This window comes from Peribacillus sp. TH27 (assembly GCF_016650915.1).
GTDB classification, from domain to species: Bacteria; Bacillota; Bacilli; order Bacillales; family DSM-1321; genus Peribacillus; species Peribacillus butanolivorans.
The window spans coordinates 1,787,816-1,845,486 of record NZ_JAEKEV010000002.1 but is presented as its reverse complement, the minus strand read 5'-3'; the positions used below and the strand labels follow the sequence as shown (position 1 = coordinate 1,845,486).

55 protein-coding genes, 2 pseudogenes and 2 riboswitches (1 of these 59 cut by a window edge) are annotated in these 57,671 nt (G+C 38.6%); of the genes and pseudogenes, 34 read left to right on the top strand and 23 right to left on the bottom strand.

Features of this window, described 5'->3' with window-relative positions:
* Positions 1–1,222 carry the 3' portion of a class II fumarate hydratase gene (gene fumC / locus JFU24_RS10305; protein ID WP_053344870.1) on the top strand. 161 nt of this gene lie to the left of the window's left edge, so only the last 1,222 of its 1,383 coding nucleotides appear in the window; the start codon falls outside the window, past its left edge; its stop codon occupies positions 1,220–1,222.
* Between the two features lie 109 nt (positions 1,223–1,331).
* A complete protein-coding gene (locus JFU24_RS10300; RefSeq protein ID WP_053344871.1) occupies positions 1,332–1,574 on the top strand; it encodes a hypothetical protein in 243 nt (80 codons plus the stop codon).
* Positions 1,575–1,665: 91 nt separating this feature from the next.
* On the opposite strand, the gene JFU24_RS10295 is transcribed toward JFU24_RS10300, so the two are convergent.
* Together JFU24_RS10295 and JFU24_RS10290 are read right to left on the bottom strand one after the other, a co-directional pair.
* Positions 1,666–2,811, bottom strand: a complete 1,146-nt coding sequence (locus tag JFU24_RS10295; RefSeq protein WP_053344872.1) for an ABC transporter ATP-binding protein — start codon at positions 2,809–2,811, stop codon at positions 1,666–1,668.
* Between the two features lie 131 nt (positions 2,812–2,942).
* Complete coding sequence (locus JFU24_RS10290; protein WP_201182048.1) at positions 2,943–3,830, bottom strand: PucR family transcriptional regulator; 888 nt, start codon at positions 3,828–3,830, stop codon at positions 2,943–2,945.
* 640 nt (positions 3,831–4,470) lie between these two features.
* Here JFU24_RS10290 and JFU24_RS10285 point away from each other — a divergent pair.
* A complete protein-coding gene (locus JFU24_RS10285; RefSeq protein ID WP_201249920.1) occupies positions 4,471–6,879 on the top strand; it encodes a penicillin acylase family protein in 2,409 nt (802 codons plus the stop codon).
* 257 nt (positions 6,880–7,136) lie between these two features.
* Here the strand turns inward: JFU24_RS10285 and JFU24_RS10280 are convergent, their stop codons facing one another.
* The 4 genes from JFU24_RS10280 to hppD are packed head-to-tail and all read right to left on the bottom strand — an operon-like array spanning position 7,137 to position 11,752.
* Entirely contained in the window at positions 7,137–8,294 is a 1,158-nt protein-coding gene (locus JFU24_RS10280) for a homogentisate 1,2-dioxygenase (RefSeq protein WP_201221765.1), read from the bottom strand.
* Between the two features lie 43 nt (positions 8,295–8,337).
* Positions 8,338–9,630 carry a fumarylacetoacetase gene (fahA, locus tag JFU24_RS10275; protein WP_056527891.1) on the bottom strand — a complete coding sequence of 431 codons (1,293 nt, stop codon included), beginning with the start codon at positions 9,628–9,630 and terminating at the stop codon, positions 8,338–8,340.
* On the bottom strand, positions 9,627–10,571 hold the full coding sequence (locus JFU24_RS10270) for a hypothetical protein (RefSeq protein ID WP_201249919.1): 945 nt from the start codon (positions 10,569–10,571) through the stop codon (positions 9,627–9,629). Before JFU24_RS10270 ends, fahA begins: the two co-directional genes overlap by 4 nt.
* A 59-nt stretch (positions 10,572–10,630) precedes the next feature.
* Positions 10,631–11,752, bottom strand: coding sequence for a 4-hydroxyphenylpyruvate dioxygenase (hppD, locus tag JFU24_RS10265; RefSeq protein ID WP_201221759.1), 1,122 nt, complete (start codon positions 11,750–11,752; stop codon positions 10,631–10,633).
* A 241-nt stretch (positions 11,753–11,993) separates the two neighbouring features.
* Between hppD and JFU24_RS10260 the strand changes: the two genes are divergently transcribed.
* Positions 11,994–12,239, top strand: a complete 246-nt coding sequence (locus JFU24_RS10260; protein WP_201182037.1) for a DUF1450 domain-containing protein — start codon at positions 11,994–11,996, stop codon at positions 12,237–12,239.
* Between the two features lie 245 nt (positions 12,240–12,484).
* On the opposite strand, the gene JFU24_RS10255 is transcribed toward JFU24_RS10260, so the two are convergent.
* Genes JFU24_RS10255 through JFU24_RS10245 form a run of 3 tightly spaced genes read right to left on the bottom strand, consistent with a single transcriptional unit; the run spans position 12,485 to position 15,031 of the window.
* Positions 12,485–13,306, bottom strand: a complete 822-nt coding sequence (locus JFU24_RS10255) for a MetQ/NlpA family ABC transporter substrate-binding protein (RefSeq protein ID WP_098177490.1) — start codon at positions 13,304–13,306, stop codon at positions 12,485–12,487.
* 53 nt (positions 13,307–13,359) lie between these two features.
* Positions 13,360–14,028 (bottom strand): methionine ABC transporter permease, encoded by a 669-nt coding sequence (locus JFU24_RS10250; RefSeq protein ID WP_053344881.1) that lies wholly within the window; start codon positions 14,026–14,028, stop codon positions 13,360–13,362.
* On the bottom strand, positions 14,015–15,031 hold the full coding sequence (locus JFU24_RS10245) for a methionine ABC transporter ATP-binding protein (RefSeq protein ID WP_201249918.1): 1,017 nt from the start codon (positions 15,029–15,031) through the stop codon (positions 14,015–14,017). The genes JFU24_RS10250 and JFU24_RS10245 overlap by 14 nt, the downstream gene beginning before the upstream one ends.
* 65 nt (positions 15,032–15,096) lie before the next feature.
* Positions 15,097–15,203: riboswitch (SAM riboswitch) on the bottom strand.
* A gap of 672 nt (positions 15,204–15,875) precedes the next feature.
* Here JFU24_RS10245 and JFU24_RS10240 point away from each other — a divergent pair.
* Positions 15,876–16,703, top strand: coding sequence for an MBL fold metallo-hydrolase (locus JFU24_RS10240; protein ID WP_201249917.1), 828 nt, complete (start codon positions 15,876–15,878; stop codon positions 16,701–16,703).
* Between the two features lie 97 nt (positions 16,704–16,800).
* A riboswitch (cobalamin riboswitch) is annotated at positions 16,801–17,000 on the top strand.
* A 267-nt stretch (positions 17,001–17,267) separates the two neighbouring features.
* The gene (locus JFU24_RS10235; protein ID WP_201249916.1) at positions 17,268–17,498 is read left to right on the top strand and encodes a hypothetical protein; all 231 of its coding nucleotides are present in this window, start codon (positions 17,268–17,270) and stop codon (positions 17,496–17,498) included.
* Between the two features lie 37 nt (positions 17,499–17,535).
* Here JFU24_RS10235 and JFU24_RS10230 read toward each other — a convergent pair whose 3' ends face one another.
* From JFU24_RS10230 to JFU24_RS10205, 6 genes are all read right to left on the bottom strand, one after another.
* Positions 17,536–17,724: a hypothetical protein gene (locus tag JFU24_RS10230; RefSeq protein WP_053344891.1), complete on the bottom strand. Its 189-nt coding sequence runs from the start codon at positions 17,722–17,724 to the stop codon at positions 17,536–17,538.
* Positions 17,725–17,820: 96 nt separating this feature from the next.
* Positions 17,821–18,024 carry a YheE family protein gene (locus JFU24_RS10225; RefSeq protein WP_116821669.1) on the bottom strand — a complete coding sequence of 68 codons (204 nt, stop codon included), beginning with the start codon at positions 18,022–18,024 and terminating at the stop codon, positions 17,821–17,823.
* A gap of 61 nt (positions 18,025–18,085) precedes the next feature.
* On the bottom strand, positions 18,086–19,282 hold the full coding sequence (locus JFU24_RS10220; protein ID WP_201249915.1) for a YheC/YheD family endospore coat-associated protein: 1,197 nt from the start codon (positions 19,280–19,282) through the stop codon (positions 18,086–18,088).
* Positions 19,279–20,646 (bottom strand): YheC/YheD family endospore coat-associated protein, encoded by a 1,368-nt coding sequence (locus tag JFU24_RS10215; protein WP_053344894.1) that lies wholly within the window; start codon positions 20,644–20,646, stop codon positions 19,279–19,281. The genes JFU24_RS10220 and JFU24_RS10215 overlap by 4 nt, the downstream gene beginning before the upstream one ends.
* 3 nt (positions 20,647–20,649) lie before the next feature.
* A complete protein-coding gene (locus JFU24_RS10210) occupies positions 20,650–21,720 on the bottom strand; it encodes a YheC/YheD family endospore coat-associated protein (protein WP_201182019.1) in 1,071 nt (356 codons plus the stop codon).
* 16 nt (positions 21,721–21,736) lie between these two features.
* Complete coding sequence (locus JFU24_RS10205) at positions 21,737–23,098, bottom strand: YheC/YheD family endospore coat-associated protein (protein WP_201249914.1); 1,362 nt, start codon at positions 23,096–23,098, stop codon at positions 21,737–21,739.
* A 137-nt stretch (positions 23,099–23,235) separates the two neighbouring features.
* On the opposite strand from JFU24_RS10205, the gene JFU24_RS10200 reads away from it, so the two are divergent.
* The 4 genes from JFU24_RS10200 (at position 23,236) to JFU24_RS10185 (ending at position 26,203) form a co-directional block, all read left to right on the top strand.
* Entirely contained in the window at positions 23,236–24,375 is a 1,140-nt protein-coding gene (locus JFU24_RS10200) for a DUF445 domain-containing protein (RefSeq protein ID WP_201249913.1), read from the top strand.
* 73 nt (positions 24,376–24,448) lie between these two features.
* On the top strand, positions 24,449–24,802 hold the full coding sequence (locus JFU24_RS10195) for a YlbF family regulator (RefSeq protein ID WP_053344898.1): 354 nt from the start codon (positions 24,449–24,451) through the stop codon (positions 24,800–24,802).
* 158 nt (positions 24,803–24,960) lie between these two features.
* Positions 24,961–25,827, top strand: coding sequence for a Cof-type HAD-IIB family hydrolase (locus JFU24_RS10190; protein WP_201182013.1), 867 nt, complete (start codon positions 24,961–24,963; stop codon positions 25,825–25,827).
* Positions 25,828–25,954: 127 nt separating this feature from the next.
* Complete coding sequence (locus tag JFU24_RS10185; protein ID WP_053344899.1) at positions 25,955–26,203, top strand: transcriptional regulator SplA domain-containing protein; 249 nt, start codon at positions 25,955–25,957, stop codon at positions 26,201–26,203.
* A gap of 80 nt (positions 26,204–26,283) precedes the next feature.
* On the opposite strand, the gene JFU24_RS10180 is transcribed toward JFU24_RS10185, so the two are convergent.
* Positions 26,284–26,745 carry a DinB family protein gene (locus tag JFU24_RS10180; protein WP_201249912.1) on the bottom strand — a complete coding sequence of 154 codons (462 nt, stop codon included), beginning with the start codon at positions 26,743–26,745 and terminating at the stop codon, positions 26,284–26,286.
* A gap of 170 nt (positions 26,746–26,915) precedes the next feature.
* Positions 26,916–27,365 (bottom strand): DinB family protein, encoded by a 450-nt coding sequence (locus JFU24_RS10175; RefSeq protein ID WP_201249911.1) that lies wholly within the window; start codon positions 27,363–27,365, stop codon positions 26,916–26,918.
* A gap of 295 nt (positions 27,366–27,660) precedes the next feature.
* Between JFU24_RS10175 and JFU24_RS10170 the strand changes: the two genes are divergently transcribed.
* The 4 genes and pseudogenes from JFU24_RS10170 to ureE form a co-directional block, all read left to right on the top strand.
* A complete protein-coding gene (locus JFU24_RS10170; protein WP_201182009.1) occupies positions 27,661–27,963 on the top strand; it encodes an urease subunit gamma in 303 nt (100 codons plus the stop codon).
* A gap of 13 nt (positions 27,964–27,976) precedes the next feature.
* A complete protein-coding gene (locus JFU24_RS10165) occupies positions 27,977–28,300 on the top strand; it encodes an urease subunit beta (protein WP_057219534.1) in 324 nt (107 codons plus the stop codon).
* Positions 28,297–30,006 carry an urease subunit alpha gene (ureC, locus tag JFU24_RS10160; protein WP_201249910.1) on the top strand — a complete coding sequence of 570 codons (1,710 nt, stop codon included), beginning with the start codon at positions 28,297–28,299 and terminating at the stop codon, positions 30,004–30,006. Before JFU24_RS10165 ends, ureC begins: the two co-directional genes overlap by 4 nt.
* Before the next feature lie 127 nt (positions 30,007–30,133).
* Positions 30,134–30,247 (top strand): annotated as a pseudogene (gene ureE, locus JFU24_RS10155) (urease accessory protein UreE); the annotation flags it as partial.
* Positions 30,248–30,752: 505 nt separating this feature from the next.
* Here the strand turns inward: ureE and vanY are convergent.
* From vanY to JFU24_RS10135, 4 genes and pseudogenes are all read right to left on the bottom strand, one after another.
* Positions 30,753–31,631, bottom strand: a complete 879-nt coding sequence (gene vanY / locus JFU24_RS10150) for a VanY-A/VanY-F/VanY-M family D-Ala-D-Ala carboxypeptidase (protein WP_201249909.1) — start codon at positions 31,629–31,631, stop codon at positions 30,753–30,755.
* A 102-nt stretch (positions 31,632–31,733) separates the two neighbouring features.
* The gene (locus JFU24_RS10145) at positions 31,734–32,846 is read right to left on the bottom strand and encodes a sensor histidine kinase (protein ID WP_201182003.1); all 1,113 of its coding nucleotides are present in this window, start codon (positions 32,844–32,846) and stop codon (positions 31,734–31,736) included.
* Positions 32,839–33,534, bottom strand: a complete 696-nt coding sequence (vanR, locus tag JFU24_RS10140) for a vancomycin resistance response regulator transcription factor, VanR-F/VanR-M family (protein ID WP_201221742.1) — start codon at positions 33,532–33,534, stop codon at positions 32,839–32,841. Before vanR ends, JFU24_RS10145 begins: the two co-directional genes overlap by 8 nt.
* Positions 33,535–33,547: 13 nt before the next feature.
* Positions 33,548–33,804 (bottom strand): annotated as a pseudogene (locus JFU24_RS10135) (MerR family transcriptional regulator); the annotation flags it as partial.
* A gap of 222 nt (positions 33,805–34,026) precedes the next feature.
* Here JFU24_RS10135 and JFU24_RS10130 point away from each other — a divergent pair.
* From JFU24_RS10130 to JFU24_RS10120, 3 genes are all read left to right on the top strand, one after another.
* Positions 34,027–34,581, top strand: coding sequence for an urease accessory protein UreH domain-containing protein (locus JFU24_RS10130; RefSeq protein ID WP_201250901.1), 555 nt, complete (start codon positions 34,027–34,029; stop codon positions 34,579–34,581).
* 148 nt (positions 34,582–34,729) lie between these two features.
* A complete protein-coding gene (locus JFU24_RS10125) occupies positions 34,730–35,125 on the top strand; it encodes a hypothetical protein (RefSeq protein WP_201249908.1) in 396 nt (131 codons plus the stop codon).
* Positions 35,126–35,171: 46 nt separating this feature from the next.
* On the top strand, positions 35,172–35,675 hold the full coding sequence (locus JFU24_RS10120; RefSeq protein WP_201221738.1) for a DUF1648 domain-containing protein: 504 nt from the start codon (positions 35,172–35,174) through the stop codon (positions 35,673–35,675).
* Positions 35,676–35,737: 62 nt separating this feature from the next.
* On the opposite strand, the gene JFU24_RS10115 is transcribed toward JFU24_RS10120, so the two are convergent.
* Positions 35,738–36,616 carry a dimethylarginine dimethylaminohydrolase family protein gene (locus JFU24_RS10115; RefSeq protein WP_180319920.1) on the bottom strand — a complete coding sequence of 293 codons (879 nt, stop codon included), beginning with the start codon at positions 36,614–36,616 and terminating at the stop codon, positions 35,738–35,740.
* Between the two features lie 399 nt (positions 36,617–37,015).
* Between JFU24_RS10115 and JFU24_RS10110 the strand changes: the two genes are divergently transcribed.
* The 11 genes from JFU24_RS10110 (at position 37,016) to JFU24_RS10060 (ending at position 48,954) form a co-directional block, all read left to right on the top strand.
* Positions 37,016–37,294 carry a Gfo/Idh/MocA family oxidoreductase gene (locus JFU24_RS10110; RefSeq protein WP_201221735.1) on the top strand — a complete coding sequence of 93 codons (279 nt, stop codon included), beginning with the start codon at positions 37,016–37,018 and terminating at the stop codon, positions 37,292–37,294.
* A complete protein-coding gene (locus JFU24_RS10105) occupies positions 37,266–38,012 on the top strand; it encodes a Gfo/Idh/MocA family protein (protein WP_201249907.1) in 747 nt (248 codons plus the stop codon). The genes JFU24_RS10110 and JFU24_RS10105 overlap by 29 nt, the downstream gene beginning before the upstream one ends.
* A 15-nt stretch (positions 38,013–38,027) precedes the next feature.
* A complete protein-coding gene (gene iolG, locus JFU24_RS10100; protein ID WP_201221731.1) occupies positions 38,028–39,029 on the top strand; it encodes an inositol 2-dehydrogenase in 1,002 nt (333 codons plus the stop codon).
* Positions 39,030–39,189: 160 nt separating this feature from the next.
* Entirely contained in the window at positions 39,190–40,698 is a 1,509-nt protein-coding gene (locus JFU24_RS10095; protein ID WP_056527985.1) for a sugar ABC transporter ATP-binding protein, read from the top strand.
* 4 nt (positions 40,699–40,702) lie between these two features.
* Positions 40,703–41,701, top strand: a complete 999-nt coding sequence (locus JFU24_RS10090; RefSeq protein WP_056527988.1) for an ABC transporter permease — start codon at positions 40,703–40,705, stop codon at positions 41,699–41,701.
* Between the two features lie 50 nt (positions 41,702–41,751).
* The gene (locus JFU24_RS10085) at positions 41,752–42,711 is read left to right on the top strand and encodes a sugar ABC transporter substrate-binding protein (RefSeq protein WP_201181992.1); all 960 of its coding nucleotides are present in this window, start codon (positions 41,752–41,754) and stop codon (positions 42,709–42,711) included.
* Positions 42,712–42,787: 76 nt separating this feature from the next.
* Entirely contained in the window at positions 42,788–43,807 is a 1,020-nt protein-coding gene (locus JFU24_RS10080; RefSeq protein WP_201221729.1) for a LacI family DNA-binding transcriptional regulator, read from the top strand.
* 74 nt (positions 43,808–43,881) lie between these two features.
* Positions 43,882–44,904 carry an inositol 2-dehydrogenase gene (gene iolG, locus JFU24_RS10075; protein ID WP_201221727.1) on the top strand — a complete coding sequence of 341 codons (1,023 nt, stop codon included), beginning with the start codon at positions 43,882–43,884 and terminating at the stop codon, positions 44,902–44,904.
* 262 nt (positions 44,905–45,166) lie between these two features.
* Positions 45,167–46,006 (top strand): sugar phosphate isomerase/epimerase family protein, encoded by an 840-nt coding sequence (locus JFU24_RS10070; RefSeq protein ID WP_201181987.1) that lies wholly within the window; start codon positions 45,167–45,169, stop codon positions 46,004–46,006.
* 441 nt (positions 46,007–46,447) lie between these two features.
* Positions 46,448–48,064 (top strand): long-chain fatty acid--CoA ligase, encoded by a 1,617-nt coding sequence (locus JFU24_RS10065; protein ID WP_201181984.1) that lies wholly within the window; start codon positions 46,448–46,450, stop codon positions 48,062–48,064.
* Positions 48,065–48,156: 92 nt separating this feature from the next.
* Complete coding sequence (locus tag JFU24_RS10060; RefSeq protein ID WP_201181981.1) at positions 48,157–48,954, top strand: enoyl-CoA hydratase; 798 nt, start codon at positions 48,157–48,159, stop codon at positions 48,952–48,954.
* 107 nt (positions 48,955–49,061) lie between these two features.
* On the opposite strand, the gene JFU24_RS10055 is transcribed toward JFU24_RS10060, so the two are convergent.
* On the bottom strand, positions 49,062–49,250 hold the full coding sequence (locus tag JFU24_RS10055; protein ID WP_056528009.1) for a YhzD family protein: 189 nt from the start codon (positions 49,248–49,250) through the stop codon (positions 49,062–49,064).
* Between the two features lie 530 nt (positions 49,251–49,780).
* On the opposite strand from JFU24_RS10055, the gene cysK reads away from it, so the two are divergent.
* From cysK to JFU24_RS10025, 6 genes are all read left to right on the top strand, one after another.
* A complete protein-coding gene (gene cysK / locus JFU24_RS10050) occupies positions 49,781–50,704 on the top strand; it encodes a cysteine synthase A (RefSeq protein ID WP_053344908.1) in 924 nt (307 codons plus the stop codon).
* A 186-nt stretch (positions 50,705–50,890) separates the two neighbouring features.
* Positions 50,891–52,108 carry a metallophosphoesterase family protein gene (locus JFU24_RS10045; RefSeq protein ID WP_201221725.1) on the top strand — a complete coding sequence of 406 codons (1,218 nt, stop codon included), beginning with the start codon at positions 50,891–50,893 and terminating at the stop codon, positions 52,106–52,108.
* On the top strand, positions 52,056–55,151 hold the full coding sequence (locus JFU24_RS10040) for an ATP-binding protein (protein ID WP_201249906.1): 3,096 nt from the start codon (positions 52,056–52,058) through the stop codon (positions 55,149–55,151). Before JFU24_RS10045 ends, JFU24_RS10040 begins: the two co-directional genes overlap by 53 nt.
* 41 nt (positions 55,152–55,192) lie before the next feature.
* Complete coding sequence (locus JFU24_RS10035; protein WP_242485315.1) at positions 55,193–55,600, top strand: hypothetical protein; 408 nt, start codon at positions 55,193–55,195, stop codon at positions 55,598–55,600.
* Positions 55,601–56,097: 497 nt separating this feature from the next.
* Positions 56,098–56,922 (top strand): ABC transporter ATP-binding protein, encoded by an 825-nt coding sequence (locus JFU24_RS10030; protein ID WP_201221721.1) that lies wholly within the window; start codon positions 56,098–56,100, stop codon positions 56,920–56,922.
* Positions 56,915–57,613 (top strand): (2Fe-2S)-binding protein, encoded by a 699-nt coding sequence (locus JFU24_RS10025; protein WP_053344912.1) that lies wholly within the window; start codon positions 56,915–56,917, stop codon positions 57,611–57,613. Before JFU24_RS10030 ends, JFU24_RS10025 begins: the two co-directional genes overlap by 8 nt.
* Positions 57,614–57,671 lie beyond the last annotated feature (58 nt).

The window sequence follows — 57,671 nt, the reverse complement described above, 5'->3', positions numbered from 1 at the left end:
AGCTAAAGTGAACTATGACCTTGGTGATCTTTCAGAAGTGAAAAAGAATGCCATCGTTAAAATTTGTGGCGAAATTCTAGAAGGTACACTTGATGAACATTTCCCCCTTGTGGTCTGGCAAACAGGCAGTGGCACTCAAAGTAATATGAATGTGAATGAAGTGGTCGCTAACAAAGGGAATGAATGGTTAAAAGAAAACGGTGAGTCCGAAACCCTTCACCCAAATGATGATGTCAACAAGGCGCAAAGCTCTAATGACACATTCCCAACGGCTATGCATATTGCAGCCTATATGGAAGTTGCTGAAAAATTAGTACCGGCAATTAAAGTACTTCGTGATACTTTTGCAGCAAAAGAAAAAGAATTCTGGGATCTTGTGAAAATTGGACGTACACATCTTCAAGATGCAACACCACTAACTTTAGGCCAAGAAATCTCTGGTTGGAAAGCGATGCTTGATAAAGACTTAGTGATGATTGAAGAAAGCAGTCAAAAACTATTGAATCTAGCACTAGGCGGTACAGCTGTAGGTACTGGGATCAATACGAAAAAAGAATTTCCAGGACTTTCTGCAAAACAAATAGCGGCGGATACAGGACATTCTTTCGTAACATCGGATAATAAGTTCCATGCATTAACAAGTCATAACGAAATTGTTTACGCTCATGGCGCATTAAAAGCATTAGCAGCGGACTTAATGAAAATTGCGAACGATGTTAGATGGCTGGCAAGCGGCCCAAGAAGCGGAATCGGTGAAATCGCTATTCCTGAAAACGAGCCAGGCAGCTCTATCATGCCAGGTAAAGTAAATCCTACACAAAGTGAAGCGTTGACAATGATTGCGACACAAATTGTTGGTAACGATGCAACAATCGGCTTTGCAGCAAGCCAAGGTAACTTCGAATTGAACGTATTCAAACCAGTTATCATTTATAACTTCCTACAAACTGTTAAATTATTGACAGAAGGCATTCACTCTTTCAACAATAATTGTGCAGTAGGCATCACAGCGAATGAAGATAAAATCAAAGAAAATGTTGACCGTTCTCTTATGCTAGTAACAGCATTGAACCCACATATCGGTTATGAAAAAGCAGCTAAAATTGCCAAAACTGCATTCAAAGACAACTCTACATTAAAAGAAGCAGCGTTGAAATTGGAATTCTTGACTGATGATGAATTTAAAGCATGGGTAGATCCTGCTAACATGGTTAATAAATAATTGCCTATGATCACCCTCCCGCTGTTTTTAGGGAGGGTGTTTTAAGGTGTTAAAATAATAGAATAAACAAATACTGAGTATATAAGTTTCTAGAACAGGAGGGAATACAATGGCTTTATGCCCGCTTTGCAACGGCCTCAGAAAAATTCATGTGAATTGCCCGGAATGTGGCAGTGATCTTGATGATAAAGGGAAATTCATGGATTATGCTGATTCATACAGTGCATACATGGATATAGATACGCTTAAGCAAAACGATGGATACCCGCAATCGCTCCAAAAAGGTCAATGTCCACACATCATGAACTGCTCTAAATGTGGACATGATGAAGTGGTACTTGTGCAGGAATAGATTTTATAGATATAGTAGAGTTCAAGACCTTAGCTGAAATATACGCACAAAGACCCATTCATATGAACGGGTCTTTGTGCGTATATGAAATTTAATTAGAAAGTAACTTCAAGCCATACTCCATTTGTGATTCTCCTTCAGCAAAAATGCGCTGCTCGGACCCTTTATCAAAAAAGTGGGCTTTATTCATGTCGAGAGCAAGTTCAATATTATCGCCTGCTTGGATGATGTTTTTTGCATCGATGCGCGCGACGAAGTCCTGGCCAGCGAATGTCGAGTAGAGCATAATTTCGGCACCCATGAGTTCAGCTACATCGACTTGAGCCGTGAATGTAGTGTTTGGAGACTCCTTGATGTAAGCCCCTTCATTATGGAAATCCTCTGGACGGATGCCAAGGATAATTTCTTTTCCGATATAGCCTTGATCACGCAGCGTATTCATTTTCAATTCGGGTACTTCAAGCGTTTGCTCCCCAATTTTAATGATGCCTTCTTTTAATGTTCCGGTAAAGAAGTTCATAGCTGGTGATCCGATAAAGCCACCCACGAAGACATTCACTGGTTTCTCGTACACGTCTTTTGGTGCGCCGACCTGCTGGATGATACCGTCCTTCATAACAACAAGTCGTGTGGCCATGGTCATTGCTTCTGTTTGATCATGAGTGACATAAATTGTTGTAGTGTCCAGTCGTTTATGTAGTTTTGCGATTTCAGCACGCATTTGAACCCTGAGTTTGGCGTCAAGATTTGATAATGGCTCATCCATTAAAAAAACTTTTGCGTCTCGTACAATTGCACGACCGAGTGCCACACGCTGGCGTTGTCCACCTGAAAGTGCTTTCGGTTTCCTATTTAAAAGGTCTTCGAGACCGAGGATTTTTGCTGCGTCATTGACCCGCTGCTTGATTTCCATTTTTGGCGTTTTACGGAGTTTTAATCCAAATGCCATATTGTCATAGACGGACATATGAGGATATAAGGCGTAGTTCTGGAAAACCATCGCAATATCACGATCTTTCGGTGGGACATCATTGACCCGCTTGCCGTCTATATATAAATCTCCTTGGGAAATGTCTTCAAGTCCGGCAATCATCCGTAAAGTCGTCGATTTTCCGCAACCGGACGGTCCCACGAAAACAATGAATTCTTTATCGGCCACACGAAGGTTAAAATCTTTAACAGCTGTTTCTTTTTTATCATAAACCTTAAATATATGATCTAATACTAACTCTGCCATGAAAATTCCTCCTTTTAAACTCCTAATTACTTGTACCAATAACTATAGTCTAATCTATCAAATTGGAAAAAAGTATAGGCACACTGCACAAAAAAGGATAATAATTCCTTTGTTAACTTTGCAAATAGTAGTTAATCATTCAGCAAAAGAATTAAGTAAGCAGCCAAGGCATGCGGAAAGTTTCTAATATCGAGTCCAGTTTTTTCAGTAAATTTATCTATTCGGTATTGTAGGCTGTTTCGATGTATATAAAGTTGCTTTGCGGCATAGGTTGCATTGGAATTGCACTCAATATACGTTTTAATCGTCTTCATTAGTTCAGTATCATTCATGGTTTTACCGAGTATTTCATTGATATACCAAGTTTTACTCGTTGCAGATTGGTCACTTATCAGTGAGTGAGGAATGATGTCGGCCAAATCAGTCACTTTTAAATCTGGCAAATGCAATTGTGCCAGGTCAAAACACTTATTCTCCTGATTTCTGTGATAAGGGAGTTCTTGGTTTACAGAGTGAAAGCGACCGGTAAACATTCGAGTCTTAACATAAAAATCACTCTCAAGCGTGGTTGAAATAGCAAGCAGTTCATTTTTTGATAACGACTCATCTGTGTCTGTTTCAATTAAAATACCCGCCTTTTCATTTTCCCAGATCAAGACTGAATCAGATGGGACAAATGCGAGGAAGGCATCCTCGAAATGGGAGTGCGAAAAATCAGCATGAGTCAGATTAAAGTGGATAAACCGGACATTCTCCCAGCTTGTTAAAGGCAAGGATGCATTCGGTTCGAATAAAAAAGTATTCCATGGTGTGTGAGGAAACGTGTTAATTTTATTTTGGTAAAATAAAGGAGTAAAGAGCAGTTCCAACAAACGGATTTCCTCGGCCGAAATTTCTGAACGGGGAATACCGATTGTGCTCCCAATAGAGTCTTCAAACCAAATATAAGAAGTAATGTTCTTCGTATCTTGTATATTGGAAAGAGCGTTTGGGAATTTTTGTTTAAGCTTTTCAAGCATCGTGTTCACCTTCTTTCTCACTATCTATCTCATTATAGCGAAAAAGAATAAAGTGGAAAAGAAACAATGGTATTACAAGTTATTAGAAAAACAATAGGACAAGGACATTGATTTTCAAGCTATTTTAATAGTTTTTTTCGAAGTAATGATTCTATACCTTAAATTACACCAATAAACCCAAATGGATGGAGGAAATGGTCGTATTGCTTTTATTATGTAATTTGTGAAACACACTGTTTTTCAACGTATGATTTTCTTGCAATCTTGCAAACATGATTCCTTATAAATGTCATATTCAAATCAGAAGCGATCAAGTTACCGGCAAAATTACTTTGACCTATGCAGTCAAAGACGAAGGAATAAGTCGTTCCTTCTTTAATATTATGAGCTATTTTCTCATACCTCTCTGATTTCATAATAAGGATAATTTGATATTTTAATATAATAAATGATTTGCTGGAATTAATGGAATACTCACATGACTAAGGGATTTAGAACAAAAGTTGGATAGTGTAAGATAAAAACTAATAATATATTCCTGAAAGTTCTAAATATTTAAATATTATCTTGAATTAGTATAACAGCAAGGTTATGATTCGTGATATAAGTGTTATAAAAAAGTGGAGGTGGAAATGTAATTATGAAGACGAAGTGGCTAATATCAGTCATAATCCTATTTGTTTTCTTTTTTCCTCAAAATCTAGTTTTTGCTGGGAAGGATAAGAATGAAGGGATCAAAGTAGTACGTGATAATTTTGGAGTACCCCATTTATACGCTAAAAATAAAAAAGATTTATATGAAGCGTATGGATATGTTATGGCAAAGGATCGACTATTTCAGTTGGAAATGTTCCGTCGCGGAAATGAGGGGACCGTTTCAGAAATTTTTGGAGAGGATTATCTTTCAAAAGATGAGCAATCCAGAAGAGATGGATATAGTGATAAAGAAATTAAAAAAATGATTGACGGTCTGGATCGTCAGCCTAAAGAATTAATAGCAAAATTTGCTGAAGGTATTTCACGTTATGTAAATGAAGCTTTAAAAGATCCAGATGATAAACTTTCGAAGGAGTTTCATGAATATCAGTTTTTACCGCAAAAATGGACTTCGACAGATGTTGTCCGTGTTTATATGGTATCCATGACCTATTTTATGGATAATCACCAGGAGTTAAAAAACGCAGAGATACTTGCAAAGCTAGAACATGAATATGGGACAGAAGTTTCCCGGAAAATGTTTGATGATTTAGTGTGGAAAAATGATCCTAGCGCTCCTACAAGCATTGTAAGCGAGGGGAAACCAAAAAGGGACTCGTCTTCTCAATCCCTTCAAATACTGTCTTCAGCTGTAATCAAAGCTTCTGAAAAAGTCGGAAAGGAAAGGGAGAATTTTGTCCAATCATCTGAAGAACTTGGATTACCGTTAAAGATAGGCAGTAATGCCGCCATAGTCGGTTCCGAGAAATCTGCAACAGGAAATGCTTTATTATTCAGTGGACCACAAGTAGGTTTTGTTGCTCCTGGATTTTTGTACGAGGTAGGTTTGCATGCGCCAGGTTTTGATATGGAAGGTTCAGGATTCATAGGCTATCCTTTCATCATGTTCGGAGCCAACAATCACTTTACTCTAAGTGCTACAGCTGGGTACGGAAATGTAACCGATATCTTTGAGGAAAAATTGAATGCGAACAACGCTTCCCAGTATTTATACAAAGGGAAGTGGAGAGACATGGAAAAGAGGAAGGAATCTTTCACAGTCAAAGGAGACAATCGAGAAAAGAAAACAGTAGAAAAGATTTATTATCGGACAGTACATGGTCCTGTAATTAGTAGAGATGAAACAAATAACGTGGCTTACAGTAAGTCGTGGTCTTTCCGTGGAACTGAGGCCCAAAGCATGTCGGCTTACATGAAAGCGAATTGGGCAAAAAACTTAAAAGAATTTGAGAATGCAGCTAGTGAATATACGATGTCTTTGAATTGGTATTATGCGGATAAGAAAGGTGATATAGCGTATTATCATGTAGGAAGATATCCAGTTAGAAACAGCAAAATTGATGAAAGAATCCCTACACCAGGAACAGGAGAATATGAGTGGAAAGGTTTTATTCCTTTTAAAGAGAACCCTCATGTAATCAATCCGAAGATTGGCTATGTAGTTAATTGGAACAATAAGCCTTCTAAAGAGTGGGTAAATGGTGAATATAGTTATTATTGGGGTGAGGATAATCGAGTCCAACAATATATCAATGGGATGGAAGCGAGAGGGAAAGTTACATTAGAAGATATTAATGAAATTAATTATACGGCAAGCTTTGCACAGCTTCGAGCAAACCTCTTTAAACCGTTATTGATTGATGTGTTGGACAAGAATAAATCAACCAACGGGAACTACACCTATTTAATTGAAAAACTGGAAGAATGGAATAATCTAAAAGAAGACGAAAATAAAGATGGATATTATGATGCAGGGATTGCGGCATTCTTTGATGAATGGTGGAATAATCTCCATGATAAACTCTTTATGGATGAATTGGGAGACTTCTATGGAATAACGAAAGAAATTACCGATCATCGCTATGGGGCTTCATTAGCATATAAAATATTAAGCAAGGAATCTACAAACTATAAATGGGTGAACGTAGATCAGGAAAAAATAATAATGGAAAGCACAAACGAAGTACTTGCTAAATTGCAATCAGAAAAAGGGGTAAAAGCAGAAAAATGGCGTATGCCTATAAAAACGATGACTTTTGGTGAAAAATCATTGATTGGTATTCCCCACGGGTATGGCTCAATGACTCCAATTATTGAAATGAATCGTGGAAGTGAAAATCATTATATTGAAATGACTCCGAAAGGGCCGAGTGGCTTTAACATCACACCGCCTGGTCAAATTGGATTTGTAAAAAAAGATGGAACGATAAGTGACCACTATGATGACCAACTAGTTATGTTCGCCGAATGGAAATTCAAGCCATACTTATTTAACAAGAAAGATATTTATAAAGCAGCTAAAAATGTAAGCGCATTAAATATGAGTAAGTAGAAAGTAACGATTTGAATATACCCTATCATTCAAGCATAAAGAGCCTATATTATTGATGCTGTGACCTCGATTTTGAATCGGGGTCATCTTTGTAATCCCCACTTGTAATGACAAAGTAGGTTACAAACAAAATGCCGGGGCAAGGGGAAATCTTACTCCGGCAATATATTAAGAATAATGGGAGAATCGATCTATTTGGGGAGATGCTCAATCATGTGCATGATAGATTCAGTAAGGTATTAAGATATTATCAGCAATTATTTTGCCAGCCAGCTGCTCATATATTCTTCATCTTCTATATCGTGTGCGTCCTTTACGATATACAAGGGACGGAATGTATCGACCATGACGGCTAGTTCCTGTGTTTCTTTTTTACCGATACTTGCCTCAATTTTGCCTGGATGCGGCCCATGTGGCAAACCGCTTGGATGAAGGGTAAGTGAGCCTTTTTCAATACCTCGACGGCTCATGAAGTTACCATGAACATAGTATAGAACCTCATCACTGTCCACATTGCTGTGGACATAAGGAGCAGGAATGGCATCTGGATGGTAATCATACATACGCGGCACAAATGAACAGACAACATAATTATGCGCTTCGAACGTCTGATGTACTGGCGGTGGCTGATGAACGCGCCCTGTTATCGGTTCAAAATCATGAATGCTGAACGCATAAGGAAAGAGGTAACCATCCCATCCTACCGCATCAAGCGGATGAAAATCATACGTATAGGATGTAATCATACCCTGTGCTCGCACTCGTATTTCAAATTCTCCTTTTTCATCTTTCGGCTCCAGTTTTTCTGGTGTCCGGAAATCACGCTCGCAATAAGGTGAATGCTCAAGGAGTTGGCCAAATTCATTGCGATAGCGCTTTGGAGGAACAATAGAGGAATTTGATTCAACAATGAAAAATCTAGCTTCCTTTGACTCTAAAACTACACGATATGTTGTGCCTATTGGAATGACAAGATAGTCACCAGGTCCGAAACTTAAATCGCCGAAAATACTTTCAATCTTGCCCGTGCCTTCATGAACAAACAACAATTCATCACCTTCACCGTTCCGATAAAAATAATCCATCTGCTTATTAGGGCGTGCAACGCCGAGAGCTACATCATCGTTAGCCAGGAAAATTTTGCGGGCTTCTAGAAAATCACCGCCTACATTTGTATTCCAGGTCCGGAAATGACGATGTATTAACGCATCTTTTTCTTCAAGTTCATAATGAACATCACGAATTTTTGCTGCTTTCTTAACTTGTGTTGGCTGATTGATATGATAAATGAGTGACTGAATACTAGAGAAACCTTTTGTGCCCATCAATTGCTCATAATATAGGCTTCCATCGTCCTTACGAAACTGAGTATGACGTTTATGTGGAATGCGGCCCATTTTAACATAATGTGTCATTGACTAAACTCCTTTTCCAGCTGTCATCTTTTGTATATAGGTGCTACTTCTTCACGTTTTGCGTACCTAAAATCTTTGCCTCTGAAAGGGCCGGCAAAACTTGACCGCTTACTTCACCAAAACCAATTCGATACCCATCTCCTTGGCACCAGCCACTGATAGTTAACTTGTCTCCATCTTCAATCCAGCTTCGTTTACCGCCGCTGTTAAGTTTAAGCGGTTCTGTGCCACGCCATGAAAGTTCAAGCAGGCTGCCACGTTCTTCACGGTTAGGACCGCTGATAGTACCAGATGCATGCATGTCACCAGGGCGTAGATTACATCCAGTAATGGTATGGTGAGCCACCTGTTGAGCAATCGACCAATACAGATAGCTAAAATTTGTATTCGTAATTTTGGTTGATTGTTCTGTGTTTTCTGGTGTCAAATGAACTTCAAGGTTAATATTGAATGCGCCGTCTTTTGTTTGTTGTAAGTATGGAAACGGCTCCGGTTCCTGCTGCGGCCCAGGTGTGCGAAAAGGATCTAATGCTTCTAGCGGCACAACCCAAGGAGAGATTGATGTAGCGAAATTCTTAGAATTAAATGGCCCAAGAGGCTGGTACTCCCATGCTTGAATATCACGTGCACTCCAGTCATTCACGAGAACTAGCCCGAAAACATGATCTTCAGCCTGATTAACTGGAATTGGTTCTCCAGGGCGGTTGCCAGGTCCAATAAACCAACCCATTTCAAGTTCGAAATCAAGCTGAATAGACGGACCAAATACTGGATCTGCATCTTTTGGTTTGCGCTGTCCCGAAGGGCGCCGCACCTTTGTACCACTTGGAACGATAGAACTGGACCGTCCATGATATCCGATCGGCAAGTGTGTCCAGTTTGGCATGAGTGCATTATCTTTTCCTCTGAACATAGTCCCCACATTGGTCGCGTGCTCTCTTGAGGCATAGAAGTCTGTATAGTCTCCTATCTTTGCAGGAAGTAGCATCTCTACATCTTTCAATGGGTGGAAAGCTTTTAAACGAAGTTCTTCATCATCACGTAAATCAGGCGTGTTCGCATCCAAAAGGTATTGTAATTTCTTACGTACAGAAGTCCAGGCGGGACGGCCGAGTTCCATAAATAGATTGAGTGAAGAAGCGGAAAAGACATTCTTTTCTTCTGCACCGGTCCCTTTTAACAGCCCGGCATCGTCAATTACAGATAAATCAAGAACATATTCACCAATAGCTGTACCGGCACGCGGGCCTTTGTCTTTGAATTGAAAGATGCCATATGGCAAATTTTGAATCGGAAAATGTGATTCCGGTGTTGTTTCGATAAAAGAATATTTCATCGTGGTGCCTCCCCATTAAAAATAGTCAGTTCACCAAGTTCTTTACGCGGCTCATCAAAGCTACAGCTTCCGTAAGAAGCAGCGAAGACTGTGCGTGCTTTGTTGATTTGAGAAGAACTGACAGATATACTGCGCCAAGAAAGCGTGTCTGGTGTAAACGAAAAGTGTGTTGGATCCTCATCCAACAATATGGTTTCAATGATTTTGCTGTCTATTGAATGGCAGTAGGAAAGAAGGGCTGCTGTAAATACGTTAACAAAGCCATGCATTTTTGTTTCCACTTCATTTCGATACTGGCGGATCGGATGATGCAGACCCGCTGTGAACTTTAAAGTTAGATTTCTTTTTCGGGATTCATGAATAACAATCGCTACTTGTTCGGCAGAAGGAAATAAATCCGATGTAATGCCGCCCATGCGCATTTTAATACCAATACTTTTCAAGGATTTTTGATTGATCAAGCGAATAGTATCCAATGTGTATGGAAGTTGATCAATCGTTCCTGCTATTTCACAATAAATCGGATAACTGGCTGTTTGTTTTTCGAGTTTCTCTAAGAAAGAAGAATCAACTTTTTCTGGAAGCGGAACTTCGATCGCCTCAATGGTACCAGCTGTTTTATATGTTTCTAAAAAAAGGTGAATATCTCCCATAGCCGTTTCAATTTCTAGGGGTTTCGTTAAAATAACAGATAATCGAAGTGGATATTGATCATTAAATTGATCTTTATATGGTTCGAGTTCACTCAGTCGTGAAGCGGGAATAACAAATGGACCAAGCATCCAGCTGTCCGAATCATGGATATATGCATGATAATTTGAAATTGCTTCTGGAAGCGGAAGTGCACTTGGTGGAAACAGGCCTGCATAATCAATAAGTTCGGTCATAAAATGACTGAGCGCTTCCTCTTTCCACATTCCATTTACTTTTGTTAACAACAACCTCACACCTCCTATAATAGGAGGCCATACTGGGTATTACGCCAGATGGCCGGTTCATATTAAATATTTCCACGAAGTTCCTGTTCGCGTTCAATCGATTCAAACAATGCTTTAAAGTTTCCATCGCCAAAACCAAGTGCACCTTTACGCTGAATGACTTCGATAAACATAGTTGGACGGTCAACTAATGGTTTTGTGAAAATTTGGAGCAAGTACCCTTCATCATCACGGTCGACAAGGATATTAAGTTCTTGAAGTCGTTTCACATCTTCATCTATATCTCCTACACGATTGGCGAGGTCTGCGTAATAAGTGTCAGGAGTCTTTAAAAACTCAACACCATTTTCTTTTAGTGTGGCCACTGTGGTGATGATATCGTTTGTTAAAAGGGCAAGATGCTGAACACCTTGACCATTATAGTAATCTAGGAATTCTTGAATTTGAGATTTGCGTTTTCCTACAGCCGGTTCATTTATCGGGAACTTAATGCGTCCTGTCCCATTCATCATAACTTTTGACATTAGGGCTGAGTACTCGGTCGAAATGTTTTCATCATCAAAATGTTTCAGAACAGTAAAACCGAATACTTTTTCATAATAATTTGTCCATTCATCCATTACTTCCACATTACCAACAAGGTGGTCAATACCGATTAAGCCTGAAGGTTGAGCTCCAAAGTTGTCCTCACGAGCTTTAAAACCTGGCAGAAATCCACCTTTATAATCGATTGGCTCAACAAGCGTGTGAATCGTATCCCCATATGTGCCTAAGATTGCTTTTCTTACTTTGCCATTTTCATCTTCTTCCACCCATGGTTCTCGAAGAGCGATGCCACCGCGTTCAATAGCACCCGCATATGTTTTTTCTAGGTCTTTTACGAGAAGGGAGATATCTTTTACTCCTTCGCCATGAGTTTTAATAAACTCAGCCACATCTGTGCTGTCTGATAGAGTTCCTGTTAAAATCAATCGGATGGTGCCCTGTGCCATAACGTAAGATACACGGTCACGGGAGCCTGTTTCTAGTCCTTTATATGCTATAAGCTTGAATCCGAAAGCGTTTGCGTAATAATAAGCAGCCTGCTTTGCGTTCCCAGTATAGATTTCTACGTAATGGACACTCTTAACCGGAAACAATTCCTCTTTCTTTGCTTTAGAAGATCCAACTGTTTTTTTAGTCATATTTACCGCTCCTTAATCGTTTTTTTTACATAAAAAAGCTGAATTTTCTTAATTTTCCGCCTGTGATAGTTCACATCATAATACATAAAAATTCACCACGCAAATATGTGTTTTACCGCGGTTGACCATCATGGTAGCAACATTTTAACGCGATAAAACATTTTTGCGTTTAGGTGTACTCTTGCACATTTTTTGTATATCTACTTAAAATGTTAGCAACTAAATAAAAGGGGAATTAGATATGAAAATTAGTGTAAAGTTCTGCCCTAGTAACTTCGAAGATGAGTTGGAAACTATTAAAGATAAATTAATGGAGTGTAGCGGTCTAGAGGTTATTGAGGATAGATGCTTGTTGTATTGCGGACAATGTTTAATGCAGCCGTTTGCAGTTGTAAATGGTGTAAACATTGTCGCAAACGATCCAGTTGAACTTCTCGAAAAAATTGAACAATATGTAGCTAGGCTTAAACAAGGAGACACTGTGTGAACAACGAGAAAATGAAATTAGTAATAATTGATTATCGCTTTTATTGACAACTATATCATTATATTGTGTCTTCCCCGAGAAACATGCGAACCTTCAGAGAGCATCCATCTATGATAAAATATATGTAAAACCCTACTACAAATGCTTATTAATTGCATTGATTGATATCTTCGCATAGTATGGCGGAAAAATTCAAGGCCTGTTCCCAAAAAGGGAGCAGGCCTTGAATTTTATGGTTTGGTTTCTTATTTCATCCAATCTGGTTTTCCGAAGCCTGCAAACTTGCTATCGATTACTTCTTCAAACTTGTCTGATTCAACTACTGATTTAATATCCTTAGCAAATTGTGCATCTGCATCTTTTGTATTCACAGCAACAACATTACGATACATATCCGGCATGTTTTCTAAAACAAGGGCATCTTGGAGATCCATTTTTGCTGCAAGAGCGAAGTTACCTGGGACCGCTGATAGGTCAACGCTGTCTGTTGCACGCGGCAATTGAGCCGATTCTAATGGTTTGAATTGAATGTTTTTTGGGTTCTTTGTTACATCTTTTTCAGATATTTTTAAGGGATCGACATCTGGCTTGACTTCAATTAAATCTTCATCTACTAGGACTTTAAGTGCACGTGCAAGGTTAACTGGATCGTTCGGTAGGGCTAGTGATGTACCATCTTTAATGTCTTTCAACGATTTATATTTGTTCGAGTATATACCCATTGGTGCTGTCGGTACAATAACAAGGTCAGAAAGCTCTAAATCATTTTCTTTAGCGAAGTTATCCATATACACTTTGTGCTGGAAAAGGTTGGCGTCGATTGAATTGTTGCCAAGCGATTTATTTGGCTGGATATAGTCAGTGAATTCAACGATTTCTATTTTGTAGCCAAGATCTTCTAGGCCTGGCTTGATGGCCTCTTTTACCATATCCGCGTAAGGACCGGTAGTTGCTCCGATTTTCAATTCTTTTTTGTCTTCAGTTTTTGGGGAAGCATCATCGCTTCCGCAAGCTGCCAAGCCAAGGGCTAGTGCGCAAACAGATAATAAAGAAGCTATTTTTTTCATTGGAAATTCCTCCTGTAATATGTTGTATTAAATCATTGTTAAAATGACTGATTCTATCGTTTGTTTACTAAGTATGAGGCCTTGTCACCAACCATTTGAATGATTTGTACAAGGCAGATTAACACGACGATTGTCGTGATCATGACTGTGTTGTCATAACGGTAATAGCCGTACCGAATGGCCAGGTCACCAATTCCGCCCCCACCGATTGTCCCAGCCATCGCTGAGTAACCGATAAGTGAAATGGTCGTTAACGTCAACCCTTGAATGATTCCCGGTTTTGCCTCAGGAAGAAGTACATCCTTAATGATCATCCATGGAGTGGCACCTACAGCAATTGCAGCTTCAATCACACCTTTATCTATTTCGCGTAATGCCGATTCAACGATTCTTGCAAAAAAAGGTATCGCGGATACAGATAGGGAAACAGAAGCCGCTCTTGGCCCTATCGTTGATCCAGTAAGCAAATCCGTTAAAGGAAGGAGGGCGACTAAGAGAATGATAAACGGGATTGAACGGACAATATTGACAGCGAAACCGAGAGATCGATTCACGACGTTATTTTCAAAGATTAAATTCTTGGTCGTTGTAAACAGCAATACTCCAAGAGGCAAACCAATTAGAAGGGCTACCGCAAGGGAGATTCCAACCATATAGATTGTTTCGAGAAAGGCTTTATTAAGGTCAGGTAAAATATTGACGACGGAATCAAACAGTGACATGTTTCAACACCTCCACAGAACTGGTCCGATTTGTTATATAATCCAGTGCCGATTGAACTTCAGCAGCCTCACCAATTAATTCAATGATTAAGATTCCTAATGGAACATCCTGAATATATTCAATTTTGCCGTGCAAGATATTTCCCTTTACTGAATACTTTTGTAGAGCATCGGAAAGAATCGATTCACCGGCGGTGGGCCCTTCAAATTGAATTTGAATAATCGTTCCTTTGCTTTCCTCAATTAAGTGTGAGGGAAGCTCAAAATCCAATACACTGCTGATGAATTGCTTCGTCAACTGCTGCTTTGGTTGTGAAAATATCTCATAAACAGATCCTTCTTCGATAATCCTGCCATCCTGCATGACAGCGACTCGATGGCATAGTTCTTTGACTACTTCCATTTCATGGGTAATCAATACTATAGTGATACCAAGTTCCCGACTAATCTTTTTTAATAACTGTAAAATCGCTTTTGTTGTTGTTGGATCAAGGGCAGAAGTCGCTTCATCACATAATAGTACAGTAGGGTTATTGGCTAAGGCTCGCGCTATGCCGACCCGTTGCTTTTGACCTCCGCTGAGCTGGGCCGGATAGACATCCTTTTTATCACTAAGCCCAACTATGTCCAGCAGTTCTAGAACGCGACTTTTGATGACGCCCTTTGATTTGTGTGCGGCTTTCAAGGCGAAAGCAACATTTTCAAAAACGGTTTTGGAACTGACTAAGGAAAAGTGCTGAAATATCATACCGATTTTTTGTCGTTGTTTTCGAAGCTCTTTGCCTGATAAAGACGTTAAGTCAATCCCGTCAATAATGATTTTTCCTTTTGTCGGACGTTCAAGCAAATTTAAGCAGCGTATTAATGAGCTTTTTCCGGCTCCGCTGTAGCCAACAATCCCATAAACTTCACCAGTCTGAATTGTCAAAGATACGTTATCCACTCCGACAACTCGGGTATTTTTCGATATGTATTCCTTTCGGACTGATCGGATTTCAATCATGAGCCTTCCCCCTTAAACATAAAAAACTGCCTCTATCATTCAGAAAGAGGCAGCGAAATTATTTCGTCTTATCTTTCAGAATGTAATCATTCTGTAGGAAGTAGCACCGTTCCCGATTGGGGCGGTTGCCGGACATCACAGGGCCTGTTCCCTCAGTCACTCTTGATAAGTAAATTATTATTTTGGAATATTACAAGTTTTCTAATATAATCTATATTATTTGTAAATTCACATATTGTCAATCGTTTCTGTAATTTTAGAATAACTTTCTGGTGATTTAATTAATTTTTTTATGGTAAATCTAGAATTGGATAATCATACCTTTTGGAATCGGGGTATTGTCACCATTGATCGTTAATGGTCGTAAAGCCATACTTTTTCATGATTTTTGTAAGATAAGCTTCGTTCTTTTTAGCAGCTTGTCGATTTTTTTTAATAATTACGTGAAGTTTTTGTCAGGAAAGTATTGTTTCAAAGTCTGTATCATGAATGCTTTAGCTTTTTTATCAACCAAGGTAATATTGATAGTTACTCAGCGTTAATGATTAGCCGTGAATTTTTTTATCGCCTAAACTTAAATACGGAGTACCCTTTCTTAACAACTTCCTTTTAACCGAAGCCAGATTTTTGCTGTTTCTTTTCTTAGTTGCATAATAGAATACCTTAAATCAATGACAATGGTTTCAAAAAGTGCCTTGATTCTACCGGAAAATATACTACGGGTCTTTGCTAGGAAAATACTATTTGCTTGTAAAAAGTATGGAGGGATATTACATTTATTGTAATGAACAAGGGGGAAATAGGATATTAAACTATTTTTATACAATTGATGAGGAGGGAAGCCATGCTAGAGATTAAAACGATAAATGATGTGGTTTGTGTACAAGGGACCCCTGAAGGAATAAAGTCGGGGATGAGTGTATATGTTTTTTTAACAGACGGCCTATTGATTGATACGGGAGCCCAAATTTTATTGGAAGAACTTATCCCTTTCTATGAATCAGCCGACTTCGATTTAGTGGCGCTAACGCATTATCATGAGGACCATACTGGCGGTGCGGCCTGGATACAGGAACATAAAAAAGTTCCCATGTATATTCATCCGATGTCGATTGATGTTTGTGCCAAGGATGCTGAATATCCTGATTATCGCAAAGCTTTTTGGGGAAGGAGAGACGGCTTCAAAGCTGAGCCGTTGGGGAGGACTGTTCATTCCCGTACCCAAACGTGGGAGCCAATCTTTACCCCAGGTCATGCTAAGGACCATATGGTGTATTTGAATCACAGTAATGGCATGCTGTTTTCAGGTGACCTATTCGTTACACCGAAAACAAAGCTTGTTTTACGGGAAGAATCTGTCCCTGTTATCATCGATTCCATAAATAGATTACTTCAATATGATTTTGGAGAGGTTTTTTGTTGTCATGCCGGTCATGTCCCTAATGGGAAGGAAATGTTTCAAAGAAAGCTCGACTATTTGGAAAACCTGCGTGGTGAAATTTTACGATTACATAATCAAGGCTTGGCAGTTCATGAAATCCAGCAAATTGTTTTGCCGAATCAATATCCGCTCATCGAGATATCTGGCCACGAATGGGATTCGGAGCATATTATCACATCGATATTAAAAGAAAAGATATTGATTAATAAGGATAATGGAGCGAAATACTAATTAGTGATTTTGTGTAATTGAAGAGGTGCTAATCAATTTCCTTTCAGAAGCACGCATTGTAATTTAAGGGATAATTTAATACATTTAAACTGAAAATTAAATACGTCTAGAAAAAGGTGCAGATAATATATTGAAGATTATCTGCTTAAAAGGGAAGTCCGGTTAGAATCCGGCGCTGTCCCGCAACTGTATATGAGAGCGATTCGAGTAATGCCACTGTCTTCTGCAAAAGGGGATGGGAAGGTTCGAAAAGCGATGATCATGAGCCAGGATACCTGCCTATTTTTAGCACAGCATCATAAACCTACGAGGATAGGAGGTGTTAAGTGCGAGAATTGACAAGAGCATGTTTTTCATTTTTTGAAAAATGGAAAATTCATGTTTGTTTTTTGTTATGTTTTCGTTTGCACTCTAACAACTTCTAATCGGGAAGTTGTTTTTTTATTTTTTTAGATGTAATCAGTTATAATAGTCGATTTTTTAACAAAATCATAAGGAAATCTCGTCTCTCTATGGAATAGGAGAAAAGTTTTCTTTATGAACAAAATTTAAGGGGGGTAATGCATGTTTGGAACAGTTAGATACTTTACGGATTTTTTAAAAGCTCAGATTATGTATAATTTTTCTGGGGAAAAAATGATTTCTTTAAGCGAAAATCATGCAAGGTTGAACAAGGAAATTAATGTGAAGGCAAAAAATTCAAAAGAAAAAGTAGAGTATTTACTTAATCTTGAAAAGGCTTATGGAATAATTAATAAGGAAATGTTCGGTCTAAAGGAGGAGTTGACAGTTTAATAAAAAGGAGCCACCTAAAGGAGGCTCCGGACACTAATTATTTATTCTTGTTTGGCTCGGTTTCATCATAAAAATCATGGGCTTCTTCAATGTTCTGAAGGTCAGCAGCTGCATAAACATTCCCGCCAGCCAGCCCTTCATTGATGTAACGGTCGATGTCTAAGAAAGCAGAGTTCTTGCCTTCATATTCGGTATCCTTCAAAAATGTGAATTCTTCTTTATCCAAAAGAAATCCCTCCTAACCTTTTTTATAGTGTAGGCAAAAGAGGGCTTTTTATTCTGAGTAAGTCCTCATGAATGAAATGAGGAGTTTAGCACTAACTTATTCATATACATGATAGACCATTAAGTCATGTATGATGCTTTTGAGCTTAGCTTCGTCTGTTTCTGAAGGGGGATTGGCAGTCCATTCTATGGACCCGTCTTTATGGTATAAGGCTTGGACGGCCTGCTTGTTAAAGTAAAAGGAAATTTTCCAACCTGGTAAATTTTTATGTAATGGTGCCCATTGAAAATGAGTAATCATATGTATAACCTCCATATAAGCTGTCTCTCATTTCATTATAATGGAAAACGGCAGATGGAGGTTATTTTCTCGTTTGATTTAATAAAGTTAATTCAATAAACAGGTTTTTCAAATGCAAGAGTCGGCTTGCTTCAATTTCTTCTTCATCAAATTGCATGGGTTTAGAGTTTACTTCGTAAATGAAGAGTGATCCTGTTGAATCTTCGCCAATATCAATAGAGAATTCCCCGAGAAAGCCGAATTTCTTCGAAAGAATCAGACCGCACTTTTGAGCAATGTACGCCAACTTCCGGTTTAAATTCCTCGATTGCAAGTTTTTGTAAGGGAAAAGTTTCCCGCCTCTTGGAGTATGGGTTGTGATTTCCTGGGTTTGTGACATCCGTACAGCCTTACCAGTAATTTTATAGAACCCATTTTCATAATGAACGAGAACTCGGTAATCATAACGATGTCCATTCAGTTTCTTTGGTATAACCGCGCGTTGGGCGAGATAGGCTCTTCTCATCAGTAGCATTTTTTTATGCTCCCAAAATGAGGAGAAATTTGGGAAGGATTCACTATGTTTTAGGCTATTAAACTGAAGAGTTTCATCAGGATTCTCGATTAGTGTGTAAATACCTTTCCCTTGGCTTCCTTTAGATGGTTTTAGGTAAATATGTCTGTGGGATTTTAAAAAAGCCCTCAGTCCATCGCAATCACCTAGGATAATTGTTGATGGAAGATGGTTGGTGAGGGAGCCATCTTCCATCAATGCTTCATACATCATATATTTATCTAAAAAACAAGGATTGAAAAGGTTCATACCATGATCTTGAAAGTAGTTGATAAGCCGTTGAAAATCCTCTGATGCCTCGAAGCCCCTTGAGGGAATTCGGTTATAAACTATATCGGGAAGCGGCATCTTAACCTCGATCCATTTGTTTGAAATGGAGGAAAAAAGGAAGCCTTTTACAGGGATGGAATGAAAGGTCTCAACCGTAAATACAAACACTAAAATCCCATGTTCCAACAAATATAGGGATAAATCCTGAAAAAGGGTCAAGTTTCCCCCTATTCCTGATTCCTTTTTGGGATTTGAAGAAGTTAAAATTCCGACGACGAGCATCCGGCTACCTGGAAAAATAGAAATAGGAATAAGTGTTTGATTATTTTGATTCTGTTTATAGTGTATTTCCTCTTTTTCCGCGCCGGCGAATAGTTGCATGCTTTCTTGGTCGTGGTACCAGCTTTCAGTTGGAATATCGTAAAAAATATTCATCTCTGCACACCGACAGCATTTGTAATGGTTTGTTCCGTAAGATAAATAGCATAATCAAGGCTGAGCTTTCTTGTTAGCAGCTCGAACTCTTTGAGTTTTGGATGGGAAAAGATTGAACGTCCTGGTTTAGAATTAGCTTCAAACATCCAAACTTGCCCTTTTTTATCTAATCCAAAATCAAAACCGATTTCTGCAATGATGCCATCTAAGTGCTCTTCAATACTTTCACTTAATATTAGGGCGGCTTCCGAAAGCTTTCGTTCGACTTCTTTCGCCTCATCATCATCACCATATAGCTCGGCAATCGTCTTGATGACACCTCCGCTTTTAATGTGGGTAGTAACGCTTCCAGCGCCGGCTATTTTTGCGGCGATTGCAGTTACCTGCCAAATTCCCTTGCTGTCCTTGTTCGTATGCACTCGGAAATCTACAGGTCGTTTTGAAGAACGAATTAATGGTATGCCCTGCTGCACAATGAGATTTTCAAGCGGTCGATTATGAAAGATGTGTTTAACAATGGATTCTAAAGTAGAAAACTTTTGCAATTTATTTTCCTGAGCATCATTTTTATAACGACAATAGTAGACATTTTCATGTTTATCATAAAGAATTTGGTGAATTCCAAGCCCAAGGCTGCCATGAATAGGCTTTATATAAACTTGGCGGTAATGAGAAAGCAGGGTTTCTACGACGGACAGAGATTGAAAAGGATACGTTTCCGGTAAAAAAGGAAGTGCCCGCTCATCCGCACATAACCGTTCATTTATATCCCATTTATTAAAAAAACCTGGATTGTACCAAGGAATTGTATACTCTTTTTGGAATTTCTGTTTCACTTCCTTAGGGCCATCCCGGTTTTCCGTCAAACGGTTAGGGAGCCGGTCATAGATGACATTTGGAAAAGGAAATTCGTTAATATTCCAGTCATCGTTCTCATAGACATAGCCCTTGATTGTTTCTTTTTCCCAATTGATTACATTTTCACCGAAAACAAAAGGGATACAGCCTGTTGTTTGGCTCAGAGAAAGGAGTTTTGAAAAAAAATCTGAACGTTCCCCGAGCGGTTTGTTTGAAATGCCGGTAAAACCTGATGAAAATATCCCGACGACTGGCCCAATATGAATGCTCTTACCGTATATAAATAGATGTAGAGGCATATCGACCTGAGTAAATATTAAAGATTCCGCGAGACTTTCTGACAGGACGATTGTTTGCTTGATTGCAGGATTTTGTTTAACAATGGCAGGACATGAATGCTGGCCAAAATATATTAATTCAATCTCTGCCAAATCTCCAAGCTCTGATGGATAGAAGAGAACGTTGCCGGGAGTATCGGCAATCTCGGCAGGATAAGTCTTTCTCACTCTCTATTCACCTGCTTTCTGAAGATGATCGGCTAAAAATTGGCTATATTGGAACGGTGCGCGATGGATATCCTTCATCGATTCAGGTTGAAGTGTTTGGATGATTTTCCTACCTGGTTTTGAGTTAATATCCATTATCCATATTTGCCCTTTTTTATCAATGCCTAGGTCGATTCCTAGCTCAAATAGCCTTTCAAAAACGGCTTCGGTTTCGACAGGTAAGGTACGGAGGATATGCTGGATTTTTTGTTCGGCAGCAATTGGAATAGATTCAGGATTTTTTTTGATGAAAGCCTCGAGCGAAATAGCTTCCCCACCAGTGGCTAAATTGGAGGTGATTCCATCTTGTTGTCCCAGGCGAATGCCTCTGCCGCGTTCCATCCACTGATTTTTTTCGTTTTTTTGAAGTAAAATTCGTAAATCGAACGGTTCCTTTTTCTGGTTGCAAAGTTCTAAATAAGGCTGACAAAGGTAACTATATCGATTTAATAAATGCTGCAGCCATTTGTTCAGTTGAGATTTAGAGTCAAATTTACGGTCGTATTTGGTGCCCTTTTTTGTCATGGACACCAATGTGCCGCCTTCGGTTTTTGTGAGAAGATAGATTCCCGTACCACCTGCTCCAAACTCTGGTTTGATAATAATTTTATCCAGACGTTCCAAATGCCCGCTGATTTCTTCAGGTGTGGTAACTTGAACGGTTTCTGGAAAAAATGCCTCTAGCAGGGGATGTTTTTTTAAAATTTGATAAACTTCCCACTTTCCTGGAAGGCCAAGGCCAAGGAAACTTGAGTTAACTTTTAACCAATTGATTTTATCGCGCATTTCCGTCGAAACACGAGATAAGCCATGGAAACAGCGGTCATATACAAAATCAGGGAGATCAAATGATTCAGAGCGCCATGTTTCCTTTTCGGCATCAAAACGTTCTCCTCGAACTTTCTTCACATCGATATCAATATTCTCGGGTGTGAATTTACATACATTCATATTAAATGATTTAGCTGCTTTTGCTATTTCAGTAAAATAATGATTTTCATGTGTATCTGACGTTGCCATTAATCCTATTAACACGTGCCAGCAACTCCTTTTATGGATGGTTTTCTCGGTCAAGAGTAAGCATAAATTCAACAATGGACTTTACTGATGGACGAAAGGTTTCATAGTTGCCCTGAAATTTTTTCGAAGGTTTCGAGTTCACTTCAATAATCCAAGGGTGTGTGTCAACATCAAGTGCTAAATCGATTCCGAGCTCCCCGAATAAATCATCATGATTTTCTGCCAAAGTATGGGCAGTTTTTTTAGCAAGTCTTATAAGCTTTTGGTGCAAACGTGCGGCTTCCTGAGGGTCAAATACTTCCTTTAAAAAGTCTGAGCCGTTTTTCATCATACCGCCCTGTGCAAGATTGGAAACGATATTACCTGGATCTCCTATCCGGGCAACCATGGAGGTAACTTTCCATTGAAACTGCTCGTTTTGATGAAGAAGGATTCGGAAATCAACTTTTCTCTGATCGATTTCAAACAAGGAAATCCCCTTTTGAAGGATGTAGGCTTGTTTTCTGCAGAATTTTTTCAAGGCGTTATACAACTTTTCATTCGTATCCGCAATATGCACATTTTGTATATGTCCGGTTTGCTCGATTTTCCATTTTCCATCTACTTGTGTTAACCTGCAAATATTCCTTCCTTGACTGCCGGAAGTAGGCTTTAAATAGATAACAGAATGGTTCTCTAAAAATGTAAAGAAGGCTTCCTTCTCGTTAAAAAGTATGGTATCAGGCAGATTTGAAAGCAGTTCATATTCTAAGAGAAGAAGCTCATGTACATCGAACTTAGAAAGAAACCCTCCATTAAACATCGGGATTGAATATGATTTTAGTTCATTTGTAAACAGATCGAAGGTTGGCGATTCTTCCATTCTGCGCGAATGAATCCGATTATAAAACACATTAGGGATAGGTAGAGTAAGGGTTTGCCACCCATTTTGCCCTGGCCAATATCCTTCCACTACGCCTTCTTTTAGAGACTGTATTCCTACTAAAAAGAAGGAAAAGCCTTGTTGATGACAGTAGGATTTCATCTCCTGATAAAATTTTTCCATCTCCCCAAATGTCCCATCTTTCAAGGGAAGTTGGTTGATGAGTGCAGCAAAGAAGGGCCCTATATTTATTGATCTATCCTCCGCATGGAAGGTCACGGAAATTGGGTCTGAAAAAGCAGGCAGGGATAAAATTTGGTTTGTATCAAATGAAAGCTTTATTGTTGGCTGGGATGAAGGGAATGGTTGGACGAGTACAGGAACGGAACGGCATCCCGCCATAAGCGTAAGGGGTTCCCCATATTGAAGATCCCACGCCTCGAATAATTTTTCTTCGATGAACAGTAGTGCCTTCTTTCTAGTGATTGCAGGATTTACCGTAATGAAAATTTTTTGAAATTTAAGATTCATTATAATTCCCCGTTTGCACTAAGTTTGATATCCTTTTATAATTAAATGATGGGCAAAAGTGGATAACACATTCTATGTTTTTCCAATTAGAACGTGTCATTAAGCCTTTATTTCAAGCAACAAAAGGAGAAATCCTCATGGATGAGTTTTGGGTAAAAATACTGTTTATGGTTGTTGTTGGTGCTGTAATTGGAGGGTTCACTAATTTATTGGCTATCCAGATGCTGTTTAGACCTTATAAACCAATCTATATTTTCGGGAAACAGCTGCCGTTGACACCAGGTTTAATTCCTAAGCGGCAAGATGAGTTAGCTAGTCAGTTAGGTAAATTGGTCGTTGAACATTTAATCACACCTGAAAGCATTCAAAGTAAGGTTATCAATGATGCCTCTATACAGAATATGAAAATTTTCGTTCAGGCAGAAGTAAAGAAAGCGTTGTCCACGGAAAAAAGTACAGCTCAATTGCTTGATCAATTGGGAATGAAGAATTCTTCCTTCTCGTTAGAACAGAAATTACAGACTTTCGTTCTTGGTAAATACGAAACATGGTTGGACGAAAATAGCGGCAAGAGCTTACAGGACATCGTCCCATTGCACATTCAGCAAAAAGCAGTGGAGTCGATCCCGGATATTTCTCGATTCATCGTAACAAAAGGAAAAGAATATTTTAACAGTGAAGAAGGTAAGGGGCGCCTTGAAGACATGTTGGATGATTTTTTCAAGGAACGGGGTAAATTGATCAATTTAATTCAGATGTTTATCGGGAATGAAAAGTTAATTGATAAAATTCAGCCGGAAATCATTAAATTTTTTGAACAATCACGAACTATTGATATATTGTCAGTGATGATGGTAAAAGAGTGGGAAAACCTCGAGAAATGGGATGTTATGAAAGTAGAAAGCTTGATTGGGAAAGAAACGATAAGACAGTTTATTACCGAAAAAACGACAGAAATGATACCAGTCGCTACTATCATGGAAAAACCAGTTCGTGAGTTGACTGCCAATTTCTCTGATAATATTGTTGAAAAAGGGGTCCCAATTCTTGTGGAAAAAGGTGCCGACTATTTAATTAATCACTTTCAGCCGCTTTTCCAAAAGCTTCATTTGGATGATATTGTGGAAGAACAGGTGGCCTCATTTTCCGTTTCGCGACTTGAGGAAATGGTCGTTTCCATCACTAAGAAGGAATTGTCAATGATCACATACCTTGGAGCATTGCTTGGAGGAATCATCGGTTTATTCCAAGGTTTTGTAACTGTTTTATTAGGATGACGTGTAATTAGCAAAGGGATTTGTTATAGTGGTAAAGGTGTAGGAATACAATGATTACTGGGAGGGGAAAACCATGAGTAACGTATATGATGCAGCATATGAAATGGAAAAGGCAATTCGAGCAAGTAATGAATATGCCGACTTGCAACGCTTATATGAAATCGTCAATTCGGATGAAGCAACAAAAGGAATGTTTGAAAACTTTCGAAATTTGCAGATGTCTTTGCAACAAAAGCAAATGATGGGGCAGGAAATTGCTCCGGAAGAGGTGGAGCAAGCACAAAAAACAGTACAGCTTGTTCAACAAAACCCAACCATCTCAAAATTGATGGAAGCGGAACAAAGGATGAGCATGGTCATTGCTGACCTTAATAAAATTATCATGAAGCCGCTTGAAGATTTATATGGTCTGCCTGAACAACAGTAGTAAGCTGTTGAGAACTCCCTGCCTTTATGGTAGGGAGTTTTTTTGCCGGAAAAGTTAGTGCCAAATCGAGTGTAAGGTGCTCTGAACTTCTATTTGTTCTACTCTTCAAATTTTAGTCATAAATTTGAAAGAGGATACTATAGATGGGGGAGATCAACATGGTATATCGTCTACTTGCGATTAATATTGACGGAACATTGCTCCAGTCGAATGGCCGTTTAAATAAATCAACTAAAGAAGCAATTGATTATGTGCACCAAAAAGGTGTCCATGTTGCGCTTGTGACGTCAAGAAACTATCACTCTGCAAAAAAAGCGGCCAAAGCCCTAAAAATAAATCCGATGATCGTTGCTCAGCAGGGAGCTTTTGTTGGAGCATCAATTGAGAAGCCTATATTGGTGAAAAGAATTTCAGAAGAATTGACTGTGGAACTAGTTCAAATGCTTGAAAAAACTACCTGCCAAATTCTACTCATTCATGAAAAATACTCGCTTGGCAATCGAGTCAACCTTCCAGAGAATTTGCTCGGTAAATCAGTTATGTATTTGAATGATCAAAATATATATGCTCAAAATTATGTGGATGATATCAGTGAAGAGTTAATTGATAAGCCAATGGCTCCGACAAAAATAGATATCATTTTTTCGGAACAAAGTGACCAAACAGATATGCTAAAACTGATAAAGGATATGTTCCCGGAGGTTGATGTTATCTTACATCCAGGATACAAGCTGACGGTTGTTCCAAAGGGTGTATCCAAGTGGAGCGGTGTATTGTATTTAGCAGATCATTTAAAGGTAAAAAGAAGTGAAATTGTCTCGATTGGAGATGGGTTAGATGATATGGAGATGATAGCTGGATCTGGTCTGGGTGTTGCCATGGGCAACGCAGATCAGGAAGTTAAGAAAGTCGCGAAATGGGTGACCCGCTCTAATGATGAACACGGTGTTGCCTATATGTTAAGAGAATTTTTCCGTAAACAACATCCGATTGAGTTTTTGCAGAAGATGAATATGCTTAAATGAATAAGGAGACTCCTTCGATCACGAAGGAGTCCTATTTAGTTATGTCGCTGGCAATGTGATTTTATATAATAATTCTAAGCACCTTTCCATAAACTAAAGAAAATCTGTAAAGGAAAGGAAGAATTCAATGGGTATTATCAATGCGAAAGAAGTACAAGTAGGTGACGAGGTATTTGTAATTTATAATAATCCCCATGTTCCTACTGTTTCGAATGTGAGGGCAGCAGAAATTGTCCCTCATCCAAAAGATCCTAATGCAGTTGCTTTGTTTCTGAACGATACATTTCATACAATTGAAGATGATGATGCTTTATTTTCTTCAGAAGCCGCTGCTGAAAAAGCCTATAACGATTATATGGACAACCAGATGATGTAAAGTTGAAGTGGGGGTCTTTGATTATCATATTTTAATGAGTATTAATGAAAAAAGCCTCACGCTTTGAAAAGCGGGGGCTTTTATTTTTGGGCTGCATTAATCACTCGTAACATCACGTGAATTTGTCCCATGTGGTACGTTTCGTGGAAAAGTGCAAGATTGACCATTTCGCTATAAGTTGTAAAACCTTTGAATGGTTTCTCCAGTTTTTCATTTAAGCGTTCTTCAGGAATGGCCAGAAGGCGATTAAGCTGTTCTTTAAATTGCTGAATTAAAACGTTAACTGATGGAACATCGTCTGTCCAGTCAGCCGGACTTGTACCTTGTGCAAAGAAATTGACATAATTGTCTGGCAAGTTCCCTGCTCGCGGATGATCGAGCAAGAATTTTTCTGTTACGAACAACGTATGGCCAAGATGCCAGTGAATGTTGTTGTTGAATCCTACCGGCTGAATGCTTGCCAGTTCAGGAGTAACACAATCAATAGCTCGTTCGAAAAATTTCCCTCTAATTAGTGAGAATCGTTTCTGTAATGGATTCATGCTAGATCCCCCTTTTTTAGCTCCTGTGAATGATATGTAATTATATAAAAACGTCCTTCGAATTATATCAAGGTTGTTCCTTGTTAAGTAAATCGAGATTTATTTAACAAGAAATTTCTGCCACTCCGGTTTTTATCGAAAAATCGGAATGGCAGCTTGTGGTTTATTAGTTAGGATTGGATGAGAAGTTTCATCGCATGAATTTGTCCAATGTGACTTGCCTCGTGTAGGACTACGAAGTTAATAAACTCTCCTACTGTTTCCATTTCTCTGAAAGGTTGTGCTACTTTTTCGTTCAAGCTTTCTTCCGGAATTTCAAGAAGCCGGCCAAGTTGTTCTTGTAACTGCTGCTTTAAAACTTCAATAGAAGGGATATCGCCTGTCCAGTCAGCTGGTTTTGAACCGTATCCAAATAGTTGTCCGTAATTAGCAGGCAAGTTGCTGTTATTTGGGGAGTCCAATAAAAATTTTTCCGCTGCGGATAGGACATGTCCAAGATGCCAATGGATTGTATTATTGAACCCTTTCGGCTGCACATCCATAAGCTCTGGACTTAATCCCTCGATTTCTTTTAGTAAATTTTCGCGCATAACTTTAAGTTGATTTTTCACATAACTCATTTTTTTGTTCCCCTCTCACTACTTTTTTAGCAAAATAGTTCCTCATGAAATTATATCAAGGTTGTTTGGGTATTATCAAATTTTAGGTAAGCACTTTCAAAACGAGAGGTGTATATTAATTTACAAATAATTTCATTTTTACACTTGAGATTATCAGAAAATTTAATATAATTAGATATATGTTATGTTATATAACGTAAGTGCGTTAGGTAATGACTAATATTGTGTGTTGTATCTTTAATAGACTCTTATTATAAGGTGCTTTATGGTTTTGATTGGCAGAAGGAGAGAGGGCATGCGCTTAACAGCTAGGGAGCAAGAAAAATTAATGGTCGTAGTGGCAGCAGATTTGGCAAGAAGACGAAAAAATCGCGGCTTGAAATTGAACTATCCGGAATCGATTGCCTTGATCACATATGAAATTGTGGAAGGGGCACGCGATGGTAAGTCTGTCGCAGAACTGATGCAGTTTGGAAAGACAATTCTTTCAAGTGAAGATGTGATGGAAGGAATCCCGGAGATTATTCACGATATTCAAGTGGAAGCGACTTTTCCTGATGGTACAAAGCTTGTGACGGTTCATAATCCGATTCAGTAAGGAGTTTTAAGCCATGATACCTGGAGAATATATTTTGAAAAAAGGACCGATTGTATGTAATGTAGGGAAGCCTTTGACAGTCATCTCCGTGACCAATAGGGGAGACCGGCCGATTCAAATTGGCTCACATTTTCACTTTTACGAAGTGAATCTTGGGTTGGAATTTTCTAGGGAAGATGCTTTTGGGAAAAGGCTAAACATTCCTGCCGGCACAGCGGTCCGTTTTGAGCCGGGAGATGCCAAAGAAATAGAACTGGTGCCATTTAGCGGCAAGAGGGAAGTTTATGGATTAAGCAATCAAACTAATGGTCCGCTCGATGGGAATTGGGAAATATGAGTCATGAAATGTCACGTAAGCAATATGCAGACATGTTTGGTCCGACAACTGGCGATTTAATTAGATTGGCAGATACAGATCTTTTCATAGAAATAGAAAAGGATTTTACAAAATACGGAGATGAAGTGAAATTCGGCGGAGGTAAGGTGATTCGTGATGGTATGGGTCAACATCCTACTGCTTCAAGAGACGAGGTCATGGATCTCGTTTTCACCAATTCAATCATCGTCGATTATACCGGAATTTATAAAGCAGATATTGGCGTGAAGGATGGAAATATTGCAGCTATTGGCAAGGCTGGCAACCCGCTATTGATGGATGGAGTGACTATGGTGATTGGGGCTGCAACTGAAATAATTGCAGCTGAAGGAAAGATAATAACAGCCGGAGGCATTGATGCTCACATCCACTTCATTGCGCCGCAGCAAATTGAGACTGCACTATCAAGCGGAATTACCACGATGATTGGCGGCGGAACCGGACCGGCAACGGGATCGAACGCCACGACATGTACGCCAGGAGCCTGGAATATACATAAAATGCTTGAGGCTGCAGATCATTTTCCTATGAATCTTGGGTTTTTAGGGAAAGGTAATTCCTCGGCCAAAGAACCTCTAGCTGAACAAATAGAAGCTGGTGCGATTGGGCTGAAATTGCATGAAGATTGGGGAACGACGGCCGCTGCAATCGATACAAGTTTAACGGTGGCGGATGAATACGATGTTCAGGTAGCGATTCATTCTGACACGCTTAATGAAGGAGGTTTTGTTGAGGATACGATTAAAGCGATCGGGGGCCGTGTGATTCATACATATCATACTGAAGGTGCAGGTGGCGGGCATGCTCCTGATATCATCAAGGCGGCAAGCTACTCCAACATTCTTCCATCCTCGACTAATCCTACCCGGCCTTACACAATCAATACTCTAGAAGAGCATTTGGACATGCTTATGGTCTGCCATCATTTGGATCCATCCGTACCAGAAGATATCGCTTTTGCTGATTCCCGAATAAGGAAAGAGACGATAGCCGCTGAAGACATTCTGCATGACCTGGGCGTTTTTAGTATGATTAGCTCGGATTCTCAAGCAATGGGACGTGTAGGCGAAGTCATATTACGGACATGGCAGACAGCAGATAAGATGAAAAAGCAACGGGGGAAAATGAAAGAAGAAACAGGGGAAGGAGACAATTTACGCGTGAAGCGTTATGTCGCCAAGTATACGATAAACCCTGCCATTACCCATGGAATCTCTGATGTGGTTGGTTCGGTAGAAGAAGGGAAATTCGCCGACTTGGTGCTCTGGGATCCAGCCTTTTTTGGAGTGAAACCAGATATGGTATTAAAAGGCGGCATGATTGCCCACAGTATTATGGGTGACCCCAATGCCTCGATTCCAACGCCTCAACCTGTGTTATACCGTCCGATGTTTGCGAGTTATGGCCAGGCTGTAGCGAGTACGTCCATTACGTTCCTATCAAAGGCGTCCTATGAAGCAGGAATTCACAAAGACCTGGGTCTGAAAAAAATAATGAAGACTGTCTCGAATATTCGTAATCTTACAAAAAAAGATATGAAGTTAAATGGGGAAACCCCCGTCATAGAGGTTGATCCGCAAACCTATGAAGTGACGGTGGACGGTGATTTAATTACGTGTGAGCCGGCAGAAGTACTGCCGATGGCACAACGATACTTTTTATTCTGAGATGATACCATGATTCTGGAAAAGGTATTAGGAAATATAGAGTTTTTTGAAAAAAACACGAAACATATGAAAAGGGTTTAGAAAGTGATGCATTAAGAAAACAATTCTATGAGCGAAAACGGATCATGGGAAAGAAATTGGGATTCGTCTTAAGGAATACAAAGAATTAATGGATGGAGACATCCTTTATGTGGATGAAAAGAATATGATTGTGTTTCAGACGATTGATGACGATATTTAGGCGATAGTGCCTATATCAATTGGCCAGATGGGTGGAAAAGGACATGTTTATTTAAGAGAGGTTCAGTTATGCTTATATAGAAGCCCTTGTCAGTTTTTGAGCTATCACTGAAGCTTTGAAATAAAGTTTGATCAAAGATACCTCGTAAACCCGTATTTTACGATAAATAAAAAGAATTCATTTTGAAAAAAGATTGATCAAAATGGATTCTTCTCCAGCAAATTTAAGTTTGATTTTTATAATAAAGTTTGATCATTTTCTACCTATGTTGTTCAACAATTGCACCCTTTAATGGAATAACATAGATGGAATTTTATAAACAAAACAGGATAATAATCACTTTGTTCAAAAATTACTTTCTTGAAGTTTAAATATGTGTCGGCAATAGGATTAGAGAAATGAGCAACCAAATAATCATATCTTTCTAAATCAAGAAGTAATGATTTATTGAAATGATAGTATTAGGTCATCAGAATTTTTTTAGTTCCTTTTTTTTATCCATTTATCATTCGTACACGGTCACAATTACTCCATCCATATTGTTGCCTGAAATCTCATAATAGAGATTCTTTGGTACTTTAATTGGACTGCTATGAGAAATGGAGTAATAAGAAACAGTATATTTTTTCTCATTAACACTAGCAGAAATGTTCTTTTCTTCTTTTAGATAATCCAAATATTCTTCCAAAGCTAAATTCTTATCCTTCATAATCGCGCTGTGAGGCAAGCCAACATAGCGGATATGCCACGGTTCATATTGAATTCCTGTGACACCAGTTTTATCCTTTGGATAGCGTAAAATAAAGCCGTATTTCCAAGCATTTTCTTCTATCCACTTTCCTTCTGGTGCTTCACTCATCTTCATTTGAGTAGATCCTACATCAAGCGATAAACCCAAATTGTGTTCGCTATAGCCTGCTGGCAAGGAATAGTCAGAGCCCATTTCTTGGTAAAGTACACTTTGCTCATCAAATTCTCGAAAGCCACTACTAATTGAAAAATGACGAACTCCTTCTTTTTCAGCAGCAGTTGTCATCTCTGAAAATTTACGTGCGACATCCTCTGACAATCTAATATCACTATCAAGTAACTCGTATCCCTTTATCAATTCTTTATGCGTAAATAAATTTACGACATCAGATTTTATACTCTCTTGGTGAACAGGATAATCCTTGTTGACCAAGAGTAGATTTCCTTGATAGATCTGATCTTTTGCAATCTCCTTGTTTTGGATACGTTCAGAACTTCCTAGATAATTTATATTATCTTGATGATTTTGAACAATTTTTTGAAACTCTACTTTATCTTGAAACAACGGTGTTATATTAGCGATAGCAAATCCCAAACACAATATTAAAAACAATAAAAATCCCCACTTCTTCATTTTCAGTTTCCTCCTTGATCTTACTTGCTTATATAATAGGAGAAACTATTAAAAAAAGAGTAGGGTAAATATTAAATTTTTCTTAAATCATTTACTTGGGTATTAAATTTGATTATTTGGTACACTGTCCTGTGGTAAACGAACCTCAAATATCGTACGTATTAAACTACTTTCTGCAGTAATCGTTCCATTATGTTGCTCCACAATATTCTTCGCAATGAACAATCCAAGACCTGTGCTATCTTCTTGTTGAGTTCGTGCTTTGTCACCGGTATAAAACATATCAAAAAGATGCGGTAGTTCATTCGGTGGAATACTATTTCCATAATTCACAATCTGAACAACCACTTCTCCTGAATCAATAAAGCCGTTAATATCTACAAACTGGCCATCGTATCCATAACGATTGGCATTGGTCAGAAGATTTTCAAACACACGTGCTAACAACTCTCCGTCACCAATAATAGGTAAATAGGGAGTACTATTCATTCGAGCTATCAAATCATTTTTCTCGAAGATAGGATACAATTCTTCCTTTAATTGAATCAGTAGGTCACTTAAATTAATTTGCTTTTTTTCAACTGGCAGCATGCCATAGTTCATTCTAGTTATTTCGAATAATTCATCAATAAGTCTTTCTAAACGCTGAGATTTAGTAAAGGCAATTGTTAAAAAATGTCTGACTTGTTCTTTAGTCAGATTCTCATCCTTAAGGATTAAATCAATGTAACCTAAAACAGAGGTGAGCGGAGTACGCAAATCATGAGCTAAATTTACTACTAACTGATCTTTACTGCTTTCCGAAAAATCTCCTCTTTCTATGGCTTGTTCCAATTTTTCACTTGCCAGATTAATATCTTGCGCAATATTTCTAAATTCATCATTTGATATGATTTGAACTCGATGTTTAAAGTCACCACGAGCGAGATAATGAATTCCTTCTGAAATCTCTTTGAAATAGGTAGAGTAGGGCTTAGTAAGGACAAAGAAAAAAAAGATTGAAAGTGGGATAAATAGTAGTAAAAAGAAATTAATGTCTCCAATATTGTTTATAAATAAGCGAAAACGAGCCAATGGATCCTCATAACGAACCATCGTGTGATAATAAAATTGAAGTCCTTTAAAGATTAGATAAGTTATGATGCCAGAAAAAAACATACTTAATCCGAATAACACTATCATTTTTGAGCGAAAACTTCTAATGATTTTAACCATTGAATGTATACCCGACACCCCATACAGTTTTAATCCATTTATTTTTCCGTTTATCTTCTTTAAGTTTTTTCCGTAAAGTACGAATATGGACCATAACGGTATTACCACCCTCAAAATAGGCTTCGCCCCACACCTGCTGAAAAATATTTTCCACACTATAAACTTTCTTTGGATGACTGGCTAGTAAATACAAAATCTCAAACTCTTTAGGCGTCAGCTCAATGGTCTCATCATATAGAATAACTGTGCGTTGATCAGGAGAAATAACTAATCCACCAATTTCCAAGATCAATTTATTATCTGTTTTGGGTTGATTCAATTTCATAAAGCGCCGCAACTGAGCATTTACACGAGCAACCAATTCAATGGGGGTGAATGGTTTAGTCATATAGTCATCTGCTCCAATCACTAGTCCATGTACCTTATCGAAATCAGAAGTTTTGGCACTCAAGAAAATGATAGGTAAATTATGTTGTCCTCTAATGTGATGGGTTACTTCGTATCCATCCATTTTTGGCATCATAATATCTAAAATTAGCAAATCAATCGATTGAGTCTGGATAGCATGAATGGCTTCTAGTCCATCAGATACTTTAATGACATGGTATCCTTCTTTTTCTAAATGGATGGCAATCAGATCAGCAATCTCCTCCTCATCATCAGCTATTAAAATCGAAATACGTTTCATCTACTCCACTCCTAATTTCTAATTTCTGGGGGATGGTATCATCGCCACTCATTGACCAATCAATAAATTGTTTAACTTTTTTAATTGGCATCCCAGTATTCTTTAAGCATAAGATCATTTCTAAATATTTCAGTGCTTCTTCGTCAAAAACTCAATCTCCCTTCTCAGTTCTTTTGAGAAAGGGTAACAGTCCTCGATTATCATAGTACCGTAATTGAGAAACATTGTTAGATGATTCATTTTTGCGACTTGTCCAATTTTATAGTTCATATGATTTTTTATCTTTTTACCAAGGATACAACCTAAACCTAAGTTGAGGTCAAGGATTTTTAAGAATTTTTTTTGAAACATAATTATCCAATTCAAAATATCTTCGTTTTTTCCCATCTTTAAGTCATTTCCTATTTAGATATCAACGTTTTTATCGTACCATTTTCAAGATAATTTATGCCACCAAAGAAAAGTTAAGTAATTAGTTTAAATTAATGATGTATTAATAACAAAGACTTTCTCGGTCATACACTTACGCTATTGGTGTTTGGTGTCATCCTGATCCTTTTGAAAAATGAAATCTCGGAAGCCTGGGCAATGTCATTAGAATTTCTTGTAGGAATCATGTTGGTATATCTAGGTATAACGACGATTTTTTCTTGGGAGAAAATGCATCAACATGATCATTCAGACAGAGCTACCTATTTGAAATCGATGTTTGTTGGGATTGTCCACGGACTTGCCGGAAGTGCAGCCATGGTTCTTCTTACGATGAGTACAATAGATTCAGTATGGCAGGGTGCCATTTACTTTATTATATTTGGAGTTGGTACATGTGTGGGCATGCTTCTATTTACAACGATTTTAAGCATCCCCTTTGACACAAGTACTTCTTCTATAAAAGTGAACCACTCACTCATTAGGTTGACAGGTGTGGTCAGCGTGGTATTCGGGATCTATTATATGTACAACCTGGGCGTAAATGATGAGTTATTTACGGTTTGGGTAAACAACGTCTATTATTTACATGGGATATTAGAGTCAGAAACTCTCTAGGTAAAAGCTTGGGAGTTCTTTGCTTTAAGAAAAGATGGTTCTGCACTCTTTTGTCGCCATTAAATACACATTCCTATTACTCTTCTGGTAGACTAGTATAATGAAAATATTGGCTATTAGTCTATTCATGTAAGGGGGATGACAATTAATGAAATGGAGACTATTTTCACTTGCACTTTTCATAGTATCTTTAGCGTTAACTGTAGGATGTTCAAATAAACAAGAACATATTTCGATTCAAAAGCGTGAGGGTAAAATCTACAAATTTGAAGCTTATAAAGAAAGTATAGAAATTGAAAAGACTATAAAAACAAAAGAAATATTAAAAAATATTAACTGGGAAAATTCCAAAATGGAGAAAGATCGTCCTAAAGCGGATTATATCTTTTATTTTAATGATGAAAAGTATGAGGATAAAATAGTCGTTTACTATGTTTGGGTTATTTCTGGTGAAAATATATTGAAATTGACGAAAGGTAAACATAGCAAGTATGTACAATTAAATAAAGCGGATTCTGAAATTGTATTAAACTTGATACAATAAAAGAACAGATGGAATAAGATCTTTTTTGGTAAGATTAGGGGGAAGTATGAAAAATAATCAACCGATATTAAAGATACCAAAAACGATTTATGAAAAACTAATTGATATTTTTTCACTTATTATAATAGTGCTCAACCTGATTTATTTGATTAATGAGTGGAGTACTTTACCTGATCAGGTTCCGATTCATTTTAATGCTAAAGGAGAAGCAGATGGTTGGGGAGGGAGAGCTGTAATTTGGTTTCTTCCGATCGTAAGTATTTTTTTATGGTCAATATTGACGACTTTAGAGAGAGTGCCGTATATCTTTAATTTCTCGGTAAAAGTAACGGGACAAAATGCGGAGCGTCTATACAAAAATGCTCAGGTGATGAGTGTGATTTTGAAGGCGGAAATTATTGTTTTTTTACTTTATACCAGCTGGAAATCTGTTCAAGTTTCTGTAGGTAGGGAAGTTGGGCTTGGTATTTTAGAATTGCCTATTTTCCTAGTTGTCCTTCTGGGCACGATCGCTTTCTTTAGGGTGCGCTCATTTCTGAAAGTAAAATAAACCGAACTTCATTATAGCAAGTTCGGTTTAAATCTATCTTGATTATGAGCAGTTTTCTTTCTCTAAGCAAGTTCAGTTTTCTTATTCGTTGTTCGCAACAGAGGCATGGTGCAGCAACGGAAAGAGCCTCCGGACTTGATGATCTCGCTTATATCGACTTCAATGACGCTATATCCGCGTTCACGAAGCTTGTGATTTACTTTTTTATTGCATGGAAGACTAAACACTTTTCTTTTTCCAATAGAGAGCACGTTTGTTCCTAATGTGAATTGCTCCTCTTTAGTCACTTCAATTATGTCATAACGTGATTCTAATAAGGCTAACTCTTTTTTTGTAAGGGCTTCTGGGAAGATAAGGGCCTCCGTTGGTGAGATAACATTGAATACACAGTCCAAGTGAAGGAATTTTTCAATGAAAGGAATTGGGATGATATCGTATTCTGATAATAAGGTTTGAAGATTCTTGATTGATTTTTTATCTGTTCTATCACTGACCCCGATATAAATGGTCTTTCCATCAATTATGACATCCCCGCCCTCTATTCTATTCCTACATAAGTTGAAGAATGGGACATCATTTTTTTCGAGCCAGGTTTTCAAAATAAGTTCTTCACCTTGCCGGATATCTGTAGCCATCTCGGCGACGTACACGGTATTGCCAAGAGTGAATCCAATATCTCTCGTAAAGACTTGTTCTGGATATGCAGATTGGGGTGGTAGATTTATGACTTCAATTCCTTCATGTTCAAGCGACTTTACAAAATTGGTATGCTGCTCCATAGCAAGTACACGATCAATGTTCTCATCTTTAAACTCTTTTTGTGTTTCGTTGATGATCTCACGAATCTCCATATATTTTGGTTCACATACAATTACCCGTAATAGCTTTGAATATTCGCTCGCGCAGTAAGCCTCTAGTTCTTCGTTTATCTTGTTTACCATAGATGAGCTCCCTCTAAATATCATTGTATCTTTACTATTACCTCTTTTTTCTGGAAAGAAACATAAAAAAAGTCATTTTTTAATATAGTCTTTTGTATTAATCATTGTTGATTTTTACTTGGAAGCTTTCTTCACACAGACAAATCTTAAAAATATACATAAAGCAGTTACTTTTGTTAAAAGTTTTACAATCTATTTTTAAGGTCCGTTTGTATGTAATTTGAAAATTAATAATTCTGAAAAATAAAATTTTACATTTTTGTAAATGTAATTGAATAATAAAAAATAGTGAGTTACAATAGCAAAAAGGAAAGCGCTTTCCCTGAATTTTCTTAATATTAAATATCTTTAAGGTTCGTTGCAAACCAAACATTAAAATTAATAGAAGGAGTGTAAGTAATGGGAAATATCCGTTGGGGAATTATTAGTGCTGCCAATATAGCATATGATGAATTTTTACCGGCATTAATCCGTTCAGACCGTGCAGCATTAGTAGCTGTAGCATCGAAAAGCTTAGAAAAGGCCAAACGATTCAATTCCCCGCACATATATGGAAAGTATGAACAACTAATTGAAGATTCATCGATTGACGCAATCTATATCCCTTTGCCAAACTCTCTCTCTTCATGCAAAATGGGCGGTGAGGGCAATGCAAAAGGGAAAACATGTTCTTCTTGAAAAACCAGCAGCGTTAACAGAAGCCGATATGTACGATGTGAAAACAGCAGCCCAAGAAAATAATGTAGTTTTTATGGAAGCTTTCATGTACCAATTTCTTTGTCAGCACAAACGAGTGAGGGAATTACTGGAATCGGGTATTATCGGGGATTATCTCCATGTTAAAGCTCATTTTTCCTGGATGCTTGAAGACTCAGGTGATATTCGTTTGAAACCTGAACTAGGAGGAGGTGCTATGCGAGATGTCGGATGTTACGGCTTGCATGCGGTGACACAAATTGTTGGCTTTAAACCTGTCCAAATCTCAATGAGCGGTAAAATGGATCAAGACAACGGAGTGGATATAACATCGACTTGCGTATTGATTGATGATCAGAAACGAACTGCTGAAGTAACAGCTTCATTGGAACTCTCGTTTATTAATCGTTATGAAATCTTTGGTCCAAGGGGGTCCATTACTGTTGATTGCGCTTTTCGTCCTGACGTATCAGATGATAAACACGGCAAAATAACTGTTAAAGATTACAATGGCAGCGTGATTCTTTTTGAGAGGTTTAAAGACGATCAATATTTAAACCAGATTGAACATTTTCATGATTGTATTCTAGAAGGGGGAAATCCTGACTACAACGTGGATCATTCGCTTAAGATGGCCCGTTATCTTGAAATAAGTTATCAATCATTGCACAGTAAGTCTGTGGTGACGAATGTTAACTAAAAAGGAGAAAATAATATGACAAAAAAAATTCGAGCAGCTGTACTTGGACTTGGAAGACTTGGATATTGGCACGCAGTAAATGTCGCTACAAGAATTAGAAATGCAGAACTTACGGCAATATGTGATGTGAACATGGAGACAGCCAAGCGTGTTGCAACAGAGTTAGAAGTGCCATTTTTCACTACCAATCCGGATGATATTCTTCAAGACGATACAATCGAAGTAATGATTATTGCCTCTCCAACAAGCACACATTTTGATTTATTGAAAAAAGCGTCTGAATCAGGTAAAGCTATTTTTGTTGAAAAACCACTTACGATAGATTTAAGTGAAGCAAATGATATTAAGAGAATAATAGAAAATAACAATACCATATGCCAGGTTGGTTTTATGCGTAGATTCGATCCGGCTTACGTTGAAGCGAAAAAGCGAATTAATGCTGGTGATATTGGCGATCCGATATACTTCCGTGGTATTTCCCGTGATCCTCATGCACCCCATGAAGCGTTTATCCAGAATAGCGGTGGTATGTTTGTCGATGTTTCCATCCATGATTTTGATATTGCTCGTTATTTGATGAATTCCGAAGTGACTTCAGTTCATGCTCATGGACGAATCTTGAAATACCCGTTCATGGAAAAATACGGAGATGTTGATCAATCTCTTACGTATTTAGAGTTTTCATCTGGGGCTGCAGGAGATGCAGAGGCAAGTCGTAATGCCCATTATGGCTACGATATTCGTGCAGAGGTCATTGGGACAGAAGGCTCGATCTTTATAGGGAATCTTCGAAATCATGATATTCAGATTTTAACGAAAGAGGGTAACCTGCATGATATATTACCGGATTTTCCAACTCGTTTTACGGATGCCTACAATTTGGAGCTCTCAAGCTTTTTCCAGGTAGTGGCTGAAAAAAGAACACCAAGTGTCACAGTAGACGATGGCGTAAAGGCACTCGAAATCGCTTTTGCTGCACGGGAATCTTATCAAAATGGAAAAAAAGTCGAACTTTAGTATATAGAAGGATAAAGAATTCATTTTGTTCACGAGTTTTAATCTGAAAATACTAAATATTCAAAAAATGTATTGAAAAATAAATATAATAAAATTATACTTTAGTTAGGAAAGCGCTTTCTTTAAAAAGAAAAGGTAAATGACGAAAAGAGGTTTGCACATGGTTAATCATTCAGGATATCTCCTCGAAATGAAAGGGATTAAAAAAAGTTTTGGTCAAAACCATGTTTTAAAAGGAATTGATTTAGATGTAATGGCAGGTGAAGTTCATGTATTACTAGGGGAAAATGGTGCAGGTAAGTCCACACTTATTAAAATTTTAACAGGAGCATATGAAAAGGATTCCGGAGAAATTTTTTGGGAAGGTAATTCTGTCCAACTTGATACACCCCTTGATGCTATGAATCTAGGAATTGCTACGATCTATCAAGAATTGAATGTCATTCCTGAATTAAAGGTATATGAAAATATATTCCTTGGAAGGGAATTGAAACGTGGCGGAAAATTTTCATTACTTAATCAAAATGAAATGCGTAAGGAAGCAAAACGCTGTTTGGAGATGCTTGGCCAGAGCCCTGAACTTGCAGATAAGCAATTGGGGGAGCTGGGAATCGGGCAGCAACAACTTGTGGAGATTGCGAAAGCGCTTACTCTCGATGTTAAATTAATCATTATGGATGAGCCGACTTCCAGTCTTAGTGGAACAGAAGTGGAGCAGTTATATCGATGTGTAGAACAACTTACGCAAAAGGGCATTGCGATTGTATTCATTTCCCATCGGTTAGATGAAATCAGAGAAATGGGCGATAGGCTTACCATCCTTCGCGACGGATTTAAAATAGAAACGCTACCGGTCAAGACAACAGAAACTGATTATTGGATTGAGTTGATGGTTGGACGGGCGCTGGATGAGAAATATCCTAAGCAATCATTTACGCTTGGCGGTGAAGGGTTCAAGGTTGAAAACATGGAAGTGGCCGGGTCAAAAGAACCAGTAAGCTTTTCAATCCGACACGGTGAGATAGTCGGCATCTCCGGACTAGTTGGGGCTGGACGTACAGAATTAGCAAGAGCTATTTTCAGTGCAGATGACCGGGGGAATGGAAAGGTCTTCATAAATGGAAAGGAAGTTCGAATCAAATCACCTAGGGATGCAATTGATGCGGGCATTGCTTTTATAACGGAGGATAGGAAAAGTGAAGGTCTCTTACTGGATCAGCCGCTCGATTTTAATATTGCCATGGCTAATATGAATAAATTTACGAATAAATTAAGACTCGTTGATTTAAAAGGTCTACGTGAAGAAGCAATAAATTATATAAAGGAATTGAAAGTTCGCCCAAATAACATAGATCTTCATGCTAGAAATCTAAGTGGGGGAAATCAGCAAAAAGTCGTTATTGCCAAATGGTTATGCACAAAAGCAAAGGTTTATATCTTTGATGAACCTACAAGAGGGATTGATGTTGGTGCAAAAGTTGAAGTCTATCGCTTAATGAATCAGTTAGTTGAAAGCGGTGCCATTGTGCTGATGATATCTTCTGATCTTCCTGAAATTCTTGGTATATGTGATCGGGTCTTAGTGATGAGTGAAGGGAAAATAACCGCTGACCTAGAAATTGGAGAAGCCTCTCAAGAGCGAATAATGAAGGCGGCAACAGGAGGATGAAATTATGAATGAAGCAGTCATACAAAAACCAGAGAATGATTCACCAAAACAGAGTAGAACCATTAAGACTTACGTAAGTAAATTTGGGCCATTAATCGGTCTTATCCTTTTAACGACAGTCCTGACATTTCTATCGGACAAGTTTATGACATTGAACAATATCATGAATATTGCTCGTCAGTCTTCTATTAACGCCATACTTGCAATAGGCATGCTTCTTCCGATTTTAACAGCCGGTATTGATTTATCTGTTGGTTCCATTCTTGCAGTCTCTATCATGGTTATGGGAATTGTTTCAGTCACGATGGGATTAAGTCCAATCTTGGGTCTTCTTGCCTGTCTGTTCGTAGGCGCTGGATTCGGTTTAATTAATGGATTGCTATTAACGAAATTACGTTTGCCCCACCCGTTTATTTCTACACTTGGTACGATGAATATTGCACGTGGAATTGCACTAATCATTACGGCAGCGGCTCCAATTGCTGGTTTTCCATATTTAATTCAATTTTTAGGACGGGAATTTGTAGGTCCCATACCTGTTAGCTTCCTTCTAGTAATCGCTGTATATATCATCTTTCATATTTTCTTGACAAGGACACAGACAGGGCGATATATATACGCAATCGGTGGTAACAAAGAAGCCGCTCGTCTCTCGGGTATCAATGTTGATCGTGTATTGATCATAGTATACACAATTAGTGGTTTAATGGCAGGTCTTGCAGGACTTGTAATGGTTGGACGAGTAAATTCCGCATTCCCTCTTGCAGGTCAATCATATGAACTTGATGCAATAGCGGCAGTCATTATTGGTGGCGCTAGCTTCATGGGAGGTGTCGGTACTGTCTGGGGTACATTAATTGGGGCAATGATCATTGCTGTGCTCAGAAATGGTTTAAACCTTCTGAACGTGCCTGCTGATTTCCAAATGGCAGTAATCGGTTTTGTAATTATCGCAGCCGTTTTTGTTGACGTACTCCGTCAACGCAAAAGTAAAAAAAGATAATCAATCATAAATTCATTTCAAGTATATCACTATAATTTGGAGGTAGAAGAATGAATAGGAAACTAAAATGGTTTGGAGCGGCATTAATGGTAACGTGTATGGCATTAGTGACTGGTTGCGGCGACGCAGATAAAAAAGCGAGCGGCGGTGAAGATGAAAGTGTAGCAGTCGTTTTAAAAACTTTATCAAGTCCTTACTGGAAATATGTAGAGGCGGGAGCAAAAGCTGCTGGTAAGGACCTTGGGGTAACTGTAACAGTGGTGGGTCCATCTGCAGAGTCGGAAGTGATCCAGCAAGTTAATATGCTTGAAGATCAAATAAATCAGTCACCTGGCGCAATCGTAGTCGCTCCTTCACAACCTGAAACGGTTGTACCGGTGTTAGAAACCGCAGCTCAGAATGTACCTGTATTACTTATAGATTCAGATGCTGATTTTGAAGGAAAAACAACCTTTATCGGAACAGAAAACCGGACTGCAGGTTTGGAAGGTGGGAAATTGTTGGCTTCTATGCTTCAGAAAGGAGATAAAGTGGTTTTAATTTCAGGAGCACTCGGCAATCCGGCTACTGATGCGAGGATTAAAGGGGCGAAAGAAGCGCTTGAAGAAGCGGGTCTGGAAGTTGTTGCAGAACAACCTGGAGATAGTGATAAAACAAAAGCGATGTCAGTAATGGAAAATATTTTGCAAAAAAATGGAGATGTTAAAGGTGTTTTCGCAGCAAATGATGATATGGCATTAGGTGTATTGCGTGCTGTTGAAGCAAAAGCACTGGATATTAAAGTTATTGGTACTGATGGAACGGAAGAAGCAGTTGAATCCATTTTGGAAGGCAAGCTGGCTGGCACCATAGCCCAGAGCCCATATAACATGGGGTATCAAGGTGTTGAAAATGCCTTGAAAGCAATAAATGGGGACAAGATTGATGAGCGATTAGATAGCGGGATTGACATCATAACAGTAAAAAATGCAGAAGAAAAATTAGACTTCTTAAAAAGTATTTCAAAATAAGGAAATCTATAGTACCCGCAAAATTCCTTCATGCTAAAATAAAGTAAAGGATATTTTGGAGGAGTTTTGAAAACATATGAAGCAGCCTACAATTTATGATGTAGCAGAAAAGGCAGGCGTCTCAATTGCCACGGTATCAAAGGTGATAAATAAAACAGGACGAATTAGCGATAAAACGAGAAATAGAGTAACGGAAATCATGCAAGAACTTGAATATCAGCCAAGCACTGTTGCAGCTGCGTTGACAGGGAAGAAGACATTCACAATAGGAGTGCTTGTTCCTGATATTTCAAACCCTTTTTTTGCTGAGGTTGCGAGAGCCCTGGAAAATAATGCTCGTGAAATTGGCTATGCCATTATTTTATGCAGCACAGATTATCAACGGGAAAGGGAACACGACTATTTAGAGCTCCTTATAAAAAAACAGGTGGATGGAATTATCATCGCAACTGAACCGAATGATCGGGAGGTTTTTAAGAAGCTTCAAAGCAGGAATTTCCCACTCTTGATGTTCTCAGTCGATCACCCCTCTTTTGTTACAACTAATGTTGTTACGACAGATGATATACGGGGTGGATATCTTGCAGGGCGTTATTTGTTGGATAAAGGACATAGGCATATTGCAGTGATTGCCGAATTAAACCGTGCAAGTGGAAACCTTCGATTAGAGGGCTTTAAACAATCACTGATTGATGAGGGGATTAAGTTGAATGAAGAACAAGTGATTCATTCTAAATCAAAAATTGAAGACGCAAGAATAGCTGCCAAGGTAATTTTAAAATTAGAGAATAGGCCCACTGCGGTATTTGCGTCAACCGATTTAATTGCTGCCATTTTTATGAATGAAGCACGAAAGGAAAATGTAGCTATTCCTAATGAAATATCGGTGATTGGTTTTGATAACACCATACATGCAGAAATAGCATACCCAGGCTTAACGACAATCGCTCAACCTATAGATGAATTGGCAAGTTATGCCATTAATCAACTGTTGCTGTCAATTGAAAAGCCGAATAAATCTGGGCATAGGATCATGCTTGCACCAGTACTTATAGAACGTAATTCAGTAAGAGACTTAAAAGAAATAAAAAGTTAAGCTTAATGAGTCAACCGGTTACAACCCGGTGTTTTATTTATTAGGTTAAGCGCTTAATTAGGGGGATTAGGTCAATGACACTGACTGTTGGAATTATTGGAGCAGGTCGTATTGGAAGATTACATGTAGATAATTTGAAGGTGATTCAGCAAATCCGAATTAAAAGTGTTTCGGATGTTGCAATTGAACATCTTGAAGAGTGGGCGATAGAGAAACGAATTGAAGTATTGACAACGGATTACCTTGAATTGCTTAGTGATCCTGAAATCCAAGCAGTGTTTATATGCTCACCAACAAATACACATGCAAATATTATTAAAGAAGCGGCTAAAGCTGGAAAACATATTTTCTGTGAAAAGCCAATTAGCTTCTCAGTGGAAGAAACAGAAGAAGCACTTACTGCGGTGAAAAGTGCAGGTGTAAAGCTTCAAGTTGGTTTTAACCGTCGCTTTGATCCGAATTTTCGTAAGATTCGAAACCTCGTTCAAGAAGGTGAAATCGGGATACCTCATATTTTGCGAATCACTTCACGTGATCCTCAACCGCCAAGTGCTGATTATATTAAATCTTCAGGCGGATTGTTCATGGATATGACGATCCATGACTTCGACATGGCTCGCTACGTTATGGGCAGTGAAGTTGTGGAGGTGTTCGCAAATGGAGCTGTGTTAGTGGACCCCGCTATTGAGGAAGCAGGCGATATTGACACAGCCATCATAACTTTGAAATTTGCAAATGGTGCACTAGGGGTTATCGATAATAGCCGCCGTGCCGTCTATGGATATGATCAACGTCTTGAGATTTTTGGGGATAAGGGTACTGCACAAGTGGATAACAACAGGGCAACAACTGTTGAGGTTTCAACAAATGATCATGTAAAGAAAGAAAAGCCGTTTTACTTTTTCCTTGAACGCTACACTCAAGCATATATAGATGAAGTAACTGAGTTTGCATCGGCATGTCTTGAAAACCTTGAAGTGAGTTGTAGTGGCTTTGATGGCATACAAGCTGAGCGTATTGCTAAAGCTGCAAAACAATCACTAGAAACGGGAATTCCGGTTCAGTTGAAGCAGACTGACCAAATTGCTACATATTAATTAAACGGAAGAAAGAATAATATGAACCAGCTGAAATAGAAATGGCTTCTAGAGCCGGATGCGAAAATTTTGCCGGGAAATTTAAGAAAATACTTCTACGTTACTAAAAGTGCGCAGGCTTTTTGACTGATAGGTAACACCCGAGGTTAATAGTATTAACAGTCCGAGGTGCAGCAATTGGAAAGCCAGTTAGTGTCAGAGAGAAAAGTTTTACGAAAAACTTTTTTGGAAGTGATCTTACTAACAATAAGGGAGTAATGTAATGAAATTTTCAATATGTAGCTGGATTTTCGGCGATATACCTATAGAAAAGGTTATGCAATTTGTGTCACAAACAGGATATGATGCAATAGAAATTCGAGCAGCTGTGAATGACTATAAGTGGAAAGACCTTTTACATCTTTCCAAAGAATTGTCTTTGGAAATTGGAGGTTTGACAGGAGATTCAGGCTGGCCAAATGAAGAACAAGACCTTGCCAATGCTCACTCGGAAAATCGTCAAAAAGCTATAGAGTATTTTAAAAGACAGATAGAGGCTGTAAAGGAGGTAGAAGGAAAATACCTCGTTGTATGTCCTTCTGCTGTCGGAAAAACTTCGCCGATGGGATTAAATGGAGAGGATTGGAAATGGGCCATTGATTCCGTCCAGAAATTAGTAGAAAAAGCAGGTGAATTAGATATTACACTTGTGATTGAACCATTAAATAGGTATGAAAGCTGTATAGTAAACAGCGGAGATGACGCATTGCTCTTTGTTCAAGAGGTAAGTAATCCGAAAGTGAAAATGCTATTGGATACATACCATATGAATATTGAAGAAGAAGATATGGAAACACCATTTCTGAAAACAAAAGAACACCTAGAAATTATCCATGTAGCGGATAGCAACAGGCGAGCTCTTGGCAGGGGACATATTGATTTTGGACAATTTGCATCCGGTATAAATAAATCTGGTTTTAATGGTCATATTGTTGTGGAATGTATGGCTCCAGGGGTTGATCCTTTCCAAGCAGGTAAAGGATATCCAGCAATGAACCTAATTTATACCTATGCAGAAGAATCCTTGATTTATTTAAAGGAGCTGACCAAGGCTTCTATATAGCATCTTAATTCATGTACCTAGCGGTATTAAAGCTTTAAGGTAGAAGTCAATAAGGGAAAGAATAGTTAATTGACTTTTTAACCTTAAATAAATAAATAAATAAATATTGTAGTTTTTCTTTTAAGGCATTATCTGAGATTCTCTTCCTGACGGTTCTAAGGCCAGCTCATAGTACTGAATATCCATTTTTAAGACGATGGATATTAGGGAATTCCCAATTTTTGACGGCGATTTTCTTTTTTAGGTCCCTCTAGAGTTATGGGTTGTAAGAACTGAATAAGACAGACAAAGGATCAAGTTTAAGGTCCTTTTTTTGTTTAACCAATAATGTAAACCAGAGTCTTAAAATAAAATGTAAAACCGAACCTAGGGAAAAAGGATTATTTTTTTTCTGGTCGAATATATATGTGAAAGCGTTTTCTAGAGAAGGGGGAGATTGTTATGATGGATACTCCATTGATTATGACGCAAATCATTGAGAGAGCTGAAAAATATTTTCCAAAAAAAGAGGTAGTTTCGCGTACGGACGGTGGAATTCACACTTTTACATATGCAAAAATTGCTGAGCGTACAAGAAGGCTAGCGAGTAACCTTGAAAAATTCGGTATCAAGACAGGTGACCGGATCGGAACACTTGCATGGAATCATCATCGGCACTTGGAAGCATATTTTGCGATTCCTTGTCATGGGGCTGTCCTACATACAATTAATATGCGTCTGTCTCCTCAGCATGTTTCTTATATCGTCAATAGTGCGGAGGATCGATTATTGCTAATAGATCCTGATGTCATCCCAATGTTGGAAACGATTAAAGATGAGTTAACAACGGTAGAAGGCTACATCATTATGACTGATAATGATGAACTGCCTGAAACGACACTATCACCTGTTTACCATTATGAAAAGTTATTGGCTGAAGGGAATCCTAAGCAGACATTCATTCAGGATTTAAATGAAAATGCACCTGCCGGCATGTGTTATACATCCGCCACGACAGGAAATCCAAAGGGTGTGGTTTATTCACATCGCGGAATTTTGTTGCATGCGATTGCGCTGGGACTTGCTGATTCTACAGCAATAAGCGAACGGGATGTGGCTTTGCCAGTCGTACCAATGTTTCACGTTAATGCATGGGGAATGCCATTTGCGAGTGTTTGGTTTGGCACAAAGATGGTTTTACCGGGACCGAACTTTACCCCGAAAATTTTGGCAGAGCTTATAGAAACGGAAAAGGTCACAATCGCTGCAGGAGTTCCGACGATTTGGCTTGGGTTGTTGAAGGAGCTTGAAGAAGGTAGCCATGATACGAGCAGTATTCGCGCTGTTTTATGCGGAGGGTCGGCGGCTCCAAAAAGCATGATTAAAACTTTTGAGCAAAAGTACAGTATTCCATTCCTGCATGCTTATGGTATGACGGAAACAAGCCCGCTCGTATTTGTTTCCAAACCAAAAAGCTATCAGGAAGACTTACCTGAGGATGAACTTTATGAGTTGAAGGCCAAGCAGGGGCTTGTCTCGCCGATGATCGAAATTAAAGTTGTCGGGCAGGATGGTGAAGTGAAAGCGGATGGAAAAGAAATGGGAGAATTACTTATAAGGGGTCCATGGATAGCGGATGAGTATTTTAAAGATGAGCGATCCGAGGGGACGTTTATAGATGGCTGGCTTTATACCGGAGATGTTGTCACGATAGATGAGGAAGGCTTTGTGAAAATTGTCGATCGGACGAAGGACTTAATCAAAAGCGGTGGAGAGTGGATTTCCTCTGTAGATATAGAGAATACATTAATGGCTCATGAGGGTATCTTTGAGGCGGCAGTCATTGCAGTGCCTCATGAAAAATGGCAGGAACGCCCAATTGCTTGTGTTGTCTTGAAGGATGCATATAAAGAGCAGGTATCACAAGAAGACATAATAGAATTTTTAAAACCGCAGTTTGCTAAGTGGTGGTTACCGGATGAAGTAGTCTTTTTGGATGATATTCCAAAAACGGGTGTAGGGAAGTTCTTGAAAAGGGCGTTGCGTGATCAGCTTCAGGATAAATATATTAAGAAATAAAAGGTAAAATTGAATAAATATAACTTTTTTCTATTACGATAGTAGAGTGAGCATATATAATAAATTTATAGAATGAAAGAGGAGGAAATAGATTGAGTAATGAAACATCATTAAATTCAGGTACGGTTTTAGTCACATATTCGGAACGAACAGCAACTGTTGCAATGAATCGTCCAGAGGCTATGAATGCATTAAATCCGCAAATGCTAAATGATTTTATTTTTGCTCTTAAAGAAGTAAGTGAGAATGAGGACGTGGACGTCGTCATTTTAAAAGGCAATGGGAAAGCTTTTTCAGCAGGCGGAGATATTAAAATGATGCTCGCACCTGATAAAGAAGATGGTTTTAATGACCTGATGGATGGAATTAGTGAATTAGTAACAACCTTATATTTCATGCCTAAATTGACAATCAGTGCCATTCACGGTGCAGCAGCAGGTCTTGGTTTGAGTATTGCGCTTGCAACTGACCATCTTATTGCTGACTCAGAAAGTAAGGTTGCCATGAACTTTATCGGCATTGGATTAATTCCTGATGGGGGTGGACATTTCTTCCTTGAGCGACGTCTTGGTGAAGTGGGGGCGAAAGAATTAATCTGGGAAGGTAGAGTGCTAACAGCGCTGGAGGCTAAAGAAAAAGGCCTCATTCACGAAATAGCAGATGGAACTTTGGAGCAGGCGGTAGAGAGAAAAGTACAAGGATGGCTGAAAAGTCCTGTTCAAGCGATGATCAAGACGAAAAAGATTCTAAGTGAAAAAAATCGTCCATTATTAATAAAGATGCTTGAAATTGAAAAGGCTGCCCAATTTAAAATGCGCCAAACAGCGGATCACCAAGAAGGAATAAAGGCTTTCGTTGAAAAAAGAAGACCAAATTTTATCGGAAAATGAAACGGAAAAGGCAGTCACGATATTGTGACTGCCTTTTTTTATATAATCAGAAAGAAGATGTATAAAACTTAGTCGACATCTAAATGATCACGCTTCCATTTTTCCAATCAACGATGAAAAAGTAATAACGCGCCTGCGGGTGATGTACAGCGATGTGTTTGATCTTGATAGTTTTTTTCATTTAATAAATTTTGACCTAATTCTTTTGCATGTTCATCATTCTCAGCCGTAAATGATTCATCCAAGAGTTTTTCCCCTGACGGTTCAAATACGGTTAATTTGTATATTCTGCTCATTTTCAAAACTCCCTTTTCAAATAATAGACTGTTTTTTTCGTAATATTTAAACGGTTATTGAAAATTTTATCATTTTCTGTCAATTTTGACTATTACTATGTAAGGAAAATATATTTAGTAAACATTATTAATTTATAGAATATCAATAGATTCCGTTTTCATTCAGGCCGCTTTTGAAAAATCCGACTTCATTTTATCAGAAGCGACGCCTGACTGTGCATAGCCGCATCAGAAACAAGCAGACTTTCAATATTAAGTGGGGAATATATAAGAAACGGGATACATCCTTAGTGATTGAAAAGAAATATATCGAACAAGATTTAAAAGAAATAAAAGCTGGTAAATAATGAGAAAGGCTACTCTATAGCCTACAGGGCTCTATGAGTATGCTTTTTATTTTTGGACACTGATTTGGACAGAATGAAAATTAAACCTATTTATTTAAGCGGAATTCTTTCCTTAAAACAAAAAATCATAAATGATATAATAATGTAGTAGAAAGTGCATAAGCCGAAAGGAGACTTTTTTGAATGACAGTAAAAATCGTAAATAATATTACGGAATTGATAGGAGATACACCAGTTGTTAGAATTAATCATTTAACAGCGGAGGGTGACGCGGAAGTATATGTGAAACTTGAATATTTTAATCCGAGTCGCAGCGTAAAAGATCGGGCTGCCTTTAACTTAATTAGGCAGGCTGAACTGGATGGAATTATTCAATCTGGAGCAACAATCATTGAACCCACCTCTGGAAATACAGGTATCGGACTTGCAATGAATGCTGCAGCAAAAGGCTATCGGGCTATTATGGTCATGCCGGATAATATGTCAAAAGAAAGAATTAACATATTAAAAGCATACGGAGCGGAGGTTGTCCTCACTCCTGCGTCAGAAAGGATGCCAGGAGCAATTCGTAAAGCCGAAGAACTTGCTGCAGAGATTCCTAATAGCTTTATTCCTCAGCAATTTGAAAACAAAGCCAATCCTGATATACATCGAGTAACGACAGCGGTCGAGATCTTAGAGCAGATGGACCGCAAGTTGGACGTGTTTGTCGCAACTGCTGGAACAGGTGGAACGATTACAGGAACGGGTGAAGCGTTAAAAGAACAACTTCCTGATTTAAGAGTCGTCGTTGTCGAGCCTAAAGGTTCTCCTGTTCTTTCAGGAGGGAAGCCAGGTCCCCATAAGCTGGTAGGTACAAGCCCTGGTTTTGTACCAAGCATTTTAAATACCGAAGTACTTGATGAAATTGTGCAAGCGGCAGATGAAGATGCGATTTCGACGATGAAGGATATGGCTGCGAAGGAAGGTATATTAATCGGGCCTTCAAGCGGTGCCTCTGTCTGGGCTGCCCTTCAGGAAGCTCGTCGTCTTGGAACTGGAAAACGTGTCCTTTGCATTGCACCGGATAATGGTGAACGTTACTTAAGTATGGATATTTTTAAATAAATAGTAGAGACCGAATGCTGTGCACGAAACAAAGTGTCTGCCATTCGGTCTTTTTTCTCCTGAAATTGCCGATACTGGTTATCCCGATCCATTACTATAACGGCAGTACTGTAATTCGGATGAGAAAGTATGTTCTATTTATGTTAAAATAAAAGTAAATTGATGTTAGGAACCGAGGTGATTTCAGTGAGCAGTGTGAAGTTCATTCATGCGGCCGATCTACATTTGGATAGTCCTTTTTCCGGATTGAAGGATATGCCGCCATCTTTATTAAAGGAAATAAGAGAAAGTCCTTTTAAGGCCTTTCAAAAAATGATTAATGAGGCAATTTTCCATCAGGTTGACTTTATTGTGTTATCGGGTGATTTATTTGATGGGGAAAATCGAAGTCTTCGGACACAGGTCCGCTTTCGAAGCGAAATGGAAAAACTTCAGCAACACCAGATTCCAGCCTTTATCATTCATGGAAATCATGATCATCTCAGCGGATCATGGGTCACGGTTGAGCTTCCGGGAAATGTTCACGTTTTTTCGGGGCAAACCGAAGTGAAATTATTTCAAAAAAGCGATGGAACGTCTGTCCACCTTTATGGATTTAGTTATCCACGGCGTCATGTAACAGAGCGAATGATCGAAACATACATAAAAGCTGAAGGGGCAGATTACCATATCGGTCTACTTCATGGCAATTTAGAAGGAAATTCTGAGCATAGCCCATATGCCCCTTTTTCGCTAAAGGAACTTTGTGCCAAAGATTTTGATTACTGGGCATTAGGCCATATTCATAAGCATCAGGTTGTATCAGAAAATCCGCTTGTAATTTACCCAGGGAATATTCAAGGTAGAAATCGTAAGGAGTCTGGCGTAAAAGGCTGCCTACTAGTCGAACTGGACGGTGACACTAAGCGACATTCCTTTATCGAAACCTCCGGGGTGATATGGGAAAGTGAAACAATAAAAATTTCTGCAGATTCAAATTTTGATGCTCTGTATAAGGTATGCAAGGATATTCTTGAGAAAAAGCGCTTTGATGGTAGATGCTATCTTTTAGAGATAAAGTTGGACATTGTAGGTTCAGTAAACTATTATGGTGAAATTCTTGAAGAATTGACCAGGATTTTACAGGATGAGGAGCAAGGTGAGTCGTTTGTTTGGCTGTATAGAATCAAAATCATTCAGCCTATATCCGTGGTAAGTTCGAGAGAAAAAATAACGCCGTTTGTGGCTGAAATATCAATGCTTGCTTCTGAATTTGAGGATATTGAGACTGCCCTGTCACCGCTTTATAAGCAGCCAGGAGCAAGAAGATTCCTTGATTCCTTAGAGGCAGAAGAGCAGCAGGAGCTTATGGATGAAGCAGAAAGATGGCTTTTGCAGGTTTTTGAATCAAAAGGATATTTATAAAAAGGAGGAAAATGGTTTGATAATTAAAGACCTCCATGTTTATGGTTATGGCAAACTGGAAAATCAACGTTTTCCAGAAATGAAACAGCTGCAAATCTTCTTTGGAGAAAATGAATCGGGCAAATCCACAATTATGTCTTTCATTCATAGTATTCTTTTTGGGTTTCCAACAAAAGTTCAAAATGAACCGCGTTACGAGCCTAAAATGCATGCCAAATATGGCGGGAGACTCACTCTCATCACAAAAAAGGACGGGGAAATCTTTATTGAACGGGTGAAGGGAAAAGCCACCGGTGATGTGAAAGTGACTTTCGAAAACGGGAGGGTTGGAGGCGAGCAAGAACTGAATGATATTCTCCATGGAGTTGATAAAAACTATTACCAAGCCATTTTTTCTTTCGACCTTCAGGGTCTGCAGGGATTACATACACTCAGTGAAGGAACCATGAGTAAATATTTGCTTTCAGCCGGGCTGATTGGGAACGATAAACTTCTCGAGGCAGAAACGAAGCTGCAAAAAGAATTGGATCTCAGGTTCAAGCCATCAGGTCATAAACCTCTACTAAATGTCAGATTAAAAGAACTCAGAGAAGTTCAAAAAAAGGTGAAAGCGGCAGAAGATGAACAAAAGTCATATACGGCTTTACTGCTGGAAGAAACAAAACTTACAGGTGAACTTTCTGAAATCACGGACCAGATCCAAGAGATAGAGGTAAGCCATGTTAACTCGAGTACTTTTTTACGAATTAAACCGTTGCTTGAGGAACGGGAAGAAATTGAATCAAGACACAGTAAGATTAAGGATGTCAGTTTTCCTGTTGATGGTTTAAAAAGGTTTGAACAGTTACAAGCAGTTGGGATGCCAATTAATGCCCAACTAGCCGCCTTGACTGAGAAGGTAGAGCAACTTGAACAAAATCTAGTACAAATCGAGATCAACCCGTTTATCAGGGATCATAAAGAACGGATCGAACATGCAATCGACCAAGGGTCATTGCTGGATAAGCTTGAGTTGGACATGCGCAAAGCGGAACATGAAAGGCTGATGGAAGAAAAGAATATTGAAAAGGTAAAGCAGGAATTATTCTGGGATGTTTCTGATGAAGAAATCAGGAAACTCGATATCAGTACATTCAATAAGGAAAAGGTAAAAAAAGCAGAGAGGGAGAAGCATCGTCTGCAAAATGATAAAAGACAGCTCGATGAAAAATATGGATTGCAAAAAGGGAATCTAGAAACGACGGAAGCACGCTTGAAGGAGAAAAAGCAACAGCTATTGACAGAAGAAAAAAGAAACAAGCTGGAGTCTTTATATAACAAGCAGAATAGTACCGGTTCTGAAGAAGCTAAAATCCTGCTTCTTGATGAGCAAATTTTGGAGCTTGAAAAACAATTAAAATTACAGAAGAAGAAGGAGGAGAATAATCGCAAACGTTCGCTGCTCATAAATGGCAGTTTAATAGGACTTTTTTGTTTGGGTGCAATAGGAAGTTTTTTCAGTGACCAGATATTAGTAGGAAGTATACTTCTGACAGCGGCCGTTTTGTTTGCAGTTTCTAGGTCTTTATTCAAGGGAGATGATATATTGTCCGGGTTTACCCGTCAACTTGATGAAGCGAAAAGGAAAAGGGCTGTATTTGAGAGTGAGGCAAAAACTAACAGAGAGATTGAAGGAGAGTCGATGGGGCAACTGCTGGAACAAGATTACCGTCTTCAAAGGCAGCTCGAAAATGAACGGTTTAAATATGAAGAGCGAGAGGAAGCCTTCGAAACGACTATCCAGGAATACGCCGCCTGGGAAGCAAGCAGGGACCGACTAAATAAAGAGGTGAGCACCATCATTAATGGCTGGGGGATGCCTTATTCCGGAGTGGAAATCAATCTTGAATCCGTATTTGAATTGCTTGAGAAGTGGAAGGAAGCCGTTGAAAGGAAACATGAAAAAATCAGACAATATCAATTTTTAGATTCAGAGTTTGAAGGTAAATCGGAGGCTTTATTTCAATTTGCTCTAGGGAGTGGTCTGGAGCCCTCCACTTGGAGGGACGCAATCAGCCTTTTGAAACGAGAAATAAACAATACGATGGAAAAAAACGTTCAACTTACACAATGGATGCAGGAACTGAGCCGTTTAACGAATGAAATAGAGCGGCTGTCGATAGAAAAAGACTATCTTGATGTGGAAAAGGAACAGCTTTTTGCCATAGCGCATGTTAAGGGTGAGGAAGAGTTTCGTCAAAACGCGGTCTTGTCTGAGGAGAAAGTCATGTTGCAAAAACAATATGATTTGCTAAACATTCAAATAGGGCAATCCCGAATGCAGTCTGAACTGATTCAAACTCTCTATAAACAGGGAATCAGCACATATACTCTTGAAAAATTGGAACAAAAGCGTAAGGATTTAGTAAAGGAAAAATCACTTTTATTGGAGAAGCGGTCCGATACGAAGCAAAGAATCAAACAGCTTGAGGCTTCAGGTATTTATGACGATTTACTTCATCATTTTTATGAAGAAAAAGCGGCTTTTAACGAGGAAGCGAAGGAATGGGCAAAATTTGCCATAGCCAAAAGCTTATTAAATAAAACCTTAGACCGATATAAACGAGAACGTCTCCCGAAGGTCATCGCTGAAGCAGAACAACATTTTGCCTTTTTAACAAATGGGCGCTATAGGAAGATAAACCTTGATCAGTCAGGTGATGGACTTTGGGTAGAGCGCAGTGATGGCTTGAGTTTCAGTGCTGAGGAGGTCAGCCGTGGAACAGCAGAGCAAATTTATGTTTCCTTAAGGCTCGCGCTTGCTGATCATACTTTTGAGGATGATTCATTCCCACTCATCATTGATGATAGTTTTGTTAATTTTGACGGGGTAAGAACAAAACGGATGCTTGAATTATTGAAGAAGGTGTCGGAAAAGCGGCAAATTTTCTTTTTTACATGTCACCAACATGTATTGGAACATTTCACAGAAAATCAAGTAATTCGGCTATCTAAGCAAGTTTTGCATCAAAATGAGAAGGATATAATTATTTCTGAAATATAATGAAATTTAAATTACTAATAAAGAGAGTGAAGGCATTGAATATGAATGAGTTTGTTAGCCATCATGATTCTTCTCTACAGTTAATCATCGAAAAGGAGTTTCCTGATAAACGGTGTGTTGGGGGGAAGTATTCTGCAGAAGAACATACAATCACTTTATATAATAGAGATATCGAAATTCAGTGCGAAGGTGTCCTAGGCTCGCTTGAAAGACTTGAGGAGTATACCTGGATTATCTTCACACATGAGCTAGGTCACGCGTTAGATCCGAATCTTGCTATGCTGAGTGAGGAGTTATCCTGTACGAAAAATCCAGATATCCTTTATCAAATAGAAGTCAATGCATGGAATATTGCCGAGGAACTAATTCCTTTTATCGATCAGGATTTGTTCTTCCTAATTAGAAATGAATCATTGGTTTATTGCACAAACCGCCTGCTTGTTGGTTGAAAAAAACCCTCTCCCAATATAGGAGAGGTTTTTTGTTTTTTCTTGATTTTACCTATAAATGAAGAAGGGTCATCTATCCTTACTGAAAAGCCCGCATTTATTTCAAGTGGTGGCAGAATTAACATGCTTGCATACTAAGTTCCCGCCTAGTAGAGCTGATACAGGTAGCTGTGCCATGTAACAAGAAGTTGATGGTGGACTATTTAACCGATATGGCAATGCCTTAAATTAAACGATGTAGCTTGTGTGTTATTTCAGCAAATTACCTTTGTCTGAATAATGGACTCAGTTTTTTCATTTTTGATTGGATGATATTAATGTTAACTAAGGATTCTTCATATATTTAATCGAAGGATAACTTTATTAAAGGATAATTATTTTTGTATTCATAAAGAAGAACAGAAACTATGTTTTTTTGTTTTTATCTTTTTTAAAATTGACATTGATAATCATTTTCATTAAACTGATATTATTAGACTAATAAGGGGAGTATTTTAATGCGACCAGCTATTAACACACAGTCTTTATCGCTCGGTTATGGTGAAAAATTAATTATAAATGAAATGAATATAGAAATACCTCATGGGGAGATCACCGTATTCATTGGTGCAAATGGATGTGGGAAATCAACGCTTCTTCGTTCGGTTGCCCGCTTGTTAAAGCCTCAATCCGGTTCAGTTTTACTTGAGGGAAAAGCTATTTCTTCCATGTCATCGAAGGATGTAGCAAGGAAGATGGCGATTCTTCCACAATCGCCTATTGCCCCTGAAGGACTTACGGTCTATCAACTTGTTAAACAAGGAAGATATCCATATCAAAGCTGGTTGAAGCAGTGGAGCTCTTTGGATGAGGAAAAAGTTCAAAAGGCAATTGAAGCAACGAACCTAACAGAATTGAAGGATCAGGCGGTCGATGAATTATCAGGAGGTCAGAAGCAAAGGGCCTGGATAGCGATGACCCTAGCGCAGGATACGGACATCATTTTATTGGATGAACCGACTACATATCTTGATATGGCACATCAAATCGACATTTTGGACTTATTATTCGATTTGAATGAATCTGAGAATCGAACAATTGTGATGGTGCTTCATGATTTGAATCTGGCTTGCCGCTATGCGGATAATCTGGTGGCTCTTAAAGATGGAGCGATATATGATCAGGGACGGCCAGAGGATATAATCACTCCTGAAATGGTTCATCAAGTATTCGGAATGAAGTGTAAAATTTCGTTTGATCCGATTTTTGGCAGCCCAATGTGTATCCCGTTTGGAAAGGGGCGTTATGCCCAAAGTCAGGTAAAAGCGCTGGCAAATGCATAAACTTTCTTCTTCTATAGAAAAAGAGCTGCAAACGTATCGGATTTCCCTCAAAGATGAAGCTCAAGTTTCCAAGTCGTTTGATCATATTGATGGGCTGCTTCAGTATGCACAAGCCCGGACTGGAGCGGAAACGACAAGAGTTGCAGCCTCAATGTGGTTCAGACGTTATGCCTTTTTTGTTACGGCACAATTGTACATGATCAGCAAGCATCGGCTTACTTGGAATGGTACACTTCAGGACATGGGTGTCTTGGATAATCCCGAAGATAAAAATTGGCTGCCAAACTTTTGGCTGAAAAATAACAGTTGGAGAGATGTTTCGGAAAAGGATAGCCCTTTAGCACTCAAATCCATATTAAGCAGGTTTGGTGCGGAAGCTATTCTTCCACTTTCTAAAGCTACTAAAATATCAAAACTTGTACTCTGGGAGAACATTTGGGGCTATACGGTATGGATGTATGCCGAGTTACTGAAACAGCCAGATATAAAAACACGAGTTGAAACGGACATTGAAAGGCTGCTTGAAGATGAGATTTGGATGAATATAGAAAGGCATTCACCATTTAAACGATTCATTGGAGAAAAAACCATTCCTGAGTCCATGAATCCTTATAAACGAGTGACATGCTGTTTATATTACCAGATTGACGGTCAGGAAAAATGCTCATACTGTCCGAATAAGAACTGTTGAATAGATAATCATAAGAAAACCAGGCTTTGACTTCGAGCCTGGTTTTCTTATGGGATGA

Excerpts from the sequence above, each read along its gene's own strand:
- JFU24_RS10300 (WP_053344871.1), top strand. The coding sequence starts at position 1,332 with ATGGCTTTATGCCCGCTTTGCAACGGCCTCAGAAAAATTCATGTGAAT.
- JFU24_RS10295 (WP_053344872.1), bottom strand. The coding sequence starts at position 2,811 with ATGGCAGAGTTAGTATTAGATCATATATTTAAGGTTTATGATAAAAAA.
- JFU24_RS10290 (WP_201182048.1), bottom strand. The coding sequence starts at position 3,830 with ATGCTTGAAAAGCTTAAACAAAAATTCCCAAACGCTCTTTCCAATATA.
- JFU24_RS10285 (WP_201249920.1), top strand. The coding sequence starts at position 4,471 with ATGAAGACGAAGTGGCTAATATCAGTCATAATCCTATTTGTTTTCTTT.
- JFU24_RS10280 (WP_201221765.1), bottom strand. The coding sequence starts at position 8,294 with ATGACACATTATGTTAAAATGGGCCGCATTCCACATAAACGTCATACT.
- fahA (WP_056527891.1), bottom strand. The coding sequence starts at position 9,630 with ATGAAATATTCTTTTATCGAAACAACACCGGAATCACATTTTCCGATT.
- hppD (WP_201221759.1), bottom strand. The coding sequence starts at position 11,752 with ATGACTAAAAAAACAGTTGGATCTTCTAAAGCAAAGAAAGAGGAATTG.
- JFU24_RS10260 (WP_201182037.1), top strand. The coding sequence starts at position 11,994 with ATGAAAATTAGTGTAAAGTTCTGCCCTAGTAACTTCGAAGATGAGTTG.
- JFU24_RS10255 (WP_098177490.1), bottom strand. The coding sequence starts at position 13,306 with ATGAAAAAAATAGCTTCTTTATTATCTGTTTGCGCACTAGCCCTTGGC.
- JFU24_RS10250 (WP_053344881.1), bottom strand. The coding sequence starts at position 14,028 with ATGTCACTGTTTGATTCCGTCGTCAATATTTTACCTGACCTTAATAAA.
- JFU24_RS10245 (WP_201249918.1), bottom strand. The coding sequence starts at position 15,031 with ATGATTGAAATCCGATCAGTCCGAAAGGAATACATATCGAAAAATACC.
- JFU24_RS10240 (WP_201249917.1), top strand. The coding sequence starts at position 15,876 with ATGCTAGAGATTAAAACGATAAATGATGTGGTTTGTGTACAAGGGACC.
- JFU24_RS10235 (WP_201249916.1), top strand. The coding sequence starts at position 17,268 with ATGTTTGGAACAGTTAGATACTTTACGGATTTTTTAAAAGCTCAGATT.
- JFU24_RS10225 (WP_116821669.1), bottom strand. The coding sequence starts at position 18,024 with ATGATTACTCATTTTCAATGGGCACCATTACATAAAAATTTACCAGGT.
- JFU24_RS10220 (WP_201249915.1), bottom strand. The coding sequence starts at position 19,282 with ATGAATATTTTTTACGATATTCCAACTGAAAGCTGGTACCACGACCAA.
- JFU24_RS10205 (WP_201249914.1), bottom strand. The coding sequence starts at position 23,098 with ATGAATCTTAAATTTCAAAAAATTTTCATTACGGTAAATCCTGCAATC.
- JFU24_RS10200 (WP_201249913.1), top strand. The coding sequence starts at position 23,236 with ATGGATGAGTTTTGGGTAAAAATACTGTTTATGGTTGTTGTTGGTGCT.
- JFU24_RS10195 (WP_053344898.1), top strand. The coding sequence starts at position 24,449 with ATGAGTAACGTATATGATGCAGCATATGAAATGGAAAAGGCAATTCGA.
- JFU24_RS10190 (WP_201182013.1), top strand. The coding sequence starts at position 24,961 with ATGGTATATCGTCTACTTGCGATTAATATTGACGGAACATTGCTCCAG.
- JFU24_RS10185 (WP_053344899.1), top strand. The coding sequence starts at position 25,955 with ATGGGTATTATCAATGCGAAAGAAGTACAAGTAGGTGACGAGGTATTT.
- JFU24_RS10180 (WP_201249912.1), bottom strand. The coding sequence starts at position 26,745 with ATGAATCCATTACAGAAACGATTCTCACTAATTAGAGGGAAATTTTTC.
- JFU24_RS10175 (WP_201249911.1), bottom strand. The coding sequence starts at position 27,365 with ATGAGTTATGTGAAAAATCAACTTAAAGTTATGCGCGAAAATTTACTA.
- JFU24_RS10170 (WP_201182009.1), top strand. The coding sequence starts at position 27,661 with ATGCGCTTAACAGCTAGGGAGCAAGAAAAATTAATGGTCGTAGTGGCA.
- JFU24_RS10165 (WP_057219534.1), top strand. The coding sequence starts at position 27,977 with ATGATACCTGGAGAATATATTTTGAAAAAAGGACCGATTGTATGTAAT.
- ureC (WP_201249910.1), top strand. The coding sequence starts at position 28,297 with ATGAGTCATGAAATGTCACGTAAGCAATATGCAGACATGTTTGGTCCG.
- vanY (WP_201249909.1), bottom strand. The coding sequence starts at position 31,631 with ATGAAGAAGTGGGGATTTTTATTGTTTTTAATATTGTGTTTGGGATTT.
- JFU24_RS10145 (WP_201182003.1), bottom strand. The coding sequence starts at position 32,846 with ATGGTTAAAATCATTAGAAGTTTTCGCTCAAAAATGATAGTGTTATTC.
- vanR (WP_201221742.1), bottom strand. The coding sequence starts at position 33,534 with ATGAAACGTATTTCGATTTTAATAGCTGATGATGAGGAGGAGATTGCT.
- JFU24_RS10125 (WP_201249908.1), top strand. The coding sequence starts at position 34,730 with ATGAAATGGAGACTATTTTCACTTGCACTTTTCATAGTATCTTTAGCG.
- JFU24_RS10120 (WP_201221738.1), top strand. The coding sequence starts at position 35,172 with ATGAAAAATAATCAACCGATATTAAAGATACCAAAAACGATTTATGAA.
- JFU24_RS10115 (WP_180319920.1), bottom strand. The coding sequence starts at position 36,616 with ATGGTAAACAAGATAAACGAAGAACTAGAGGCTTACTGCGCGAGCGAA.
- JFU24_RS10110 (WP_201221735.1), top strand. The coding sequence starts at position 37,016 with ATGGGAAATATCCGTTGGGGAATTATTAGTGCTGCCAATATAGCATAT.
- JFU24_RS10105 (WP_201249907.1), top strand. The coding sequence starts at position 37,266 with ATGCAAAAGGGAAAACATGTTCTTCTTGAAAAACCAGCAGCGTTAACA.
- iolG (WP_201221731.1), top strand. The coding sequence starts at position 38,028 with ATGACAAAAAAAATTCGAGCAGCTGTACTTGGACTTGGAAGACTTGGA.
- JFU24_RS10095 (WP_056527985.1), top strand. The coding sequence starts at position 39,190 with ATGGTTAATCATTCAGGATATCTCCTCGAAATGAAAGGGATTAAAAAA.
- JFU24_RS10090 (WP_056527988.1), top strand. The coding sequence starts at position 40,703 with ATGAATGAAGCAGTCATACAAAAACCAGAGAATGATTCACCAAAACAG.
- JFU24_RS10085 (WP_201181992.1), top strand. The coding sequence starts at position 41,752 with ATGAATAGGAAACTAAAATGGTTTGGAGCGGCATTAATGGTAACGTGT.
- JFU24_RS10080 (WP_201221729.1), top strand. The coding sequence starts at position 42,788 with ATGAAGCAGCCTACAATTTATGATGTAGCAGAAAAGGCAGGCGTCTCA.
- iolG (WP_201221727.1), top strand. The coding sequence starts at position 43,882 with ATGACACTGACTGTTGGAATTATTGGAGCAGGTCGTATTGGAAGATTA.
- JFU24_RS10070 (WP_201181987.1), top strand. The coding sequence starts at position 45,167 with ATGAAATTTTCAATATGTAGCTGGATTTTCGGCGATATACCTATAGAA.
- JFU24_RS10065 (WP_201181984.1), top strand. The coding sequence starts at position 46,448 with ATGATGGATACTCCATTGATTATGACGCAAATCATTGAGAGAGCTGAA.
- JFU24_RS10055 (WP_056528009.1), bottom strand. The coding sequence starts at position 49,250 with ATGAGCAGAATATACAAATTAACCGTATTTGAACCGTCAGGGGAAAAA.
- cysK (WP_053344908.1), top strand. The coding sequence starts at position 49,781 with ATGACAGTAAAAATCGTAAATAATATTACGGAATTGATAGGAGATACA.
- JFU24_RS10040 (WP_201249906.1), top strand. The coding sequence starts at position 52,056 with ATGAAGCAGAAAGATGGCTTTTGCAGGTTTTTGAATCAAAAGGATATT.
- JFU24_RS10035 (WP_242485315.1), top strand. The coding sequence starts at position 55,193 with ATGAATGAGTTTGTTAGCCATCATGATTCTTCTCTACAGTTAATCATC.
- JFU24_RS10030 (WP_201221721.1), top strand. The coding sequence starts at position 56,098 with ATGCGACCAGCTATTAACACACAGTCTTTATCGCTCGGTTATGGTGAA.
- JFU24_RS10025 (WP_053344912.1), top strand. The coding sequence starts at position 56,915 with ATGCATAAACTTTCTTCTTCTATAGAAAAAGAGCTGCAAACGTATCGG.